At 65.3% G+C, this 57,671-nt stretch carries 42 protein-coding genes and 2 pseudogenes (1 of these 44 running past the window's edge); 18 read left to right on the top strand and 26 right to left on the bottom strand.

Going from position 1 to position 57,671, the window contains the following annotated elements; all coding sequences use genetic code 11:
- A protein-coding gene (locus CA951_RS38375; RefSeq protein WP_087561846.1) for a helix-turn-helix domain-containing protein crosses the window boundary here: on the top strand, positions 1–380 show its 3' portion. The gene continues 340 nt to the left of window position 1, outside the view; only the last 380 of its 720 coding nucleotides appear in the window; its start codon lies beyond the left edge, outside the window; its stop codon occupies positions 378–380.
- Complete coding sequence (locus tag CA951_RS38370) at positions 377–817, top strand: hypothetical protein (RefSeq protein WP_087561845.1); 441 nt, start codon at positions 377–379, stop codon at positions 815–817. Before CA951_RS38375 ends, CA951_RS38370 begins: the two co-directional genes overlap by 4 nt.
- Here CA951_RS38370 and CA951_RS38365 read toward each other — a convergent pair.
- Positions 808–1,989, bottom strand: coding sequence for an MAB_1171c family putative transporter (locus tag CA951_RS38365; protein WP_087561844.1), 1,182 nt, complete (start codon positions 1,987–1,989; stop codon positions 808–810). The genes CA951_RS38370 and CA951_RS38365 overlap by 10 nt on opposite strands.
- Positions 1,990–1,993: 4 nt before the next feature.
- Positions 1,994–2,455, bottom strand: coding sequence for a hypothetical protein (locus CA951_RS38360; RefSeq protein ID WP_256974255.1), 462 nt, complete (start codon positions 2,453–2,455; stop codon positions 1,994–1,996).
- 565 nt (positions 2,456–3,020) lie between these two features.
- Between CA951_RS38360 and CA951_RS38355 the strand changes: the two genes are divergently transcribed.
- Positions 3,021–4,322, top strand: coding sequence for a YibE/F family protein (locus CA951_RS38355; RefSeq protein WP_087561842.1), 1,302 nt, complete (start codon positions 3,021–3,023; stop codon positions 4,320–4,322).
- An 11-nt stretch (positions 4,323–4,333) separates the two neighbouring features.
- Here CA951_RS38355 and CA951_RS38350 read toward each other — a convergent pair whose 3' ends face one another.
- The 4 genes from CA951_RS38350 to CA951_RS38335 all read right to left on the bottom strand — a co-directional run bounded on the left by CA951_RS38350 (position 4,334) and on the right by CA951_RS38335 (position 8,562).
- Complete coding sequence (locus CA951_RS38350) at positions 4,334–4,567, bottom strand: hypothetical protein (protein WP_256974254.1); 234 nt, start codon at positions 4,565–4,567, stop codon at positions 4,334–4,336.
- Between the two features lie 84 nt (positions 4,568–4,651).
- Positions 4,652–6,058: an Hsp70 family protein gene (locus tag CA951_RS38345; RefSeq protein WP_179220478.1), complete on the bottom strand. Its 1,407-nt coding sequence runs from the start codon at positions 6,056–6,058 to the stop codon at positions 4,652–4,654.
- A gap of 114 nt (positions 6,059–6,172) precedes the next feature.
- Positions 6,173–7,132: a triacylglycerol lipase gene (locus CA951_RS38340; protein ID WP_087561839.1), complete on the bottom strand. Its 960-nt coding sequence runs from the start codon at positions 7,130–7,132 to the stop codon at positions 6,173–6,175.
- A gap of 107 nt (positions 7,133–7,239) precedes the next feature.
- On the bottom strand, positions 7,240–8,562 hold the full coding sequence (locus CA951_RS38335) for a UDP-glucose/GDP-mannose dehydrogenase family protein (RefSeq protein ID WP_087561838.1): 1,323 nt from the start codon (positions 8,560–8,562) through the stop codon (positions 7,240–7,242).
- A gap of 105 nt (positions 8,563–8,667) precedes the next feature.
- On the opposite strand from CA951_RS38335, the gene CA951_RS38330 reads away from it, so the two are divergent.
- Positions 8,668–9,186, top strand: coding sequence for a protein tyrosine phosphatase (locus CA951_RS38330; RefSeq protein WP_087561837.1), 519 nt, complete (start codon positions 8,668–8,670; stop codon positions 9,184–9,186).
- Here the strand turns inward: CA951_RS38330 and CA951_RS38325 are convergent.
- Both CA951_RS38325 and CA951_RS38320 read right to left on the bottom strand, forming a co-directional pair.
- Positions 9,151–10,878, bottom strand: a complete 1,728-nt coding sequence (locus CA951_RS38325) for a polysaccharide biosynthesis tyrosine autokinase (protein ID WP_087561836.1) — start codon at positions 10,876–10,878, stop codon at positions 9,151–9,153. The genes CA951_RS38330 and CA951_RS38325 overlap by 36 nt on opposite strands.
- Before the next feature lie 121 nt (positions 10,879–10,999).
- Complete coding sequence (locus CA951_RS38320; RefSeq protein ID WP_256974252.1) at positions 11,000–23,677, bottom strand: non-ribosomal peptide synthetase; 12,678 nt, start codon at positions 23,675–23,677, stop codon at positions 11,000–11,002.
- Positions 23,678–23,916: 239 nt separating this feature from the next.
- Between CA951_RS38320 and CA951_RS38315 the strand changes: the two genes are divergently transcribed.
- Positions 23,917–25,809 carry a DUF4012 domain-containing protein gene (locus CA951_RS38315; RefSeq protein ID WP_256974251.1) on the top strand — a complete coding sequence of 631 codons (1,893 nt, stop codon included), beginning with the start codon at positions 23,917–23,919 and terminating at the stop codon, positions 25,807–25,809.
- 19 nt (positions 25,810–25,828) lie between these two features.
- Here the strand turns inward: CA951_RS38315 and CA951_RS38310 are convergent, their stop codons facing one another.
- From CA951_RS38310 to CA951_RS38295, 4 genes are all read right to left on the bottom strand, one after another.
- Positions 25,829–26,062: a hypothetical protein gene (locus CA951_RS38310; protein ID WP_087561834.1), complete on the bottom strand. Its 234-nt coding sequence runs from the start codon at positions 26,060–26,062 to the stop codon at positions 25,829–25,831.
- Positions 26,059–27,315, bottom strand: coding sequence for a S8 family serine peptidase (locus CA951_RS38305; protein ID WP_087561833.1), 1,257 nt, complete (start codon positions 27,313–27,315; stop codon positions 26,059–26,061). Before CA951_RS38305 ends, CA951_RS38310 begins: the two co-directional genes overlap by 4 nt.
- A gap of 68 nt (positions 27,316–27,383) precedes the next feature.
- Positions 27,384–28,064, bottom strand: coding sequence for a hypothetical protein (locus CA951_RS38300; RefSeq protein WP_087561832.1), 681 nt, complete (start codon positions 28,062–28,064; stop codon positions 27,384–27,386).
- Positions 28,065–28,228: 164 nt separating this feature from the next.
- Positions 28,229–28,660, bottom strand: a complete 432-nt coding sequence (locus tag CA951_RS38295) for a hypothetical protein (protein WP_087561831.1) — start codon at positions 28,658–28,660, stop codon at positions 28,229–28,231.
- 289 nt (positions 28,661–28,949) lie between these two features.
- Here CA951_RS38295 and CA951_RS38290 point away from each other — a divergent pair, with 289 nt between their 5' ends.
- Positions 28,950–31,568, top strand: coding sequence for a LuxR family transcriptional regulator (locus CA951_RS38290; RefSeq protein WP_087561830.1), 2,619 nt, complete (start codon positions 28,950–28,952; stop codon positions 31,566–31,568).
- 90 nt (positions 31,569–31,658) lie between these two features.
- Here CA951_RS38290 and CA951_RS38285 read toward each other — a convergent pair whose 3' ends face one another.
- The gene (locus CA951_RS38285) at positions 31,659–32,978 is read right to left on the bottom strand and encodes an HNH endonuclease signature motif containing protein (RefSeq protein WP_087561829.1); all 1,320 of its coding nucleotides are present in this window, start codon (positions 32,976–32,978) and stop codon (positions 31,659–31,661) included.
- Between the two features lie 87 nt (positions 32,979–33,065).
- Here CA951_RS38285 and CA951_RS38280 point away from each other — a divergent pair, with 87 nt between their 5' ends.
- Positions 33,066–33,644 carry a cold-shock protein gene (locus CA951_RS38280; protein ID WP_256974250.1) on the top strand — a complete coding sequence of 193 codons (579 nt, stop codon included), beginning with the start codon at positions 33,066–33,068 and terminating at the stop codon, positions 33,642–33,644.
- A gap of 37 nt (positions 33,645–33,681) precedes the next feature.
- Here CA951_RS38280 and CA951_RS38275 read toward each other — a convergent pair whose 3' ends face one another.
- From CA951_RS38275 to CA951_RS38225, 11 genes are all read right to left on the bottom strand, one after another.
- Complete coding sequence (locus tag CA951_RS38275) at positions 33,682–34,260, bottom strand: YdcF family protein (RefSeq protein ID WP_256974249.1); 579 nt, start codon at positions 34,258–34,260, stop codon at positions 33,682–33,684.
- A 48-nt stretch (positions 34,261–34,308) separates the two neighbouring features.
- Entirely contained in the window at positions 34,309–35,634 is a 1,326-nt protein-coding gene (locus tag CA951_RS38270) for a UDP-glucose/GDP-mannose dehydrogenase family protein (RefSeq protein ID WP_087561828.1), read from the bottom strand.
- 73 nt (positions 35,635–35,707) lie between these two features.
- Complete coding sequence (locus CA951_RS45290; RefSeq protein ID WP_373415072.1) at positions 35,708–35,968, bottom strand: serine O-acetyltransferase; 261 nt, start codon at positions 35,966–35,968, stop codon at positions 35,708–35,710.
- 211 nt (positions 35,969–36,179) lie between these two features.
- Positions 36,180–37,460 carry an O-antigen ligase gene (locus CA951_RS38260; RefSeq protein ID WP_087561826.1) on the bottom strand — a complete coding sequence of 427 codons (1,281 nt, stop codon included), beginning with the start codon at positions 37,458–37,460 and terminating at the stop codon, positions 36,180–36,182.
- Positions 37,461–37,524: 64 nt separating this feature from the next.
- A complete protein-coding gene (locus CA951_RS45285) occupies positions 37,525–38,409 on the bottom strand; it encodes a glycosyltransferase family 2 protein (protein ID WP_087561825.1) in 885 nt (294 codons plus the stop codon).
- 1 nt (position 38,410) lies between these two features.
- On the bottom strand, positions 38,411–39,889 hold the full coding sequence (locus tag CA951_RS38250) for a lipopolysaccharide biosynthesis protein (protein ID WP_256974257.1): 1,479 nt from the start codon (positions 39,887–39,889) through the stop codon (positions 38,411–38,413).
- A 101-nt stretch (positions 39,890–39,990) separates the two neighbouring features.
- Positions 39,991–40,410 (bottom strand): serine O-acetyltransferase, encoded by a 420-nt coding sequence (locus CA951_RS45280; RefSeq protein WP_373415071.1) that lies wholly within the window; start codon positions 40,408–40,410, stop codon positions 39,991–39,993.
- Between the two features lie 167 nt (positions 40,411–40,577).
- On the bottom strand, positions 40,578–41,573 hold the full coding sequence (locus tag CA951_RS38240; protein ID WP_087561849.1) for an NAD-dependent epimerase/dehydratase family protein: 996 nt from the start codon (positions 41,571–41,573) through the stop codon (positions 40,578–40,580).
- A complete protein-coding gene (locus CA951_RS38235; RefSeq protein ID WP_179220477.1) occupies positions 41,573–42,454 on the bottom strand; it encodes a glycosyltransferase in 882 nt (293 codons plus the stop codon). The genes CA951_RS38240 and CA951_RS38235 overlap by 1 nt, the downstream gene beginning before the upstream one ends.
- A gap of 361 nt (positions 42,455–42,815) precedes the next feature.
- The gene (locus CA951_RS38230; protein WP_179220476.1) at positions 42,816–43,430 is read right to left on the bottom strand and encodes a WecB/TagA/CpsF family glycosyltransferase; all 615 of its coding nucleotides are present in this window, start codon (positions 43,428–43,430) and stop codon (positions 42,816–42,818) included.
- 279 nt (positions 43,431–43,709) lie between these two features.
- Complete coding sequence (locus tag CA951_RS38225; protein WP_087561820.1) at positions 43,710–45,233, bottom strand: sugar transferase; 1,524 nt, start codon at positions 45,231–45,233, stop codon at positions 43,710–43,712.
- Between the two features lie 769 nt (positions 45,234–46,002).
- On the opposite strand from CA951_RS38225, the gene CA951_RS38220 reads away from it, so the two are divergent.
- Positions 46,003–46,506, top strand: a complete 504-nt coding sequence (locus tag CA951_RS38220; protein WP_087561819.1) for a hypothetical protein — start codon at positions 46,003–46,005, stop codon at positions 46,504–46,506.
- Here the strand turns inward: CA951_RS38220 and CA951_RS38215 are convergent.
- Positions 46,490–46,888 carry a hypothetical protein gene (locus CA951_RS38215; protein WP_087561818.1) on the bottom strand — a complete coding sequence of 133 codons (399 nt, stop codon included), beginning with the start codon at positions 46,886–46,888 and terminating at the stop codon, positions 46,490–46,492. The two genes, CA951_RS38220 and CA951_RS38215, sit on opposite strands and share 17 nt — an antisense overlap.
- 359 nt (positions 46,889–47,247) lie before the next feature.
- On the opposite strand from CA951_RS38215, the gene CA951_RS38210 reads away from it, so the two are divergent.
- Together CA951_RS38210 and CA951_RS38205 are read left to right on the top strand one after the other, a co-directional pair.
- Positions 47,248–49,050, top strand: a complete 1,803-nt coding sequence (locus CA951_RS38210) for an MFS transporter (protein ID WP_087561817.1) — start codon at positions 47,248–47,250, stop codon at positions 49,048–49,050.
- 423 nt (positions 49,051–49,473) lie between these two features.
- Positions 49,474–50,229: an SGNH/GDSL hydrolase family protein gene (locus tag CA951_RS38205; protein ID WP_179220475.1), complete on the top strand. Its 756-nt coding sequence runs from the start codon at positions 49,474–49,476 to the stop codon at positions 50,227–50,229.
- A gap of 15 nt (positions 50,230–50,244) precedes the next feature.
- Here the strand turns inward: CA951_RS38205 and CA951_RS38200 are convergent, their stop codons facing one another.
- The gene (locus tag CA951_RS38200) at positions 50,245–50,742 is read right to left on the bottom strand and encodes a hypothetical protein (RefSeq protein WP_179220474.1); all 498 of its coding nucleotides are present in this window, start codon (positions 50,740–50,742) and stop codon (positions 50,245–50,247) included.
- An 89-nt stretch (positions 50,743–50,831) separates the two neighbouring features.
- Here CA951_RS38200 and CA951_RS43100 point away from each other — a divergent pair.
- The 8 genes and pseudogenes from CA951_RS43100 to CA951_RS38160 all read left to right on the top strand — a co-directional run.
- A pseudogene (locus tag CA951_RS43100) lies at positions 50,832–51,200 on the top strand (MFS transporter); the annotation flags it as partial.
- A gap of 46 nt (positions 51,201–51,246) precedes the next feature.
- Positions 51,247–51,678 carry a nitroreductase/quinone reductase family protein gene (locus tag CA951_RS38190; protein WP_087561813.1) on the top strand — a complete coding sequence of 144 codons (432 nt, stop codon included), beginning with the start codon at positions 51,247–51,249 and terminating at the stop codon, positions 51,676–51,678.
- A 125-nt stretch (positions 51,679–51,803) separates the two neighbouring features.
- Positions 51,804–53,273: a family 43 glycosylhydrolase gene (locus CA951_RS38185; protein ID WP_087561812.1), complete on the top strand. Its 1,470-nt coding sequence runs from the start codon at positions 51,804–51,806 to the stop codon at positions 53,271–53,273.
- A 184-nt stretch (positions 53,274–53,457) separates the two neighbouring features.
- Positions 53,458–54,882 (top strand): FAD-binding oxidoreductase, encoded by a 1,425-nt coding sequence (locus tag CA951_RS38180; protein ID WP_087561811.1) that lies wholly within the window; start codon positions 53,458–53,460, stop codon positions 54,880–54,882.
- Positions 54,879–55,256 carry a cupin domain-containing protein gene (locus CA951_RS38175; protein WP_256974248.1) on the top strand — a complete coding sequence of 126 codons (378 nt, stop codon included), beginning with the start codon at positions 54,879–54,881 and terminating at the stop codon, positions 55,254–55,256. Before CA951_RS38180 ends, CA951_RS38175 begins: the two co-directional genes overlap by 4 nt.
- Positions 55,257–55,332: 76 nt before the next feature.
- A complete protein-coding gene (locus CA951_RS38170) occupies positions 55,333–56,856 on the top strand; it encodes an APC family permease (protein ID WP_087561809.1) in 1,524 nt (507 codons plus the stop codon).
- Positions 56,857–56,996: 140 nt separating this feature from the next.
- On the top strand, positions 56,997–57,458 hold the full coding sequence (locus CA951_RS38165) for an Lrp/AsnC family transcriptional regulator (protein WP_087561808.1): 462 nt from the start codon (positions 56,997–56,999) through the stop codon (positions 57,456–57,458).
- Positions 57,455–57,671, top strand: a pseudogene (locus CA951_RS38160) (aminotransferase class III-fold pyridoxal phosphate-dependent enzyme); the annotation flags it as partial. The gene CA951_RS38165 and the pseudogene CA951_RS38160, both read left to right, overlap by 4 nt.

Here is a 57,671-nt window from a genome sequence, read left to right as displayed (position 1 = left end):
GGCCGCACACCCAGCTCACGAGGCTGAGCGTGGCGCACCCCGAGGTTCCGGGTCTGGTCGAGGCGGCGGGTGAACTGAGCCGTGTGGTCTCGAAGATCACCGGCGCGTACGTGACGCGGTTGCTGGAAGTCAACGGAGGACCTGCCGGACCCCGCCAGCCGCTGGTGGAGTTCGCGTTCGGCCACCTGCTGGAGGAGCCGTCGACCGTCACCGACCCTCGCGAACTGGAGGAGGCGCGGTATCGCCGTTTCCTCTACGGCCGGGGGGAGGATCTCGACGCGGCCACCCGGGAGCGTTTCTGGCGCCGATGGGAGGACGCGGTGAAACTCGTCGCCACCGACGATCCTGAACGCAGCGGAGACGCGGAGGTGACCGCATGAACGGGGTGCCGTTGTCGGTGCGGGTCAACCGCCTGTTCTCCCTCGCCCACGATCTCGACGGTCCCGAACCCGGCGAGGACACGGTCGCCGCGGGGGTGTCGCGGATCCTCGGACGCCCCGTCGCGCCGTCCGAGATCGAGTCGCTGCGCAGAAACGATCACGAGCCTCCGGAGCCCGACGTCCTGCGGGCGGTCGCGCAGCATTTCCACGCCCCCGAGCAGTACCTCGCGGCCGACGGCTACCACGACTACGACACCCTGGTCCGGTTCAAGATCGCGGTCCGCGAGGCGGGGGTGCGGCACCTGTCGATGAGATCGCTCGACGCGAACGCGGAGCCGACCACCGCCGAGATGGAATCGCTGATCCCGCTGCTGGAGAATCTGCGGCGGAGCCACGGCCCGTTGCCGGTCGCGTCGCCGGACCCCCGTCAGACCTGAGCGGGGACGCGCGCCGACGGGTCCTCGGGCCCGCCGAACTGCGGGAGGCGCCGCGCCCACAGCGCGGCCGCCATCTGCTCGCCGTCGTTCCAGTGGTCGGCCAGCCGTGCCAGTTCCCACGGTTCGCCGCCGACGTCTGTCGCGAACCGGTGCGTCGTCCCGCCGGTGCCGTGTGCCCGGTGACCGGCGCTGCGGGCGAGGCACGCGAGGTGCAGTCGCGCCGCCGTGACCACGGGCGGTGCGATGCCGGTGTGGTCGCCGAGTTCGAAGACGACGTGCCGGTCGAGGATCATGATCGCGTCGCGGATCTCGACGCTCATCCGGTCCAGCCGGCCGCGGACGGACAGCGCCCGGCGGTCGGCCGGCCGCAGTTCCAGGACCACTTCGGGGACCGCGCCCGTCAGGGTCCGCCACATCGGCTGCAGCCGGCGAATGACCCGCCGCGACCGCCACCGGTGACCGAGCACCCGGATCACCGGTCCCGCCGAGATGATCGCGCCCGCCGACACGACGAGCACGCGGATGAACGCCCCCGAGTCGCTGTGCGATTCGGTCAGTGCGTTGTCTTCGCTGACGGCGTTGACCACCCCGGTCGTCATGACGACACCCATGTCGAACACCTCGAACAGCGACAGCGCGATGACGGCGAGAAACACCCGGCGTTCGTGTCCCGGGGTCGCGCTGCGCACAGCTTTCAGTGAGATCCACAGGTTGAGCACGGCGACGGCGAGGATCGGGACGGCGTACGTGATGCAGTAGGCCGCGAAGAGCCAGCCGCCCTCGTCCGCGATCGCGACGCCCCGCGACCGCGCCGGGGCGCTCAGCGCGATGAGGGTCGCCCCCGCGACGACGCCCACCGACAGCGACACGACGTGGATGTGGGGCAGACGCGCCGGGCCGAGCGCCCATGCGGAGAAGAGGCTGATCAGCGACGCCGCGGTGAGGATGATGCAGACGTTGCTGAGGGTGTTCGCGAAGCCGTGCCCGAACCAGAGGTCGAGCCAGTGCTGCGCCGGCGACCGCTGGAGGACCAGGGAGAGCGAGGCGAAGACGAGGGCGGCGTTCATGCGGCGTTCGGCGACAGTCGACCGGACCAGGGCCACGCGCAGGAGGGTCGTCCCCCAGACGACGGCGAGCAGCGGCCAGCTCACGTAGGTGGGCGGTTCGTACACGGCGTCAGAACGTTCCGAGCATCCGCGACGCCCGGGCGTCACCGGCAGTGACGCCGCTCGTCGTCGCGCGGCGACCCGCCATGATCAGGGTGGCGAGCAGTTCCGCCTCGTATTCCTGGTCGTTCGAGTAGTTGGACCGGCCGAGCATCTTGACCACACCTGTCGTGGCGACCGACGGCGCGGCCGCCGACAGCACCGTCGAGTCGACGGACGTGTCTCCGACGGCGTCGCGGTCGTGGCCGAGTTCCATGTGTGCCAGTTCGTGGCAGATGATGTGGGTGGCGTGGACGTCCGACATCCCTGTCGCGTAGAGGATCACGTCGTCGTCGGCGCGTGCGAGCCAGAGTCCGGAATGTCCGCCCTGAACCAGGGCGTGCGAGACGGGGACCAGGTGGATCGGGCGACCCCGGCGGGCTGCGACACCGCCGATCAGCTGATCCCTGTTCCAGGGCACGGGAATACCCATCTCCGCCACGATCCGGCGAAGATGGTTGCTGGGTCGTCGCGACGGCCGCGAGATTCGCACTGGAACACCTCCGAACGGCCATAATCCTAGGCCGTCGGCGTTCGAGGTCACGACATGTGGGCGATTTCACCTACCCGGTTGACGAATACCCCTCATGTGTCGGTAGATTGGCAACCGGCACCTCGAGTGCCACGAGCACCTGTCGCCCCTCCCCCCCCCTGTGGGCGCCAGGTTGGTGGCGGGGTCAACCCCCCCTGTACCCCGCCACCCAGCTCGGCACTTCTCTCCACGCAGTGGCTTGTCGCCCGCGGAACACACCCCTCGTTCGGAGTTCCGGACCACCTTCGCGTGAAGCTCGGCGTTCGCTGCAAATTAACTGCTGCGTGCCATGTTCCGATATCTAATCACACCGGCGACATATAAGCGACACGAGAGCAATACGCACCGGACAGGACAGCAACACCGGCATCGCACGCCACTTCCGTCACAGCGTTCCCGGTCCGCTTCCGGCTACCCTGTCGTGCGTGCGGAGACAATCCCCCCAGCAGCCGACGCGAAGCGGACGATGAGCGAATTCCACGGACACGGCCACGGACATGGACACGGCCACAGCGACGGACCGGCCCCGATGGGACCCGTCGCCGCCAAGGTGGTCGTCGGGCTCCTCGTCGCCATCGGCGTGGCGGTACTCATCGGCGCAATCGCGTTGTGGCCCGGCAAGCCGAGCGTCGACGTCGAACAGCCGTTTCAGAGCGCCCAGGGCGGTGCGATCGTCACGGAGTCGGGCACGGTCACGATGCAGAACATCGGCGACTGCGGAAGTCCGTCGGCCGGGCGCGCGTTCACCGGCGCACCGCTGCCCCCGCCCGCCGGCGCCTACGAGTGCCAGCGCAGCATCGTCGACATCGAGTCCGGTCCCAACTCCGGCACCCAGACGCTGCTCGAGATCATCCCGGGCCCCGGCCAGCCCGACCTCCGGGTGGGCGAGCACATCCGGCTGTCCCGCCAGACGGATGTGAACGGCACGACGGAGTACTCGTTCGAGGACTACGCCCGCGGTCTGCCCGTCACCCTCATCGCACTCGCGTTCGCCGCCGTCGTGATCGCGGTCGCGCGGTGGCGCGGGTTCCGGGCGCTCGTCGGCATCGTCGTCTCGTTCGGGGTGCTCGTCCTGTTCACACTCCCGGCCCTGCTGGACGGGCAACCGGCGATCCCGGTGGCTCTCGTCTCCGGCGCCGTCATCCTGTATGCCGTGCTGTATCTCGCGCACGGCGTCTCGCTGCGCACCAGTTCGGCGTTGCTGGGCACGCTCGCGTCGATGGCCCTGGCGGCGGTCCTCTCCTGGGCCACCATCGAGATGACGCGTCTGACCGGGCTGTCCGAGGAGCAGAACACGAACGTGCAGACGTACATCCAGCACGTCAGCATCACCGGACTGCTGCTGGCCGGCTTCATCATCGGCTCGCTGGGTGTGCTCAACGACGTCACCATCACGCAGGCGGCGTCGGCATTCGAACTGGCCTCGCTCGACCCGGAGGCGTCGAGGCGCCAGATCTTCGGTTCGGCGATGCGCGTCGGCCGCGATCACATCGCCAGCACGGTGTACACCCTCGTCCTCGCGTATGCCGGCGGAGCGCTACCGCTGCTGCTGCTGTTCAGCGTGGCGGGCCGGTCGATCCAGGACGTGCTGCTCAGCGACGCCGTGGCCATCGAGATCGTGCGTTCGGCGGTCGGCGGCATCGCCTTGGCCCTGTCGGTGCCGCTGACCACCGCGATCGCGGTGATGCTGGCACGCCCCATCGGCGCGGGTCCCAGCGGCAACGCGGCCGCGGCCAGGCCGTCACGGGGTGGCCGGCATTCCAAATAGCGGGTGCACCGCTAGCTGAAGAGTCCGGCCTCCCGAAGGACGATGAAGATGATGGCGATGACCATCAGCGCGTAGACGGTCAGCATCGTCACCTTGGCCGCATGTTCGCTGGTGGGCGGGAACATCTTCAGGATCGGCTTCGTATACGCCACGAGCCGTCGTGTTTCTACCGGCGCGGCCGCCGAAGACGGGGAAACGTTGGGAGTGCTGTGGAACTCCGCTGGATTTGCAGTCACTGCACACATCCTCTCTACGCCGGAACCATTCCCATCGTAGGCCCGCGGAGCGGGACCCGGCACCTCGAATCGGCAGTCGGACCCCGGCGACGGCTAGGTTCCGGGGAGCCTGGGGAGTGCGGGCAGCTGGAACGGCGGCAGTTGGATCTGCGGCAGACCGGGAAATATCGGCGCGGGCGGAGGCGGCGGCGGTGCCGGCTGCGGCTCGGGAATCCGGATCTGCGACGCCGTCTGCACGGGCGCCTCGACGGTCTCGGACGTCGGAGCCGGCGGGAGCGTCGTCGGTGACGGTGTGGCCATCTCGCTGACGACCGGCGGATTGGCGGTGAGTTGCGTGGTCGCCGGCTGCGACGACCCCTCGGTGCGCGACAACAGGTTCTGGCCGTACCCGAGGCCGAGGCCGATCACCGCCACCACAGCGAGCGCGGTGCCCGCCAGCGCGGCGCCCCGGATCTGGATCTTGGCCACCTGCTGACTCGGCGGCGGCGCCGCGGCGCTCAGCCACGACGGCGTGCTCGACGGCGCACCGCTGCGCGCGACCACTGCGGTCGGAGCGTGCCGGAAAGCGTTCAACTCGGGCGTGTACTGCGGCGGCGGGAGGACTCGGGCGACCTCGACGGCCGGCGGCACCACAGCCTGGGCGAGCAGCGCAGCACCTTGTGCCGCAACGAGTTCGGGATGGTCGGGAACGATGACGGGCAACCCGAGCCACGACTCCAGCACCGTGCGCACGAGGGGAGTGCGCGCACCGCCGCCGGTGAGCACCACGGCATCCGGGGTTCGTCCGGACCGCGTGATCACGTCGCGGGCGAGGCGCGCCGACGATTCGACGGTGACGCCGATGATCGAGTCGAAGACGTCACGCGACAACAGCAGGAGGCCACCGTCGCCGGGGACGGCGACGGCGCCGTCGGTGGAGAGCCGCTCCTTCGCCTCACGGCAGCGGAGGTCGAGCGCCTGGCTCGCGGCCGCGTCGCGGGGCGTCTCGATGCGGTTGTTCTCCAACTGGTTGGCACGAACCATCCGGTCGAAGACGTCGCCGCTCACCGTGTCGGTGCGGACCGTCTCGACCACCTCACCGGTCGCCCGGTCGACGACGCTCACGGTGAGCCCGGAGCTGCCCAGGTCGTAGAACACGAGGGTGGCGTGGTCGCCGAGGGCGCCCGAGACGTCGAGGAATTTCAGCGCGGCCGAGGCCTCGGTGACGAGTTGGTAGTTGACGAGTTGCTGCCGGGCCATCGCCGCCTGGACGGCGCCCGCCTGCGCTTCGTCGCGGTAGGCGACACCGGTGGCGTGCACCTGCCCGGAGTCGGGTGCCCCGGCGAGGACGACGCCGATCGATTCGGCGGCCAGTTCCTCCGGCAGGTCGCGGCCTGCGGCGACGACCTGGGCCCGGAAATCGGGGAGGTACCGGCTCGCGGCGTCATCACGGTTCACGGAGTCGGGTCGCGCCAAGCGCACAGCGCTCGCACCGACCGACACACCTAGAACCGAACTCATGGGCCGCCTAACTCGACTGTGCACGGGTTCGATCCGGAATCCCCCCACTCCATGGCCCGCAGTCTAGCGAAGCGGTCCGACACGGCAACCGGGCAACCGTTCGACGGCAGGAGCTCAGAAGTTGCTCGCGATGATCACTCCCGGGATGCCCGTGCCCAGCGGCACGAACGTGCACGGCGGCACGACCACATGGGCGGGATCGAGCGTGTTGAGTACCAGTTGCTGGGCGAACGGGTCGTACGGCAGGTTGAAATGTCCGGTCTGATCGATCGGGCACAGGTCCTGGACGAGGATGTTGGTGGCACGGGGGTCGCGCAGCGCGACGTTGGTGTACGGCTGGATCACCTCGTCGTAGCGCGTCCCGATCGTGGTGTATTCGGCGCCGGGGACGGTGTCACCGCCGGCGTTGAGGGCGGTGAGGAACGCCGATCCCTGCACCTGTTCGGCGAGCGCCTCCGATCCGATCGTTTCGATCAGTTCGGTGCCCCCGGGAACGGACGTCACCGCCGTCGCGATCCCGAAGAACGTTCCCCCGTAGGTGGGCGACGCCAGACCGATCCAGTGGTGCACCTTCGATGCCCCGCCGAGCCTGTTGACGTAGTACCGGGCCACCGTCGCGCCCTGCGAGTGCCCGATCAGGTCGACCTCGTCCGCGCCGGTCGCGGACAGCACGTCGGCGACGAACACCTCGAGTTCGGCGGCGCCCTCGGTCATCGTCTGCATCCCGAAGTGTTCGGTGCCCGGTTTCCGCCCGTAGTTCAGGGCGAACACGCAGTAGCCGGCGGCTTTCAGTTTCGGACTCAGCCCGGCCCAGTTCGCGTAGGCACTGCCGTCGGTTCCGTGCACGAGAATCACGGGGCGGGGGTGCGCGGGATCGGGGCGGCACGAGAAGTCGTTGGCACCGGGCGGCGCGGAATGCGGATGGTGTTTCGCGTACGCGATCGCGCTGCCGGGGTCGGATTGCGGGGGCCCCGGTAGCGTCGGGACTTCCGCCGCGTGAGCGGGCGCGGCGCCGAGCAGGCAGATCACGGCAGCGAGGACTGCGAGTCGGAATCCGTGACGTGCCTTCGACATCGCCCAGCCCTCCGTTGCGATTTGGGCTGACGCTACCGTCCGCCGATGCCACCGGCAGTGGAGATCGTCAAACCCGTTGTCGCGAGGCGTTCCGCACTCTGCGCGAGCTATCCCCTCCCGAGGCCCCGGTAGACCCACCCGGCGGTGCGCCAGTCCTCGGCGTCGAGGCAGTTGCGGCCATCGACCATCACCCGCGCACGCACCACACCGTGCAGATCCTCCGGTTTCAGTGCGGCGAACTCCGCCCATTCGGTGAGCAGCAGCACCGCGTCCGCGTTGTCGCACGCCTCGACCGCCGACGTCGCGTAGTTCAGCGTCGGGAACAGCCTTCGGGAGTTGTCGAGGGCCTTCGGGTCGTAGACGCTGACGACGGCCCCGTGCAACTGCATCATTCCCGCGACGTTGAGCGCCGGGGAGTCGCGGACGTCGTCGGACTCCGGTTTGAACGCCGCGCCGAGGACGGCCACGTTGGCACCGAGCAGCGACCCTCCGCACGCCTGCGCCGCCAACTCCACCATCCGGGTGCGCCGGCGCATGTTGATGCTGTCGACCTCCCGCAGGAAGTGCAGCGCCTGGTTCGCGCCCAGCTCACCGGCCCGGGCCATGAACGCGCGGATGTCCTTGGGCAGGCAGCCGCCGCCGAAGCCGAGACCGGCGTTGAGGAACCGCCTGCCGATCCGCGCGTCGTAGCCGAGGGCGTCGGCGAGTTGGGTGACGTCGGCGCCGGTGGCCTCGCACACCTCGGAGATGGCGTTGATGAAGGAGATCTTGGTGGCGAGGAACGCGTTGGCCGAGACCTTGACCAGTTCCGCGGTGGCGAGGTCGGTGACCAGGAACGGGATGTCCTCGCCGAGCAGCCGGGCGTACAGCTCACGCAACTCGGCCTCCGCGCGTCCGGGGCGCAGGCGGTCCACGCCCAGCACCATCCGGTCGGGATGCAGCGTGTCCTCGACGGCGAAGCCCTCCCGGAGGAACTCCGGGTTCCACGCCACCTCCACGGCGTCACCCGCCGGCGCGAGCGCGCGGGCCCGGGCACCCAGATCGGCCGCCGTCCCGACGGGAACGGTCGACTTGCCGACGATGACGGCGGGACGGTCGAGCATCGGCGCGAGGGTGTCGATCACCGAGTGCACGTGCCGCAGGTCCGCGCCGTACTCGCCCTTCTTCTGCGGGGTGCCGACGCCGAGGAAGTGGAGGTCGGCGAACTCCGCGGCCTCGCGGTACGAGGTGGTGAAGTGCAGTCGGCCGGCGTCGATGTTCCGGCGCAGGACGTCGGCGAGTCCGGGCTCGTAGAACGGGACCTCTCCGGAGGAGAGCTTCGCCACTTTTCCGGGGTCGATGTCGACGCCCAGGACGTCGTGACCCAGCTCCGCCATGCAGGCGGCGTGGGTGGCTCCCAGGTATCCGGTTCCAAACACGGTGCAGCGCATGCACCCTTGATAACTACCGCAGGTGAGCGCGATATTTACCCGGCAGATGTTCGAAGCCAACAGTGCGTGTACGGACGGTGCGGGGCGAGACCCTATGCTTCGCCCATGCATGTTCTCTTCGTCTGCACCGGAAACGTCTGTCGCTCCCCAACGGCCGAGCGCCTCGCAGTGGCATACGCCGAGGAGCTCGGGATCACCGATCTGACCGCCGAAAGCGCAGGTACACGCGCTGCCGTCGGACGCCCGATGGAACCGACGGCCGCGCAAGTCCTCGAAGGGCTCGGTGGTAACCCCACCGAGTTCACCGCGCGGATGCTCACCGCGGATCTCGCGGTGGAGGCCGACCTGGTGCTGACGATGACCGAGCGTCAGCGTGAGAAGGTGCTGGCGCTGGCTCCCGAGCAGTTGAAGAAGACGTTCACGCTGAAGGAGGCCGCTCGTCTCGCCGAGGCAGCGGACGCGAAATCGGTGGCCGATCTGGCCGCGGCACGTCCCAGACACAAGGCCGACGACACCCCCGAAGACGTGCCGGACCCGATGGGACAGGACGAGGACACGTTCCTGACCATCGGGTCCGAGATCGCCGATCTACTGGGTGTGATCTCGCGGAGCATCCGTCTCTGACCAGGCGTCCTGGTCGTCACGGTAGCGGCGGGTGCGCCTCGGTGTGGGAGGCACCGGTGCGCCCGGCTGCTGCTCGTTGCCGTAGTGGTCGGGCCCGCCGTACCACTGCTGACCCTGGTCGCCGTTGTAGGCGCCCTGGTAGGCGGGGGCACCCTGGTAGGCGGGAGCTTCCTGCGGATCTCCCCCGTACGGCTGCTGCGGGTACTCGTCGCGAACGTACTGGGCCTGCTGCTGCGGCATAGGCTGCTGGGGTGCCTGCTGCTGCGGTACCTGGTGCTGCGGTGCCTGCTGCTGGACGGGAGGCTGCGCGGGGGCGGCCTGCTGCATCTGCGGCAGCGACTTGTCGGTCTCGTAGTAGTACTTGTACTCGTAGACCCCCCGGCCGCGGCTCGGCGTCATCGTGATGATCGTTCCGAGGATGGTCGCCCCGACGCTCTGCAGGTTGCCCACCGCCCGCGACAACTGGTCCCGCTTGGTTTCGGCGTGCCGGGCGATGACCAGGGCGCCGTCCGACATCGCGGTGAGCACGGTCGCGTCGGTGACCGGCAGCAGCGGCGACGCGTCGACGATCACGTAGTCGAATCGTCCGCGCAGATCGGCCAGCGCCTGGCGGGCCGTCTCGGTTCCGAGCAGCTCGCTCGGGTTCGGCGGGATCGGCCCGGACGCCAGGACGGTGAGACCCGAGTACTGGGTGGGCTGGAGCACGGCGTCGAGGTCGGCCTTGCCTGCCAGGACGCTGCTGAGCCCGACGGACCCGACGACACCGAGGTACTTCGACACCCGCGGCTTGCGGAGGTCGCCTTCGACGAGGCACACGTTCTGGCCGCCCTCGGCCAGCACGAGCGCGATGTTGATCGCGGTGGTGGTCTTGCCCTCGGTGGGCAGCGAACTGGTGACGACGATGACGCGCGGCGGGTTGTCGACCTCGAGGAACTGCAGGTTGGTGCGGAGTTCGCGGTAGGCCTCCGCGCTCGAGGAATTGCCCTCGGCGAAGTTGATGGCCTGCTGCGTCTGCCGCTCCTTGTCGAACGGGATGGTGCCGATCAGTGCCGAACCGGCCAGTTCCTCGACGGTGCGCCGATCCTTGACGGTGTTGTCGAGGCGGTCACGCAGGACGGCGAAGGCGATACCGAGCAGCAGCCCGACCGCCGCGCCCAGTGCGAGGTTGCGCAGCGTCTTGGGCGAGACGGGTGTCGACGGAGTCTGCGCCTGCTGTTCGACGACGACGCGGGCGGCGGGGGCGCCACCCTTTTCCGGGGTCTCGAGCTCCCGGGCCATGACGACGAACTCGTCGGACAGGGCGTTGGCGATGTCGCGGGCGCGTTCCGGCGACGGATCCTGCACCTTGACGTCGATGAGCACGGTGTCCGGTGCGGAGCTGGCCTTCACCTGTGAGGCGAGCGCTGCTGCCGTGCCGCCCAGATCGAGCTTGTCGATCGTCCGCTGCGCGAGGGTCTCGCCGGTGAGCAGTTTGGTGTAGGACGTCACCCGCTGCTGCGAGAACAGGTTGCCCTGGTAGACCTCGTTCACCGACGATCCGGCGGACGTCGAGACGAACAACCGGGTCGACGCCTCGTAGATCGGAGTGGTCAGCAACGACGCTCCGAGCGCACCGAGAATCGCGACCACGGTGGTGATTGCGATGATTTTCCAACGTGACTGCAGAATTCGCAGGTAGTCCTGAATTTCCATTATCGAGTCTCTTCCAATTGCGTCGCGCTCAGCGGCGCGATCGAGCTGTCATTCACATCGTTCTGACCCGACTGAATCGCTACATCGTAGTGATGAGGTCCACTGTCGGCGTCACGTGCCGTCACGGTCCGCCGTGGTCCCCCGATCTCCGAAGCAGTCGGCCGATCTCGGCGAGCGGGCCCGGGTCTGCCATCTCGGAGTGGGTGGTGTCGATGTGGTGTGCGGTGACGGCGCCGTCGGCGTATTCGCGCCAGGCGTCGACGACGTCGGGGTGCCGGTTCAGGTCGCGGGCAGCGACGAACAGGTCGAGGTCGCCGTCGAACCGCCGGGGGCGGTGGGTCGACGCGATCAGCTCGAGCCGCTCGATCACGGCCCGGATCTCCCGTAGCCGGTCGACGCTCACGTACGACCCGAACTGCGCGATCAGCTCGTCCTCGCTCAGGGTTTCCGGTTCGGGTGGCTGATGTTGCGGCAGAAGCGTGTCGAGGAGTGCCGGCGCGGCCACCTCCTGCCCGGCGTCGCGGAGTTGGACGGCCATCTCGTGGGCGATGGTTCCGCCGAGCGACCACCCCAGCAGGTGGTAGGGGCCCTCCGGCTGGACGGCCCGGATCGCGTCGACGTACCGGGCGGCGAGCCCGGACAGTGTCTCGGGCAGGTCCGGCGTTCCCGTTGCCTGGATGCCGTACAGCGGACGGTCGCCGACGTGATCGGCGAGACCGCTGAAGCACCAGGCCAATCCGCTGAGCGGGTGCACGCAGAACAGGGGCGCTCCCGTGCCGGCGGGGCGGAGTTCCACCACGGTGTCGAAGAAGCACTCGGACCGCACGCCGTCGTCGATCCGGGCGGCCAGGCGCTGCACCGTGGGGTCGGTGAAGACCCATTCGATGGGCACGTCGCGGTCCAGCCGGCGGCGCAGTTCCGTTGCCACCGACGCCGCCCCCATCGATGTGCCGCCGAGGGTGAAGAAGGCCTCGTGGGCGGGGACGACTGCGATGCCCAGGACGTCCGCGAACACCGCGGCGATCGTCTCTTCGAGTTCGCCTGCCGGCACCGCGGATTCGAGGACCTCGATCGTCGGGGCCGGCAGTGCAGCGCGGTCGAGTTTGCCGGACGGCAGCAGCGGCATCGTGTCGACGACCGTCACCGACGCGGGGACCAGGTGCCGCGGCAGCCGGCCGCGCGCGAAGTCGACGACGGACCGCGGCGTCAGTCCGGCGGCGCCCGCGACGTAGGACGCCAGCACGGTATCCGTCGGCGTCGGCACCGCGATCGTCACGGCGACTTCGATGTCGGGGTGCCCGGCGAGTACGGCGTCGACCTCGGCGGGTTCGACGCGGATTCCGCGGATCTTCACCTGGGAATCGCTGCGGCCCACATATTCCAGCCGGCCGGCCGGGTCACGCCGCACCACGTCGCCCGTGCGGTACAGCCGCTCCCCCGGTTTGCCGTAGGGATGTGCCACGAATTGTCCTGCGGTGAGATCACTTCGACCCAGATAGCCGCGGGCGATGCCGCTGCCCGCCAGATACAGTTCGCCCGTCACGCCGTCGGGCACGGGGTGCAGACGCGGGTCGAGGACGAAGGCGGCGTTGCCGTCCAGGGCGCTTCCGATGGTGATCGGCACGCCGGGTTCGAGGGGACCCGCGACGGACGCGTCGACGGTGAACTCGGTCGGGCCGTAGGCGTTGAACAACCGGTGCCGCCGCGACCACCGGTCGGCGAGGTCCGCGGGCAGTGCCTCTCCCCCGACGACGACCGTCGACGGTGCGAGGCTGTGCGGGTCGAGGGAGGCCAGCACGGTCGGGGTGAGCGTGAAGTGGGTGATGTTCTGCGCCACCAGGAACCGGGTCAGGTCGTCGCCGGCATAACTGAAGGCGGGTGCGGCCACCAGGGCACTGCCCAGCGACACCGCCCAGAGCATTTCGAACACCGCGACGTCGAAGGTCGGGGACGTCGACTGCAGCACCCGGCCGGCGTCGCCTCCCGCCACCTTCGGCGTGTAGGCGGGGGTGGCGAGGAGGGTCGTGAGTCCGCGGTGTGTGACGACGACGCCTTTGGGCCGGCCGGTGGATCCCGACGTGTAGATCACATACGCCGCGTTGTCCACGTCGGGTGCGACCGGATTCGCGTCCCCGGAGGGCTGTTCGTCCAGGCTCATCCAGTCGACGGATCGCGGCAGATCCCCGGCGCCACCGACGGTCAATCCGAGCACCGCACGCGAGTCGGTCAGCATCCAGTCGAGTCGTTCCGCGGGATGGGTGGGATCCAGCGACATCCATGCCGCACCGGTCTTGGTCACCGACCACACTGCCAGGAGCCAATGCCGGCCGCGGGGTGTCGCGACGGCGACGACGTCCTCCGGGCCGACGCCGCGGGACGCGAGTGCGCGGGCCCAGCGGTCCGATTCTTCGTCGAGTTCGCGGTAGCTCCACCGGGTGTCGCCGTCGACCACCGCGACGGCGGACGGGGTGGCGCGGACACGGGTGGCGAGGATGTCGCCGAGCGTCCGCGGCGCGGCCACCGGCCGGGGGCCCTGCACGAGTTGTGCGCGTTCGGCGTCGTCGAGGATGTCGAGGTCGCCGACGGCCACCGACGGGGTGGTCAGGGCGGCCTCGAGGACGGCGGCGAACCGGCGCAGGAGCGTGAGTGCCGTGTGCCGGTCGAACAGGTCGGTGGCGTAGTCGAGTCGCACCGTCGTGTTGTCGGCGGCGTCGGTCACGTCCCACACGAGGTCGAATTCCGTTGCCTGCGTCTCGGGGTGGTATTCCTCGGTGCCGAGGAAGAGTTCCGGGAAGTCGACGGCCCGCTGGTACGTCAGCATCACCTGGAACAGCGGGTTGTATGACGCGGACCGGGGTGGGGCGAGGTGGGTCACGACGTCGTCGAACGGGACGTCGGCGTGTGCGAGTGCGTCGAGGTCGACGGTGCGGACGTCCGCGAGGAAATCCTCGAACGGTTGCCCGGGTGAGACTGCGGTGCGCAGTGCCACGGTGCCGACGAACATGCCGACCACGGCGTCGAGCACCGGATCGGGGCGGCCGCCGACCGCCGTGCCCACCACCACGTCGGACTGTCCGCTGACGCGTGCGAGAAGCACCGCGAGGGCTGCGTGGAGCACCATGAACACGGTCGTTCCGCGGCTGCGCGACAGTGCGACCGCCCGCTCGCGCAGGTCGTCGTCGAGCGTCCATTCGACGCTTGCCCCGACGTGGCTGGGGAGTTCCGGCCGGGGGCGGTCGGTCGGCAGCGGGAGCGGTCCCCCGACACCGGACAGCACGTGCGCCCAGTGCTCGAGTTGGGCGTGAGCCGCGCTGCCGGGTTCGGAGGCGGTCCCGAGCAGGTCGTGCATCCAGATCGAATAGTCGGCGTAATCCACGACCAGCGGTGCCCACTGCGGGGCCGCCCCGTCCGCGCGGCACCGGTAGGCGGTGTCGAGATCGGTGAGCAGCGGTCCCATCGAACCGCCGTCGAGGGCGATGTGATGGACGACGACGCCGAGCGTGAAGCTGCCGCCCTCGGTGCGCCACAGTTTCACCCGCACCGGGGTCTCGGTGGTGAGGTCGAACGGCCGGGCGCTCCACGTGTCGACGGCGAAATCCGCTTCCACGGCGAGATCTTCGGTCACGGACTCGACGGGCAGCACCCGCTGGTGCGGACCGTCGGCGTCGACGGGGAAGACGGTGCGCAGCACCGAATGCCGCTCCAGCACGTCCCGCAGTGCCAGGCGGAGGGCGTCGACGTCGACTTCAGCGCCGACGCGGGTGACGAAAACCATGTTGTGCAGGGCGGTGTCGGGGTTGACGCGGCTGAGCAGCCACAGGCGTTGCTGCGCGGGCGACAGCGGAACGCGCGTCCCGGACGGACGGGGACCGAGCACCGGCCGCACGGCTCCCGTCGCGGGGCCGCCCAACCATCGGGCGAGCGACGCGGGGGTCGGGTTCTCGAACAGCACCCGGACCGGCACGTCGACGCCGAACGTCGCGGACAGTCGGGCCGTCACCGCCGTCGCGGACAGTGAATCGCCGCCCGCGTCGAAGAAGTTGTGCCCGGCGCCGATCCGGGCGGAGCCGAGCACGTCCGCGAACACACCGGCCACCATCTCCTCGGCCGCGGTGCGCGGGGGTGCCGCGACGACGTCGTCGTCCCGGGCCTCCAGCGCTGCGACGTCGAGCTTGCCGTTGGCGGTGAGCGGCAGCGTGTTCATCGCGACGATGCGGGGCGGCACCAGGTACGACGGCAGGCGGCCCGTCAGCTGCTGTCGCACAGTCCGGGAATCGAGGTCCATGCCGGCGACGAAGGCCACGAGGTCGTCCCGCTGCACCAGTACGGCTGCCTGCTCGACGCCGTGCAGTTCCAGCAGCGCCGCCTCGACCTGCGCCGGTTCGATGCGCATGCCGCGCACCTTGACCTGCCGATCGAGGCGGCCGAGGAAGGTGAGGTGGCCGTCGGCCCGTCGGTGCACCAGGTCGCCGGTGCGGTACCGACGGATGCCGTCCGGGGCGGCGACGAAGCGTTCCGCCGTCCGGTCGGGTGCGCCGAGGTAGCCCTGGGCGAGTCCGGGTCCGGCGAGGTAGAGCTCACCGACACCGCCGACGGGGACTGCCCGCAGCCTTCTGTCGAGCACGACCGCCGTGGTCCCGGGGATCGGGGCGCCGATCGTCACCGTGCCGGTCGCGGATCCGGGCTCGATTTCGGTCAGTGTCGCGACCACCGTCGACTCGGTCGGACCGTAGGCGTTGAGCAAAAGCCTTCCGGCACTCCACGTTCCGGCCAGCTCAGAGCTCAGGGCCTCACCTCCGACACCCACGACGCGCACCGACTCGAGCCCGCCCGGGTCGAGTGTGGCGAGCACGGACGGCGTGGAGAGGTAGTGCGTGACCCGCTGCTCGACCAGCAGCCGATGCAGTTCGGCGCCGGCGAAGACGTCCGCAGGGGCCACCACCAGGCAGGCGCCCGATCCGAACGCGAGCAGCATCTCGAGCAGTGCGGCATCGAAGGCGGGGTTGTAGCCGTGCAGCACACGGTCGTCGGGGCCCACCCGGTACCGCCGCACCACCTCGGTGGTGAGCGGGCCCAGTCCGCGGTGGGTGACCGCGACGGCCTTCGGTGTCCCCGTGGACCCGGACGTGTGGATCACGTACGCCACGTCCCGTGCGCACTTCTGGTAGCCCTGGCCACCAAAACCGCTCACGGGGCTGAACGCCGCACCGGTCTTGGCGACGGCCCAGAGTTCGATCACGAAGTCCGACGACCGCGGCAGGTCGATCGGAACCACCTCGCCCGGTCCGACACCCAGCGCTCTGAGTTTCCGCGCCCGCACGTCGGAACGCTCGTCCAGTTCGCGGTAGGTCAGCGTGACGTCGCCGTCGGTGAGCGCGGCGTTGTCGGGGTATGCGGCGGCGGTGGCCGTCAGGATCTCGGCCAGGGTGCGTTCACCGGCGGGACGCGCACCGACGAGGGGTTCCGCTGCGGTCAGCGCGATGTCGCCCACCGGCAGGTCGGGATCGGCGCAGATCGCCTCGAGTACCCGTCCGAGGGCGGTCGCCACCGCGTGAACGGTTCTGTGGTCGAAGGCGTCGGCCGAGTACACGGCGGCGCCGCGCATCCCCGACGGGCCGCCGCCGTCGAACGTCTCGGTGAGCGTCAGGTGGAGGTCGAATTTCGCTGTTCCGGTGTCGAATTCCTGCGCCGTCACCGTCATGCCCGCCGCCTCGAGCGTGGGAATCTGCAGGTTCTGCAGGGCCAGGGCCACCTGCGGGGTCCGGCCGCCGAGCAGTCCGGCGACCACCTCGAACGGCACGTCGGCGTGCTCGAAGGCGTCGACGTCGAAGTCCCGGACCTGTGCGAGCAGTCCGGTGAACGGCATGTCGGGCAGTACCTGGGCGCGCAACGCGAGGGTGTTCACGAACATGCCCACCAGGGAGTCGAGTTCGCGTTCCCCGCGGCCCGCGACGGCGGTGGCGACGACGACGTCGGGCCGGGCGCCGAGCCTGGACAGCACCACGGACAGTGCCGCGTGCAGGACCATGAACGGTGTCGCGTGGTGCTGCGCCGCCAACTGGTGCACGGCCTGCTGCACCTCCGCCGACACGGCGAATTCGACGACGCCGGCACGGGTCGAACCAGGCGTCGACCGGTCCGGCGTCAGCGGCGCCGTGCTGTCGACGCCGTCCAGCGCCCGGCGCCAGTGCTCGACGCGGCGCTGCCCGTATTCGCCGTCCAGCAGTTCCCGCTCCCACACGGCGTAGTCGGCGTACTGCAACGGCAGCGGGTTCTCCTGCGGGGCGATCCCGGAGGAGTGCGCGGCGTAGGCACTGAGCACGTCGGAGACGAGCGGGGTCAGCGACCATCCGTCGGCGGCGATGTGATGGATGTTCACGGCCAGCACGTGGCACTGCGGGTGCAGGCGCAGCAGCGCCACGCGGATCGGCCGGTCCGCGGTGAGGTCGAATCCGCGGGCGGCGAACTGCGCCATAAACTCGCCTGGATCGCGCACGTCGACCGGAGTCAGGTCGAGCGGCGCCGGGTCGAGGATCTGCTGGTAGGGGTGGCCGTCGACGGGGTACCGCGTCCGCAACGTCTCGTGCCGCCGGATGACGTCCTCGAAGGCCGCGGTCAGCGCCGCGACGTCGAGCGTGCCCTCCAACCGCACGGTGGCGGGCAGGTTGTACGTCGGCGACCCGAGGTCGGTGCGGTTCAGCACCCACATGCGGTACTGGCTGCGGGACAACGGGATACGGTCCGGCCGCGGGCGCGCGACGAGTGCGGGACGCAGGTCGGTCTCGGGGACCGCGTCGTCGAGGGCTTCGGCCAGTTCTGCGACGGTGGGGTGCGCGAACAGGGTCCGCAGCGGCACCACGTGTCCCACGGAGTCGGTGAGCCGTGCCGTCAGCTGGGTGGCGAGGAGGGAGTTGCCGCCCGCGTCGAAGAAGTGCGTCCCGCGGCCCACGTTCTCGTGTCCGAGGACGTCCGCGAACACGCGGGCCACGGCGCGTTCGGTGTCGGTGTGCGGCGGTTCGTTCTCGGCGACCGCCAGTTCCGGCATCGGCAGCGACCGCAGGTCGAGTTTGCCGTTCACGGTGGGCGGCGCGGCGTCGAGCACCACCACCGCCGTCGGAACCAGATATGCCGGTAGCGATTCGGCGAGGCGGCGTCGCAGGTCGTGGGTGTCGAGGTGGCCGTTCGGCAGCACGTAGGACACCAGCATCTCGGTGCCGGCGCCGGTGGTGCGCACGACGGTGCCGGCGAAGTCGACGTCGGCGAGCCGCGCGATGACGGTGTCGATTTCGGCCGGTTCGATGCGCACTCCCCGCATCTTGATCTGGGAGTCGTTGCGCCCGAGGTATTCGAGTTCGTGGGCGGCGGCGGTCTTCCGCCAGCGCACCAGGTCGCCGGTGCGGTACAGGCGTGCGCCGTCTTCGGCCGCGACGAACCGCTCCGCCGTCAGCCCCGGCTGGTCCGCGTAGCCGCGGGCGAGCGCGCCGCCCGCCAGATACAGCTCCCCGGGCACGCCGGGCGGCACCGGGCGAAGCCGGTCGTCGAACACCACCGCGGACACACCGTGCACGGGCACGCCGATCGAGACGGGCTCCCCCACCACGAGAGGTCCGGTGCTGAACGCGTACATGGTGGTCTCGGCGGGGCCGTACGCGTTGAACAGGCGACGACCGGCCGCCCAGCGGTTCACCAACTCGCTGCCGAGACGCTCACCGCCGACCATCAGCACCTGCAGGGCCGGAAGGTCCCGCTCGCCGAGGGTGGCGAGGATCGTCGGGGTCATACAGGCGTGCGTGATGCGGTCGCGTTCCATCAGGTCGGCGAGCGGCGGGCCCGCGTATTCGGCGTCCGACGCGATCACCAGCGTGGCCCCCGACGCCCCGGCGACCAGGACCTCGAGCAGCGTCATGTCGAATCCGGGCGCACCGCGGTGCAGCATCCGGGAGCCGGGGCCGGCCGCATACCGCTCGCGCAGGTCGGCGTCGAGGGCGGCGAGTCCGCCGTGGGTCACCACGGCACCCTTGGGTGTGCCCGTCGTTCCCGAGGTGTAGACGACGTACGCCACCTCCGACGTGAGCGGCAAAGCGTGCTCCGGCACACTTTCCCACTCACGTGGGGTGAACGGGGTGCGCGCGGGGTCGAAGAGCACGGGGGCCGCACCGGTCTTCGCGATGGCCCACAGCCGCACCACCGCGTCCACCGACCTCGGCTCGGCCCACGGAACCAGGCTCCCGCGGCCCACCCCGCTCGCGCCGAGTTCGCGGGCGAGAGCGTCGGAGTGGGCGTCCAATTCGCGGTACATGAGTTCGACGCCCCCACCCGACACGGCGACAGTGTCCGGCGCGAGGGCGGCGCCGCGGGTCAGAATCTCCCGCAGCGTCGACGACGCGGGGGCAGCGGGACCGACAGCGGGCACCAGTGCGGCACGCTCCGAGGCGTCGAAGAGATCGACGTCGCCCACCGGCAGCAGCGGGTCTGCGCTGACGGCCTCGAGGAACCGCACCAGCCGCGACGCGAACTGCTCGATCATCGTGTGCTCGTACAGGTCTGCGTCATAACCGAAGTCGAGGTGCAGGCGCCCGCCGGGACCGGACTCGGTGACGGTCAGTTGCAGGTCGAAATTGGCCCGGTCGACGACGTCGCCGACGGGTGTCACTGTCAGCCCGGGGAGGGCCACCGGGCCCGGCCGGCTGCGCTGCATCGACAGGGCGACCTGGAACAGCGGGTGGTGGGACGTCGACCGCGCCGGGTTCAGTAACTCGACCAGAGTCTCGAACGGCATGTCGGCGTGCGTGTAGGCGGCGATGTCCCGTTCGTGGACGTGCGCGAGCAGTTCCGTGAACGTGGCCGCCGGATCGACCGCGGTGCGCAGCACCAGCGTGCCGGCGAACATCCCCACCATGTCGTCGAGTTGCGGATCGGTGCGACCGGCGACGGCCGTGCCGATGGGTACGTCACGACTGCCGCTGTACCGCGAGAGGACGGCGGCCAGTGCGGCGTGCAGCACCATGAACGTCGTGGCCCGGCCGCCCCGCGCCAGCGTGGTCACCGCGTCGTGCAGTTGTTCGCCGAGTTCGACGCCGACGGTGCCGGCGTGACCGGATGCCGCCGCCGGGCGCGGGTGGTCGGCGGGCAGGGTGACCTGCTCGGGCAGGTCGGCGAGGGTGTCGAGCCAGTACCGCTGCAGGGTGTCGGCGGATGCGTCGTCGAGAACGGCCCGTTGCCACACGCTGTAGTCGCTGTACTGCACGGGCAGCGGGAGCCACTCGGGGCTGCCACCACCGAGGCGCGCCTGGTACGCGGTCATCGTGTCGCGGATCAGCGGAGTGAGCGACCACGCATCGGCGGCGATGTGATGCACGACGAGGGCGAATACGTGCGCCTCAGGTCCTACGCGATACAGCCGCGACCGGATCGGTGCGTCGACGGACACGTCGAATCCGCTGTCGACGAACGCGCGCAGGTGCGCGTCGACGGCGTCCTCGGGCAGCGCGATGGGCGTCAGATCCAGCGGGACGTTCGCCGCGTCGAGGACGACCTGGTGCACGCCGTCGGCATCGGACGGGTACACGGTGCGCAGAGTGCGGTGCCGCTCGATCAGGTCGTGTGCGGCCGACGACAACGCCTGCACATCCAGTTCACCGTCGAGACGCACCACGAGTGGGAGGTTGTATCCCGAAGCACCGGTGTCGAATTGGTTGACGAACCACATGCGCTGTTGCGCCGGCGACAGCGGAACGCGGCCGTCGTGCGGCGCCGGCCGCAGCGGGAGACGTCGGCGCCCGGCACCGGACCGCTCTTCGATCCTGGCGGCCAGTTCGGCGACCGTGGGTGCTTCGAAGACGTCCTTCACCGTCACGTCGATGTCGAACACCGCACTGACGCGCGCGGACACCCGGGTGGCGAGCAGCGAATTGCCGCCGAGGTCGAAGAAGTTGTGCCGCGTCCCCACCTCGGCACCGCCAAGCACCTCGGCAAACACATCCGCCACCACGTCCTCGATGGGAGTGTGGGTGCTCTGCCCGTCCGCGGTCACAACACCCGGATCGGGCAGCGCATCGCGGTCGACCTTGCCGTTGACGGTCAACGGGATTTCAGGGACCTGCACCAGTGCGCCGGGCACCATGTGATCGGGCAGGACCGTCCGCAGGTGCCGGGTCAGGGTGGGCTGATCGGCGTCGGCCACCACGTAGCCGACGAGTTGTCGTCCGAGAGCCGTGTCGCGGAGAACCACCACCGCCCGTTCGACGCCGGGATGCCGGAGGAGCGCGGCCTCGATCTCGCCAGGTTCGATCCGGTACCCGCGCAACTCGATCTGCGCGTCGACCCGTCCCACGTAGTCGAGGCGACCGTCGCCGCGGTAGCGGACTCGATCACCGGATCGGTACATCACTGCGCCCTCGACGAAGGGGTTCGCGACGAACCGGTCCGCTGTCAGCCCGGGACGGTGCAGATATCCGGAGGAGACCTGGGCCCCTGCGACGTACAGCTCCCCCACGCCGCCCGGTGGCACCGGCCGCAGCGCGGCGTCGAGCACGTAGGTCTGCACTCCGGGCAGTGCGCGACCGATGGATGCCGATGCGTCGCGGGCCGAGAGGTCGAGTTCGGCCGCGGTGACGTGCACGGTGGTTTCGGTGATGCCGTACATGTTGATCGCCCGCACACCGGGATGCCGTTCGAGCCACGGCCGTACGGGTGTCGGATCGAGTGCTTCGCCGCCGAAGATCAGAAGCCGCACCGCCAGGTTCGCATCTTCGCCGGCCTCCGCCAGCTGGCCGAACGCGGACGGGGTCTGGTTGAGGACGGTCACGCCCTCACGGACCAGCAATTGCCGGAACTCGTGCGGTGACCGGGCCAGGAAGTGGTCGACGAGAACCAGCCGGCCACCGGTGGTGAGGGCGCCCCACATCTCCCACACGGAGAAGTCGAAGGCGGGCGAGTGGAACATCGTCCACACGTCGTCCGGCCCGAACCCGAACTGGTCCTGCGTATTCGCCAGCAACGACAGCACATTCGCGTGCGAGACGAGCACGCCCTTGGGCCGGCCGGTCGACCCGGACGTGTAGATCACATATGCACTTCGTGCCCGTGAGTACTTATTAACCGCCCGTGGGTAAGAAGTACTCACGGGGGGCGCAGCCGCATCGGTGATCACCACCACCGGCTTCGCGTCGTCCAGTAGGTACTGGATGCGCTCCGCGGGGTACTGCGGGTCGACGGGCAGGTAGGCGCCGCCGGCCCGGACGACCCCGATGATCGTGGCGATCAGATCCGGCGACTGCGGCAGCACGACGGCTACGACGTCGCCGGCGGCGACACCCGCCTCGCTCAGCGACGCGGCGACCCCGGCCGAGCGCGCCTCGAGTTCGGCATACGTCAACGACTGGTCCCCGAACGTCACCGCCACCGCGTCGGGGCGTTCGACGGCGCGGTCGAGGAACAATTCGTGTACCGACGCGGCGTCGGGTTCGCGGCCGGGAACGCTCGTCAGGGCGTCGGCCAGTTCCTCAGCGGTGAGAACGTCGATCGCTCCAACCGAGGCATCGCTCTCGACAGCGGCGAAGGAGCCCAGGAAGTCGACGAACCGCGACAACAGCCGGTCGAGTTCCTCCTCGTCGTAGCGGCCGGGGTTCGCTTCGAAGTCGACCCGGACGGTGCGACCGTCCACCGACGGGTAGAGGTTGAGCGCCAAGTCGTCGGCCAGGCCGGTCGTGAGCACATTGAACTCGCCCACGACTTCACCGAGCACGATCTCGCGGTGGAAATTCATGACGTTGACGGTCGGGCCGAACCCGCGACGGGACGATTGTGCGCGGCCTTCCCACATGTCCTCGTGACGGTATCGCTGACGACGCAATGCCCCCGTCAGTTCGAGTTGAACCTTCCGGACCAGCTCTTCCATGCTGCCGCCGGGATCGAGGTGAACCCGGAGGGGCACGATGTTCGCCATCATTCCCGTCGAACGGCGGGCGGATGCGCTCGTCCGGGCCGAAACAGGAAGGCTCAGTACTACGTCCGTGGCACCGGCCATGCGTCCCAGATACGCGGCGAACGCGGCAACGATCACGGGAACTTCGGACGAGTTCCACTGCCGCGCGAGTTCCTCGATCCGGCTCGCGACCGCAGCGTCCATGACACGGCTCGCTACCCGCGACGGAGACGTCGGTTGCGCATGTCGATCCGTGAACCGGACCGGTTCGGGCAGTTCGGCGGTCCGTTCCGCCCAGTATTCGCGGTCGCGGAGGTATCGGCCGGTGGTGCGGTACTCGATCTCCGCGTCGTACAGCGCGCGCAGGCTCATCGCCTTGGACTGCGGAGCCTCGGTCCCACGGACGAGATGGGTGTAAAGCTCGGCCACACGATTCATCAGCACCATGGCGCCGTACGCGTCCATCACCAGGTGGTGGGTGCGGGAGTACCAGTAGTAGTGGTCGTGGCCGAGGTGGAGGAGGGTGGCGGCGATCAGCCGGTCGGTCATCAGGTCGAGTGGCCGGCTGTATTCGTCCGTCATCCAACGGTGCGCCTCGGCGACCGGGTCCGTGTGGTCCCGCATGTCCCGGTAGACGAGCGCATCCTGGATGCTCAGATCGACTACCTGATGGGGCTCACCGGCCACATCGACCAGGCGGACGAACGCGGACTCCAACTCGCGACAACCGCGATCGGTGGCCGACACGAGAAGGTCGTGGTCGACCCGCCCGCGTACCTCGACGAATTGGGCGATATTGAAGGGCGCGGCGGGGTCGAGTTGCTGAGCGAACCACAGCGCTTGTTGCGCACGCGAAAGGGGGAATGGTGTCACTTCCCCCACCCCGCCCTCATCGGGCCTTGACACACAATTGTCCCGCCACTCAGCCGTACCTCGAAAGTTATGAGGCAGTGCCTCGACGGGACTTACATCGTGGGCGCCTCGTGGTTCGTTACGTGGGCTAGACAATACTGGGCAAATCATCCCCACTCCACACGAGGGGGGACTGTGAGCGGTACGTCACGATAATCTCTGCAAATCTCTGCACACCCCCAGACAGGAGCCAGGCAGTAATGGACGACAACGTCACGGGCCCGTCGGGTTTCGGCACGTCAGGCCCGGACAATTTCGGGTCGGACGGCCGGGCTCAGGCGGCGGACGGAACACCGGTTCGACGTGTCCGTAAACGCCGGACACACCAACCTCAGGTTCGGGCGCATCGGCTCCGGCGGCGCGTGATCGTCGGCGGCTCGGTGGCCGTCGTGGTTGTCGTCGCGTTCGGTGCGTGGCTGGGCTTCACTGCCCGCGAGGCGAAGGCGAATCTGGAGGAGGCGCGTGGTCACGCGCAGATCGCGAAGGACGCCCTGCTCGACGGCGACACCGAGGTTGCCCAGCGGTCGGCGGCCGACGCCGACAAGTACGCGTCGCAGGCCTACGACAACACGCACTCGATCCCGTGGAGCATCACCGCCGCCGTCCCGGTTCTCGGTAGCCCGCTAGCAACTTCTCAGCAGATTTCCGAGGTCGTGCGGGGACTCACCCACGACGTCTTGACTCCCGCCGTGGACGCCGGAAGCACGCTGGCCCCCGATCAGCTGATCGAAGGCGGTGGCCGCGTCAACGTGCAGTCTTTGCGTGACGCCGTACCGGTTCTCGATCGGACATCCGTTGCCGCGCAGTCGTTGTCGGATCAGGCGCAAACCATCGACGAAGCCACCTACCTCGGCGTGGTGAACGAGGCGCGCACTGCGTTGCAGGATCAGACGGCCGAGCTGTCGAAGCTGCTGAGCAACACCGCGATCGCCGCGAAGGTGGTGCCGGCGATGCTCGGCGGGGACGGTCCGCGGAACTACTTCCTCGGATTCCAGACGAACGCCGAAGCGCGTGGAACCGGTGGGCTGCTGGGCGGATTCGGCATCATTCGTGCCAACGACGGATCGGCCAAGGTCGACACGCTTGCGTCGAACTCGGAGCTGTCGATGGACAAGCAACCGCTCGATCTCGGCCCTGACTACGCGGCACGGTACGGCGAAAGCCGACCCACTACCGACTTCCGCAACAGCAACCTCAGCTCCCACTTTCCCTACGCCGCGCAGATCTGGAAATCGCTGTGGGCGCAGGAATCCGGCGAACAGGTGGATGGAGCGGTTGCGACCGATCCCGTCGCACTCAGCTACGTGCTCGGCGCCATCGGCCCGGTCACGATGCCGGACGGCGAGGTGATCACCAAGGACAACGTTGTGGAACTCACCGAATCGACCGCATATGTGCGATTCGCGGACGACAACAAGGCCCGTAAGCAGTACCTGCAGACTGTCGCCGCGCGGGTGGTCGACAAGATGACTGGCAAGCTGTCGTCCCCGCAGGCTCTGCTCGACGCGCTGGGCAAGGCCGCCGGCGAGGGTCGCATCGCGGTGTGGAGTGCGGACCCCGCCCTGCAGCAGGTGCTTTCGGGCACGAAGGTAGGCAACGTCGTTCCCGACGACGCGGCGCCGTATGCGGGTGTCGTGGTGAACAACCAGGGCGGAAACAAGCTCGACTACTACCTGACTCGTGAGATCGAATATGTGGCGGACAGTTGCGTCGACGGCACCCGTTCGTCGACAGTCACGGTGCGCCTGACCAACAACACCCCCGCGGGGGAATTCCCCGACTACGTTGCGGGGTTGTTCGAGTCGGTCGGCAACGTGCCGAAGGGCACCAACGCCATCGACCTGTCGCTGCTCGCCACTCAGGGGGCGACCCTCGACAAGGTGACGATCAACGGCGCTCAGCAGTTCGTCTTCACGGGAACCGAACGCGGTCACCCCGTGTTCAATGTGCGACCCCTGCTTCAGCGGGGAAAGACCGTCGAGGTGAAGTTCGAGCTCACCGAACCCACGGCACCGGGTGAGGCACGGGTTCCGGTGCAGCCGCTGGTGGATTCGCCGAACGTCACGGTGGACGTGCCGAACTGCGGTAGCTGATTCGGTTCGGGTACCGCCGCTATTGCGGGTCCGCGTCGGGCGGCGGTATCTGAACGGTGTGCTCCGTTTCGACGGACTGCACGCCGGCTACGGATTCGAGGTCGGCGCGATGTTCTTCTCCGACGGCGCCGGAGATGATTCCGATCGTGCTGTGCACCTGATCGACCCGCATCCCGTGCGACCGCAGCGCGGCGCCGACCGCCTCGATGGTGTCGAGGTGGTCGGCGTCGACGGTGACGGTGATCCCGATCATGCCGGTGCCTGGATCAGCCCCGACCCGACATCGAGGGACGGCAGCAGGAGTCTCCGAGCCTGTTGGGTGAGGACGGCCCACAGTTCGGTGCCGGTGCGTCCGGTGGCCTCGCACCACAGTGCGGCGATGCCCGCAACGTGTGGGGTCGCCATGCTCGTCCCACTCTTCGTGCCGTACCGCGTCGGCACGGGAACGGTCGAGAACACGCCCACCCCGGGCCCCGCCACATCGATCTGACCGCCGATGACGGGGTTGCTGCGGGCCGAGAAGTTGGCCAGTCCGAGCGCTGAGTCGATCGCCGCGACGGCCATGATCGACGGACTGTTCGCGGGTGGACCCACGAATCCCATGTTCCCTGCCGTGCGGTTCGCGTTGTTGCCTGCGGCCGCGACGATCAGCGACCCCGATGCCAATGCCCGGCTGCCCACCGTCTCGTACGCAACGGACACCGCCTCCACGTTCGCGCCGAGGGACATCGAGATGACCTGGCAGCCGTTCGCGATCGCCCATTCGATTCCGGCAAGAATTCCCCGGTCAGCTCCGCGTCCCTGATCGGACAACACTTTGCCGACGAAGATGTCAGCCTTGTGGGCTACTCCGTATCGGCGGGTGCCGCTCGGGGACTTGGGCCCGCACGCGGTTCCGACGCAGTGCGTGCCGTGACTGTGACCGTCCTGCGGGCCGGCACCCGGCACGAACGACTGAGCGGTGATGGTGCGGTTCTCGAAATCCGGATGCGTCAGATCGAGGCCGGTGTCGAGAACGGCGACCTTGACGCCGAACCCGCTGCACGCCGACGCGCTGACATTCGTGGCATGCAGTCCCCATGTGAGGTCCGCGGTGTCGCTGAAGCTCGCCGCTTCGGCCAGCAGCCGAGGATCGGTGCCGACCGAGAGTGCGTAGTGCATCAACTCGGGCTCGACGGAGAGCACGGGGACGTCGTCGTCTGCGGCCGCCGCCTGCAGTGCCGCAAGCTGGTCGGCGTCGGCGGTGACCACTGCGATCCCCAGTTCGTCGAACACGATGGCTTCGACTTCCCGGGTCTCGGACAGATCCACCGCGCTGGATTCGAATTCGGTGCTGCGTGCCACTTCGGACAGCCCTGCGATGGTGCGGAGGGTCTGTGCGGCATCGGTTCGGTTGCCGCCTTCGCTGAATACGACGACGTGACTGCCCGTGACTTCGGGCTCGGAGGGTGCGGCGAGTGTGTTGTCGCCATCGTTGTCGCCGTATGAATTTCCGTGTGATATCACGATGTTGTCCTAGATTGGGTGAGTCGTTCGGATGAGTGCTGCGGGTCGGTTCGATCGTCGACCGGTGTTCAGAGGAGGGCGACGACCGCCCCGACGACGCCGAGGGCCTTGCTGATGCTGTCGACGAGCGGCGTGATGTCGAGGTTCGCTGCCGCCGACCACCGCCACCGGTACCCCTGTGCGTTGAATATGGGCCAGGCGTTTCGCAGCGCCGGATTGGTTCCGCTCCGATTCCAGTCGAAGTCCCGTGACCCGGGCTCGAACGTGCCGTGCACTCGACCCTTCGCCGGCATCACGAACGACGGGTGCCCCGATCCGGTGGTGAGAACCCACGCAACCGAGACGGTGTAGCTGGTGGCTCCCGAAACATGCAGGTGCCCACTGTAGTTGTAGCTGCCGTCGGGAAACACCACCATCTGCGTCCATCCGCCGACGGGAACACCGCCGCCGAACACGATGCGTCCTGTGCCGCCGATCCGGGTGAAACCCTGAACCTCCGTGGCCGGTGCAAGCGAGCTGCCGGGCGCGCCCAGCGCATCCCAGTCGATGCTGTCCAGCTCCGCCCCTTCGCTTTCCAGCTTTTCTCTGATGCGTTCCCGGTCGGGCAGTGCCGCGGGTGCGGCAAGATCGGATCCGGTGATCACCGGTCCCGCACCGGGCCGAGTGGCGGCGGAGGTGTCTTCATCGGACAGCTCCCCGACGTCGACATACTGGTCGGTGGCATCGCCGGGGACGTTGAGTACTGACATGACGGTTCCTTTCGGGAGGGGCTGCAACGGGAGGGGTGACTTCGGAGCCTCCGGTGCCGCGCTCGTTGAACGCCCTCAACGCTCCATCGACTGGTCCCGAATTCCACGAGTGGCGCCCTACCCGACTATTGGGTGGACCGAACCGGCGGGCAGAGTAGTTCGGTTCACGCCACCGTCGAGGTGGGGTGGTACCAGTCGACGACGACGGACCGCACTCCGACTGATGCGATCATCGTGCGGATGGGTCCGTTGACACACAACTGGCTCTCGACGTGTCGCGCGCTGGAGCAGCCACAGATACTCGGCGTGGCCGTCAGCCCGATCAGAATTTCCGGGGACGCGCACGACCGGCCGCCCTCGATGAGGAGGGTCTCCTCCTCGACGACGCGAACCGCGACGTCCCGGCCGTCCGCGACGTCTCCGACGACCAGCGCGAGGTAGTCGACATCGTCGTCCTCGTCGCGGGCGGCGATCAGTCGCGCCGTGCCGGTTCCCAGTGGCACGAGTTCGTCCAGCACCAGATCGGCGGATTCGGATTCGCGGAGTTCGACCCGTCGCGCCGTCCAACTGAAGAAGGGTTCCGGCCGCGCGGTCATGACATTCTCCTGTAGATCGACGCAATAACTTTCCGCGATATGCATTCAGCGTGGCCGAGACGCCGGCTAATCTCGCGAGTAGCGCCCTACTCGAACATGCGGGACACGCCTGCAGTCGAGATCGAAACCGAACTCGTGCCCGTGTCGGTCCGCTCAACCCGTCGATGCTTCTGGAGTCTTGCGGCGAAAAGCGACTCCGAGGCTGTATTGCGCTGTTTCGCTTCCCAACTCGCGCTCGATCCTCGTCGCGCTGCTGTTTCCGGGAGCGCGAGAAACTAGAATCAGACCTATGGGTCCGGTGTGGCCTCTCGTTCAGCGACAAGTCGAGTTCGACGCGATCACCGCGTCGCTCACGGCTCGGTCCGGAGGATGCGGTGTCGTCCTCACGGGCGATCCCGGCGTCGGCAAGACCACCCTCGCCCGGTTCGCCACCGAGGCGCTGCCCGGTGCAGTGAAGTGGGTGGCGGGCACCGAATCGGCGCGCAGCATCCCGCTCGGTGTGTTCGCCCATCTGGTCGGGGCGTCCACGTCGCGAGATCCGGTTGCCTTTCTGTCCGCTGCGCGGCAGGCACTCCTCGACGACGGCAGCAGTCGTGACCTGGTGGTCGGCGTGGACGACGCGCACCTGCTCGATCAGCTCTCGGCGACGTTCCTTCATCAACTCGCACTCGACAGGGCGGTGCACATCGTCGCCACCGTCCGCAATGGTGAGACGGTGCCCGACGCGATCACGTCGTTATGGAAGGACGGCCATCTCCTGCGGCTCGAACTGGCGCCGTTCAGCCGGGAGCAGAGCATCGAGTTGATCGAGTCCGTGCTGGACGGCCCCCTGGAGGGGCTGAGTGCCGACATGATCTGGGAGGCGTCCGGCGGGAACGCGTTGTTCGTCCGGCATCTGGTCGAGGGCGCCCTCGAAGCGGGGACGTTGCGTCGCTCGGGCGGCGTCTGGCAGTTGCGGGGCCGTGCCGCCATCTCGTCCGAGCTCGCATCGCTGTTGGAGCACAGGATCGATCAGATTCCCGCCGACGTGTTGCAGGCGTTGCAGCTGCTCACCTTCTGCGAACCCCTCGATCTGGACGCCCTCGGACAGCTGGCAGGCGAGGACGCGGTGGAGGAAGCCGAGCGACGCGGCCTCGTCAGAATCGTCGAGGACGGGCACCGGCTCGACGTCCGCTACACGCATCCTCTGTTCGGTGAGGTGATCCGGCGACGGGTGGGGCGCGCGGCGGGGCGGAGACTCCGGGGACGGCTCGTGGAGGCCCTGAGCAGCCGCGCGGTGGTCGGACCCTCGAATCGAATTCGCCTGGCCGAGTTGGCCCTCGACAGCGACCGGACCGTCGACTCCGGACTGCTGGTCACTGCCGCCGAGGACGCAATCGGTTTGGCGAATGTCCCGTTGGGGGAACGTCTCGCGCGTGCCGCTCTCGACGAGACCGGCGGATTCGAGGCTGCGGACCTCCTGGCCCGCGCACTGCTGTGGCAGGGCCACGCCACCGAGGCCGAAGCGCTGCTGCTCTCCTTCTCGCCCGACAGCTTGGACCAGGTGCAGCTGGTGCGGTGGGGTACGTCGAGGATCGCGAACCTTTTCTGGGCGAGCGGCAAGTCGGAGAAGGCCGACGAGGTGCTCGCCGTTCTGCGGGAGAAGGTCACGCATCCCAGCCTCGTGCCGATCATCGAGGGAATCGGATCGGTGTGCGCGGTGTTCGAGAATCGGCCCGAGGAGGCGGCAGCGGCGGCGACGGCGATTCTGGCGGCCGACCGGATGCTTCCGTGGGCGGTCGAGTGGGCTTTCTTCGGCGGCGGGCTGTCCCTCGCACTGATGGGACGCGGCGGGTGTGTGCCGGAACTGGCGGCGCGCAGCGCGGCGGTGGCCGATCAGATCGACGGGTTGCTGCGTTTCCCCGCCGGTCACGGCGAGATCCTCGCGCTGACGCTGACCGGAAGTTTCGATTCGGCTCAACGGCGAGCAGACGAGTATCTCTCGCTGGCATCCAGCGGCCGATACGTGGCGTGGGGACTGGCGAACATCCTGGTCGGAACCGTCGAACTTGCCCGCGGTCGGTTCACCGACGCCGCAGGTCGCCTCGAGCAGGCAATCGCCGCCCTCAATGTCGGTGATACCGCCGACGCCATCTCCTGGAGTTTCCCGGCGTACGTCGCGCTCGGCCAGGCCTATGCGGAACTCGGTCGCATTCACGAGGCGGACGGGATCATCACCGAGGCACAGGCCCGCAATGGCAGGCACGTTGCCGTGTTCGGGCCCCAACTCATGATGTCGCAGGCGTGGCTTGCGGCGGCACGCGGAGAAACGTCTCGGGCCGTTGATCTGTCCCGTTCCGCCGCCGATTCCGCGCGCACAGCGGGACAGCTCGGCATCGAAACGGTCGCGCTGCACCTTGCCACCCGGTTCGGTGACACGACAACCGCGACGCGTCTCGCCGAGTTGGCCGCCATCTGCGATGGCCAACTTGTCGACATCATTGCCCGACACGCGGCAGCGGTCGCGACTGGCGACGGATGCGGTGTGGCATCGGCAGCAGCGGAGTTCGAGGATATCGGCGCCCTGCCTGATGCCGCCGACGCCTATGCTCGGGCGGCGATCGCGTTTACACATGCCGGAGACAGACAGCGTTCGATCAAGTGCGCTGCCGCGGCCGAAGCCCTGTCGGCCCGATGCGACCACATGTCGTCCCCTGCTCTCGTGGAGGCCGCCCATCCACTCCCCCTCACGAGTCGTGAGCGGGAGGTGGCCTCGATGGTTGCGGCCGGGTTGTCGAATCGGCAGATTGCCGATCGGTTGTTCGTCTCGGTGCGGACGGTGGAGGGCCATATCTACCGGGCGTGCATGAAACTCGATGTCGCTGATCGCAACGGGTTGGCGGAGTCGATGGGGACGACGGTGCGGTGATGCAGTGCCGTTTTCCGGGCACGACGACATGCCGGCTCGGCAACAGGATTCGTCCTGTTGCGGAGTCGGCCGTGTGTGAGGCGCCCGGGGTCAGGCGATTAGGGGCCGTGTCCGGTTATGCGCCGGTAACGGCTTTCGTTCCCAGTCGACTTGCTGCGGCGGGATGAAGGTGGGGTGCCTGTCGGCGCCCATTTCGATTTCCCAGTCGCTGTGATGGAGCAGCCGGTGGTGGAATCCGCAGAGCAGTACCAGGTTGCCCATGTCGGAGGGTCCTCCGGCGGACCAGTGGATGATGTGGTGGCCTTCGCACCACGATGGCGGCGCACCGCATCCGGGGAATGCACATCCTCGATCTCGTGCCACCAGCGCCTTGCGCTGTCGTTTGGTGACGGTTCGGGTGGACATGCCGAGGTCGAGTGGCGCTCCGTTGTCGTCGAGCACGATCGGTGTGTAGATCGAGTCGCAAGTGAGGAGCCGGGCTGTCCGGAGACTCAGTGGCCCCATCCACTCGGTCCATGCCACTCCGTCGACGTCGAAGAGTGTGCCGTCGGATGCTGCGGCCGCGGCCTGCTGTCCTCGTTCACCGTTCGCGTTGTGTTCGGCCAGGTCTCGTGCGTTGACGTGGAGTGAGACGTGTGGCCGTTCTCCGCCTTCTTCGCCGGCGATCCCGGAGTTGAGGTAGCGGCGCAGCAGTTCGGTGAACCCGTCGGCCCTTCGCTGTCCGGGTGTGCGGGTGTCTTTGGTTCCGTCTTGTGCGGGCCGCGGTTTGGATAGTCCGGAGAGAGCGGAGAGCAGCATTTCGCCGGCGACGGCGTCGAGGTCGCCTTTGACGGCGATGCGTCCGTTGAGTGTTTTGCAGGCGTGGAATTCGTTGAGTTCGGTGTCTTCGCTGGGCGGCGGGTCGTCGGATTCGAAGATGCGTTCCAGTCTGGCGATGACGGCGCGCAGTGCGTCGGTGTTGGCGGTGGGGCCGGTTGCTGCGAGCAGCAATGCATTTCGGCAGTCGTCCATCGCCTCATCGGGCATGCCTTTGGGCGGCCGTTCGCAGAACTTCATGATGAGCGCTGCGTGCTCCGCTGAAATGTTGTTGCCAAAGTACTGTTCCGCGATCTCCGGCTGGAAACGCAAACCTCGACCCAACATCACGATCCGCCCGGCGACTCCCACCTCGAGCAGGGTCTTGGAGGCCAGCCACATCTTGGCGTTCGGAAACCCCAGAACATCGACCGTGCAGCGGTGGTCGACGGCGCCGACGAGCTTGACGCGCAGCGCCTCGAGCCGCTGAATCTCGTCCGAGATACGAACGACCGATTCGAGCAGCTCCGCCTCGGCCAGCCGCCATGCATCACCCACCGCGGTTGTCAGAATCTCGTCCGACAACGCCCCCTGGATATCCTCCCCGATTCCCATGTTCGAATTCTAGTTCGAACATCAGTTCGAGTCAATGGCCGGTAAATCCTTGCCCTTGAGCACGACTCGTCGCGAGACAATGACTGCATGGCAACTACCGGGGTCGTCCGTAGCTGGAGCATCGATGAGATGCAGGGCATCATCGATTCCGACGAAACCCCGGGCGGGTGCTGGACGTTGTTCCACAGCGTGGCGGTCGAGGGCTTCCCGGCGCTACGCGAGGGCCAGCAGGTGGAGTTCGAGTGGGACACGCTCGACAGCCCAATGAACGGGTGCAACTTCTCCACGATTCGCGCGTGGCCCGCGGGCAGCGAGCCGTACGTGGCGCCACCGCCGGACAGCCCTTACTCGTCCCGGTTGTGGATCACCTTTCCCGACGGCACGGCGAGGGAGATCACCGAAGCGGATGTACCTCCCGTGCCCCCGCGGATTCACGCAGACCGCACTACCGGGATTGTGCGCACTTGGAGCGACGAAGAGGGCTGGGGTGTGATCGATTCCGACGCCACTCCCGGTGGCGCGTGGGCACATTATAGCTACGTCGAAGGCCCGGGGTTTCGTTTCTTGACCCCGGGACACCAAGTGACGTTCGAGCCCGAGTCGACGATCGGCGGAACCCAGGACGGCTACCACTACCGCGCTCTGGACGTTCGGAAGGTGGAGTAGAGCGGCTGTCCGCGCCCCTCACCACGATGGCGAGAATTTAGCTGCGCCCCTGGAAGAACGCCTTGACGAATCCGAACGTCTGATAGAGGTAGATGTACTCCCAGTGGGCGACGCTGAAGTCGTAGTCACGCGGGACCGGCCGCATGACGATCTCGCCGTCGAAGCACTGGGAGAAGATGTACCGCGCACGCGGCAGGTGATACCGCCAGCTGATCACCATGACGCTTGTCCACCCGTGCTGGGCGGCGAGATCCCGCGTGAACAGGGCCTCGCCTCGCGTCGTACTCGGCTGCGGTCGGACGCAGGTGACGGTGAATCGAGGGTCCTGGACAGCGCAGGACTCGGCCATCTTGGGATCGCGCTTCCAGTATGGGTTCGACAGAACCACATTCGTCGAGAGTCCGTCCCGCGCAAGTTCGATGCCGTACTCCTCGCGACCGTCGCGATCACCACCGAGCACGATGATGGCATCGACAGGCTGCATCGGGTCAACGCGCGACTTGGAGTAGAGGACGTAGCCGACCCCACCCAAGCCGGCCAGTCCGACCGCCACAGCACCCAGAGCACTTATCGCAAGGATCGCCAGTCGCTGCACCATTCCCAGCGTAGACGGCATCATCTTGCGCCACGGAACGGAACAGCGTGGCACGTCCCCGATGCCCCGCTACGGCCTTCCCAGTCCCCGGTAGGTCCAGCCGGCATCGCGCCATTGCTGCGGATCGAGGCAGTTGCGGCCGTCGATGAGGACCTTCTTGCGAACCACAGCGTCCAGATCTGCGGGCTGGAGCTTCTGGAACTCAGGCCATTCGGTCAGCACCAGGACCACATCGGCTCCTTCGCACGCATCCAACGCGCTGTCCGAGTATCCGAGCGTGGGAAACAGTGCACGCGAGTTCTCCATCGCCTTCGGGTCGTACACGTTGACCGCAGCGCCCTGAAGCTGAATCTGACCGGCGACATTCAGGGCAGGCGAATCACGCACGTCGTCGGAGTCCGGTTTGAATGCCGCACCCAATACCGCGACCCTGGCACCCAAGAGTGAACCGCATGCTTCGCGCGCGAGTTCCACCATGCGGGTTCGACGGCGCATGTTGATGTTGTCGACTTCACGGAGGAAGGTGAGCGCTTGGTCGGCACCCAACTCACCGGCCCGCGCCATGAATGCCCGGATATCTTTCGGCAGGCAACCGCCGCCGAAGCCAAGACCGGCGTTGAGGAAGCGCCGACCGATTCGAGCGTCATGGCCGATTGCGTCGGCCAACACCGTGACGTCGGCACCGGACGCTTCACACACTTCCGCGATCGCGTTGATGAACGAGATCTTGGTGGCAAGGAATGCGTTCGCCGAGGCCTTCACCAGTTCAGCCGTGGCGAGATCCGACACCAGGAACGGGATGCCCTCGTCCAGAAGCTGCGCGTACACCTCGCGGGCGACCGACTCAGCTCGCCCGGGTCGATCACGATCCACTCCGAGGACGAGGCGATCCGGGTGCAACGTGTCTTGAACGGCGAAGCCCTCACGCAGGAACTCGGGATTCCAAGCCACCTCGACGGCGTCTCCGGCCGGCGACAGTTCGCGAGCGCGTGCACCCAAGCGCTCGGCAGTTCCGACGGGGACGGTGGACTTACCGAAGATCACCGCCGGACCGGTCAGAAGCGGTGCGAGGGTTTCGATTACCGCATCAACGAACTTGAGGTCAGCGGCGAACTCCCCCTTCTTCTGAGGGGTACCGACGCCGAGGAAATGTATGTCGGCGAACTCGGCCGCTTCCTCGTATGAGGACGTGAAGCGAAGACGCCCGGCGGCGATGTTTCGCCGCAGGACTTCTTCGAGCCCCGGTTCGTAGAACGGCACCTCGCCGGCTTCGAGTTTGGCGAGCTTAGCCGCGTCGACATCGACGCCGAGCACCTCGTGGCCCAGTTCAGCCATGCATGCGGCATGGGTAGCACCGAGATAGCCGGTGCCGAACACTGCAATTTGAACTCCCATACTCCCTATCCCAACCTATTCGGTGCTAACAAGAACGCCCGCGCCTGCGCAAAGGTCGTTCGTCCATCGCTGATTAACCCGACGGGTGCAGCAATCGAGCCGGATTGCCTGCAACAACGCAGTTATCACTTACATCAGCCACGACGACACTGCCCGCCCCAATCACGGACCCGCGACCGATCACGACGTCGCCAATGACACAGACATTCGGCCCAATTTCAACCCCGTCGCCGATGATTGGAGCGCCTCTGCCTCGCTTTGACCCAATCGTCGTCCCCTGGCGAAGAGTAACTTCGGAACCAATCTTCGCCCCAGCATGCACGACGAGCCCCATACCGTGATGGATCGACAAACGGGAACCTATTGTTGTGCTTACCGGGATATCGATTCCAAAGAACATCAGGCCAACAATCCGATAAAATGCACTAACGGGCACACCAATCAGGATATACGTAGCAGGGTTAACCGACCTTCTACTCAGTTGCGCCAATCTGAAACAAACAAGAAGAAATTGAATATGCGGGCGACCGCGATTGACGCTCCGATCACTGAAAACGAACGAAAATCCCGACATGACCATCATCCCCTTTACCATCCGAGCTGGAAGGATTGATCCGGACGACACTAGATCTTGCATCCGCCGCTCCTACAGAAATACCGAACAATGCCGCCAGCAGGTAACCAGCGGCGGTATAGCCGAGAAGGTTGCTCTCAAAGCCATTGACCAACGCGAACGCCACCAGACCACACGTCAGAGTACCGAACATGCTGCCACGGCGAGCCGACCTAATAGATCGAATTACAATATAGACCACCGCACAACATGCAAGCACAACACCAACTACGCCGGCTTCTACAAGAACCTGCACAAAAGCACTATGAGGAGGGCCACCGAGCGGTTGTATAAAAATGCTAGTCGATCCCCAGCCATACCCGAAGAACGGCTGCTCCCGCCAAATACCAATTAGCAGGCGCCAATTCTGCAGTCTCCATTCAAAAGAGTCGGGTGCGAGCGTTGATGACTGGCCGCCAAATTCAGTAAGACGGTCAGACAAGCCAAATACAGGAAACGAAACAGCCAAGCAGAGTGGCACTGCAAGACACCAAACACCCCGAAATCCCGGACTACGATTTGGAATTAGCGCGATTACAACCATTACACCCACGCTTGCCGCGACGATCCCTCCCAAACTACCGGTGAGCAACAATGCACACGCGTTTGCGATGAGGAAGACAATACGCCAAGAAGACATGCCAGCCAGAATTAGGAGAACACTCACCACGCATCCGACACCAAAAAAGGCCGCTGCGGCATTCGGATGACTGAAACTCGCGGTCAGCCGTCCGCTGTCGATGGTCATATTCGGAAATCCAAGGACCAATCCGGAGATTGCATAGATCGCCGCTGGTGCAATCATCCAGATGGCCATTCCGTAGTCAGACGCACGTCTCCTCGCTACCGAGTGAGCTATGACAAATATGCCAACAATTGACACCAGGCGAACAGTCTCTTCTAGCAAACCAGAGCGAATTCCGTAAATCTGAAAAGCAACAACCGACCAAACGCCAACAAAACACAACATACTCCACACTAGCGCAACTCGCGTAAAAGAAGCGTCACTCAGCAAACACAGAATAGCACCAATAATTGCCGCCACAGCAATTCCACCACTTGCAATCGCAAGAACCCCGACTCGGTCGAATTGCGCGACACCAATATCGCACAATGACCTGCAGACTACTAGTAGAATCAGCAAAAAATGTTTCGGAAAAACTGGCAAGATAATGGAGACAATTAAAGCACATGAGACAGCAACGTAAATCATTTGACCAACACCCGCCCGGCGAGCGAATTACAAAGATACCGCATAGTAATTTGGTTCGTCGGTATCATCGAGCGCGCCATACGGAAGAAATCGAGTCAGCACGTGCGGACAGACGCCGAATCGCTGGTGGCGAAAGTCGCTTGCGCGCTAGCGCAATAATTCGATCAATCATTACAGAACCACGGCCGATACACTCTGCACTTGCCAAGCTTGGTCGACGAATCGCCTCCAGACAATCGAAAGATTGCCCAAGCTCCTTAGCGCTCAGATCATCGTGCGCTGCGACGAGCAACGGTTCCACACGCGATTCCTTCAACCAGGAGTCCGAGGCTGTAACTTGAGAATCATGATGCCGGTATAGCAATCCGGGAACATTACTCCGATGCAGGCTGTATCCGGCGGCTGCCGCACGCATCCACAGATCGTAATCCTCTGAACGGACGTCCCTGTAACCCCCGAGTTCCTCAATCGCATCTCTTCGACATACTAAAGTGGAATGCGCTACAGGATTGTCAAGCAATAGCCGCAGGCGTAATTCGTCCGACTCCATTCGGTTAATTCGGGTCGGTCGCACCTTGAAACGCGACGGCCCAAGGTGAAGAACCGGAAGGAACGAGAAATCAACTCCACGCGAGAGGACCGAGAGTTGCGCCCTGAATCGCATTGGAAGCACTATATCGTCGGCATCCATCCGAGCAATGAAATTACTCTGCGTGCTTTCAATAAGGGTGTTCAACGCGCTCGAGAGACCCTTTCCGGCGACACCCGGCAGTACACGGAATCTAGCGGAGTCGATACGGCCGAGAATTTCAGGCGTCCGATCCGTGCTCCCATCATCAAACACAACCAGTTCGGAATCTCGCGGCATAGCCGTTAGCGTAGATCGAATTGCCGTGGCAATGAATTTTTCACCGTTATGAACCGGTAAAATAACGCTCAAGTTCGGCATATCATGACTTTCTGACCTCGATCGTCTGGGGAGGAATCAAAAAATTGGGCGCGGAATCAATCGCGTCAGCAACACGTAAACTCGAAGATTTATGCGCGGATACGTCAGATCGCACCCCCCACCATCCGACGGCCGCGAGAGCAACAAGTGCGACCAACTCAAGACCCACGCCCGTATCAAATCTCCTAATCACGACCGACCCAAAGACTATGATCGAGTTGAGACTGAGAATTAGGACGGTCTTTCGCCTAATGAATCCAAAAAAGGACAACTCCCGTCGGTACTTCCAGCCCACCATCATCAGAACAACACCTGCTGTCGCCACAGATGTCCACGCTCCGCCCTCTAGCCCAATAATTGGAACAAGGACGAGGTTTCCGATGATGCTAAAACCTGCGCCAATAGTGGTGAATACCCAGATGCGACCCGTCTCACCGAGGCCGACACTCACGAAATCAACGACTACGAATTGAATACCATTCAAAACTACGGCGAAGCTCAAGATAACCGCTACCGAAGCGGCTCGTGAGTATTCGCTCGGGAAAAGTAGAACAACAACTGATGGTCCCACAACTCCCACAGCAGAAGAAATAAGCGAGATCAACCCGAGTTCTATTGCGAACACCCGCGCCAATGCCGCACGCTTTCCTTGCGATACGCAAGCAGCGTACTCGGGGAGAAAGTACCTACATATCTCAACTATTATTGACGACGCTGAGAACGAAATCTGAGATCCCAACGAATAGACACCGCCAGCAGCAACCCCCGCCTTCGCTGAAATAATTAGTCGGTCCGACAACGAGCCGATCCACTGGGCCAGTTTGCTCGGAACCATAGGCCCTCCCATCCTGATCCCCTTTGCTAGCAGGCGCGAGCTCAGGTGTCCTAGATTCATGTTTCGGCGTAGAATCGGAAACCCCAACACAGCGGCCACCGCGGCCGCGGCGACGTCGGCAATCGCCCAAGCCAAGAGACTATTGTCCATTGACAGAATGAGACATAGACGAACGGCAAGCTGCGAAAATACGAAGCCCAATTGAACCAGGGCAAATCGCAACGCCATCCGCTCAATCCTGTATAGCGCTACGGCTGGTACAAATCCGATGCAGTAGATTGCGATCGCCACTAATTCCGTCGCCAGTACATCGCTACCAATACCAAATATGCTCAGCCTGGAGAAAAATACTGCAACCGAAAAAAATGCCGAAACTGTGGATGTTAAGAACAGAGTTAGTATTGCGCTCGATCTCAGACCATGCACTCGCTCGCCACCGCTCAAGGTACCCGCGTCGTGATATAGAACAGTGTCTTGTCCGAAGCTGGCCAATACAGTACCCAGCATGAATCCGGTCACGAGAACCATGGCCTGCCCATATTGCGCCGGCGCCATCAAGGCCGTGAAGATGGGCAGAGTCAGAAGCGGGAGTGCCTTCTGCAGCAACGCGGGTAGAAGGAATTTGGCTACGCCGCCTCCAGGCATCGCCACTTCAAGCCCTCACTTCGCGGCCAGACAACCCGCCATTCGAGCGCCTGCCCGAAAACGCCACTCCCTGGCGTCCCGCGCGTGGCTTGAGGAATGGTTTATTCGACAAGGTCGGACATCTCCTTGATTATCCACGCCGGCATCGCAGACATAATCCCGCTCGATCCGATCTGTTTTGCTGGCGCGCCGGCTATAACTGCGTCGTTTCCGAAGCTAGTGTTTACAACCGAATTTGCGCCAACGACGCATCGATTTCCGATCACGATATCACCGTATGCAACCGCACCCGGTCCGAAGTAGACTCCGTCACCCAATACTGGCGCCGACCCGCGATTCTCACCGATGTTGACGCCAGAATGGATACGACAGAATCGCCCAGCCCGAACTTTGTCATTTACAATGACCGAACCATAGTGAGGGATTGAAAGGCCTGGTCCAAACACACCGGGCGGAATCGATATACCCGCTATGATTCCGACAAATTTAAGGTAGAACTGCCGTAGAATAGCCAATCGCATATAACGCATTGCTCGCATGAGTTCAACGTCGCGCATAATCCGCTGATAATAGAGCCCCGGATAAACGATCCGGTAGTGGGCGCGCCACCGAGTTACACGGTAGGCCCTCAGATCGGCGCCACGAAATGCACGCCACGATCTGACATCTACAATTGTTTCGTGAGTACTCAGATCCTGCATGCCGAAGCACCTTGACTCGAGGCGCCACTCATTCGGGAAGATAGCGACCTTGCCCATTCGTACTGAGCAGCGAGGCCCTCTTCGATTGACACCGTCGGCGCCCATTTCAATGACGCGCGAATTAGTTCGGTGCTGCCTCCCGTGCGATGGACATCTCCACTAACGCGCTCATGATACTCAATTTTGATCGGCTTTGAGTGTAACTCTTCAATGATGTTTAAGGTTTCATTCACGGATATGCTTCCACCTCCAGCAACATTAAACACAGCCCCAGGAGCAAGGCGTTCGCAGGTTGCGGCCCGGACATTCGCATCGACAACATCCGAAATGAAAGTAAAGTCTCGGATCTGTTCGCCATCGCCAAACACCGGTATTGGCGTAGATGCTAGCGCCGACGTAATAAATTTCGTGAAAGCCATATCAGGCCGCTGGCCTGGACCGTAAACAGTGAAATAGCGAAGTGACACTGTTGGCAGTGCGAAGTTTTGTGCGTAGAGGGTGCAGAGGTGCTCCGCGGCCAGTTTAGAGACTCCGTATGGGCTCATTGGACTAGGATTATGGGTTTCATCGGTCGGATACGTCAGCGCATTTCCGTAAATCGACGATGAAGATGCATAAACGAAACGTGACAGACTTCCCGCTCTCACAGATGCTTCGAGCAGGCGCTGCGTCGCTGCTATATTGGCATCAATATATTCCTGAAAATCGGACCCCCACGACTTGCGGACACCCGGTTGACCTGCTTGATGGAAAACGACGTCGACTGAATTATTGAGTATTGGCTCTAGGTCGACGCTGTTGAGGTCTGCTTCGATCAGTTTGAATCTATCGGTCGGAATGGAAGCGATATTCATCCATTTCAACTCGCTCGAATAATAGTCTGTGAATGAATCAATCCCGACAACATCCCAACCGTCCGCCACAAGCCGTCGAGCGAGAGAAGAACCAACAAACCCGGCCGCACCGGTTACAAGTGCTTTCATCATTTCTCCGTATCACTAACTCTTGAGGCGACGAGATCTCGATCTGCCGTCCGAACGATTTGGCCAACAACCTGCGGCGCACTGAACCTTGACACTTCCGACCGCGGATGTCTGGGGTCAATTCTTGTTGCATCAATTATTCGTCTGGATATTTCCTCTGGATCGCGACTTGTTGTGAATCCGGTCACGCCAGGCTTCACGAGTCCTCCAGTATCAGAACCTTGAGTTACTACAGCTGGTAAACCGGCTGCCATTGCTTCTACGAGGACGCGCGGAAAACCCTCGTACCCGGCGTGTGATGTCATCAGGAAAACATGCGAGCTTGCCATGGCGGCACTGAGATCTCGCGGTTCCATCCTTCCAACAATTTCGACGCGTTCTGAAACCGTTTCTGGGAGTTTCGCAACATCGGATTTCAACTCGTTCTCAAGCGATCCCCCGCCGATCATCCTTAAAGTCCAGCCCCGGCCTGGGTCCATTTCAATAAGACGCGCAAACGCGTTGAGCGCAAGCCGAGGATCTTTTGGAACCTCCATTCGTCCCACCCATATGATCGAATGGTCAATGCGTTGATGCTCGCCCGACAGTAGGAGATCTGGATCAAACCACGTGGGCGAGAATTTCGCTTGTGGGTTGAGTTTGTTCGCATGGTCTGCGTGCTCGGGATTGAATACAATCACGTCGGATGACGTTTTGATGAGATAGCTTTCGAGGGCGCTGTGCAGTCTTTGGCCGTACCGCCACAGCGAATCGGAGTTGCTGCCCGTGAGTCCCTTTTGCTGAGTGTGAACGAAATACGCGAGCAGTTTCGGGCGTAGAATAAACTTGATAGCGACGGCAACATCCATGCGGTGAACTTGAACGGTCTTGCTGCGTGGCATCCTCCGGATATTGCGGATCACTCCGACGATAAGTCGGAGCGAATGCGGCAGGATTCTATTCTGATTGGCAGGGTCTAACCTAGCCACGGGTAGGAACCAGACGGTGCGTTCGCCGATCTGGTGTTCCTCCCAATCTCCGCGAGCACTGTCCCTCGGTCGAATTCCTGTGTCGACGCCGACTACAGCAAGCGGTCCCGCACCCGGATAGTACTTGCAAATACCTCGGATACACGTATCTATGCCTCCGGGCGATGGTCGAGCGGCATCAAATTGATGGATTATCAGTCGCTCGACCGATTTCGGTTCATATCCGGGCATCGCTACTCATTCTTTGAAGTAATATCGGACATAATCAACGGGTTCAGCGTAATTTGTACATTTCTTGAGCAACAATTCGCAGGAAATATGGTGCCGAAAGAATGTATCTCAATGCAAGCTTCCTCGGCTCGCTGGAGAGTCTATGAAGCCATTCCAGACGGGTTTTGGCGTACCACTCGGGCGCTCGCTGAAGCGTCCCGGCCGCGAATTCAATCGCGGCACCAACGCACACGACAACTCCACGGTCCATCTCTTGGAAGAGCTCAATGCTGAGCTGCTCTTGTTTGGGGACCCCGAGCCCGACGAATACAATGTCCGAATCCGACTTCACGACACGTCTGATCAACGCGGTTCGCAACTCCACGTCTGTTAGTTCTCCAGGGGGCGCTTTCTCGACGACGCCGATCCTCAGTTGCGAGTTTTTCTGACATAGCCGCGTTGCGGCAAGCTCTGCCGAGTTGGCTCGTCCACCGACAAACGAAACTACCAATGGGAGTTCGCAAAGCTTCGTTAGGAGATCAGCGCCAGTAACGCGTTCTATCTCTTCGACGTCGCTGAGAAGGCGGAGGGCCTCAACCACAGGCCAGCCGTCTGGTGGAGAGAAGTTTGAGAGTTGGTAGGCTTGTGCTAGCGCGGGGTTGCCCTTCGCCTGCCACACGTGCGCGATATTTGGCGTAACGACAATGTGTGGGCGCCGTTCTTTCGTCATGCGGATTATTCGGTCAATCGATTGCGTGAATGTAACTGGCGTCGCGTGAACTAGACCCAATGAGATCCTTTGCATATCAGTCCCCCTTTCAGATGATAGTTTTGCGACCGCGGGAAGTGTCGTTACTACAGAGTGAATGAGTTTTCTTGGCCGTTCAGGCAAGGTTTTAGATTCATTGAGCGTGCTTGCTGCTCTGCAATTCGCTTGGGCGAACCTATCCGGGAGGGGTCAATACGCGCCATCGCTCGCAAACACGGCTCTTACCGTCTTGCCGATGATTAACAGATCCCCCATCATCGACCAGTTCTCGACATACGAGAGGTCCAGCCGCACAGTCTCTTCCCATGACAGGTCTGAGCGCCCGCTGACCTGCCAGAGCCCGGTAACTCCGGGCTTCACAAGCAACCGGCGCCGCACGGTGCCGTCGTAAGCCTCGACTTCTCGACGCAGCGGCGGCCTCGGGCCCACCACGCTCATCTCGCGGCGAAGGACGTTGATGAACTGGGGCAGTTCGTCGATGCTGAATTTGCGCATGAAGCGGCCGACCTTCGTAACCCGCGGGTCTTCACGCATCTTGAACAGCACGCCGGCGCCCTCGTTAGCCTTCATAAGAGAGGCCATCTGCTTGTCGGCGTCCACCACCATGCTGCGGAACTTGAGCATCGGGAACGGCCTGCCGTCCAGGCCCATCCGCTCCGACTTGTAGAAGACCGGCCCCTTGCTCGTCAGCTTGATCGCCAGTGCGACGAACAACAAAACCGGGCTGATCAGAATCAACGCGAGGGTTGCGAAGACGAAGTCGAAGGACAGCTTCGAGAACCTTTGCGCACCGTGGTACTGGGGCTTCTCCACATGGATCAGCGGAAGGCCTGCGACCGGGCGCATCGAGAGCCTGGGGCCCGACACATCCATCATCCCGGGGGCTACGACGAGGTCGACGTGATGCGGCTCGAGCGCCCACGCTAGGTCCCGCATTCCGTCGTGGCCCAGGTGCTCGGTCGCCGTAACTGCCACCGTGTCTGCCCGGCAAAACTCCAACGATTCCACGACGTCTTGCTCGTCTCCGAGAACGGGAATTTCTCGCCCCTTCACGGTGATCTTGTCGCCGTGCTTGCCGGTATGCCCCGGGATGCACACGCCGACAACGCGGTACCCATCAGCGGTGCCGCGCGCGAAGGATTCGGCGAGATTCCGTACCGCGCGTTCGCCACCAACGACCAAGACGGAGGTTTGAAACTCCCCGCGCGAACGCTTCCGCGCGACCAACTTGCGCCACACCCAGCGATTCACCATCAGGGCAGCCAGGCCCACCGGGAACGCGATGGCCAGGTAGAGACGTGCCAGGTCAAGCCGGAAAAGGAGTGCCAGGATCGCAATGAACCCGAATAGGCGCACCGTCGATACAAAGATCCGACGGTACTCATCGGGACCGCTGCCAATGACTCGAATGGTGCGGGTCCTGAAGATCACCAGCGTCACCAGCCACGCAATTACCAGCAAGGCCGAAACCAGTGTGTAGCTCAGGTTGTGGAGAGCTTCACCGGTAGTCAGAAGACCGCTGTCGCCGAAGCGAATCCACTGGGCCAACGCGACGGCGGCAATCACCACCAGGGTGTCGGACATCAACAGACGCCGGATATACGCCGCCTGCCACTCTCGACGACTCCCGAGTCGTCCTGTCTCCGAAGAGACCGTTGCCGCGCCCGGCGCGCCTGATGCAGGGCCGAGCGGAACATCGAATGCGGTCACCATTCGTGCCTTCCACCTGAGAACCAATAAGTCGGCTAGCGCTGCTGTCTTCCGACTGTTGGCGGTAGTTGATGACCGCCCCCCTGTATTGCTGCCGAGATGATGATCGCACCTTCAACCAACTTCGTTACGCATCGAGTGGCGAACGTCACAAGCGTGGGACATCAAGCGCGAGAACAGGTTCCCGTGCAGGTCACGGCTCTATATATCGAACGAATGACACGACTACATCATGGCGGACGATCAGACTAGGGCCAAAAGTCCTGGCGTGCCGAACAGAATTTCGGTATTTTGCACAACCCTACTCACGAGTCAGATCCCGGGCGAGACGGCGCTGTTCGCGCGCACCGCCCACTCCGTGAAGTCGCGTAGCGACCGCGACCGATCGGTGCGCAGCGGCAAACATAGACTGCTGGCCACACTCTGTCATTCGCATGAATGACATTGAGGCACTGAATGCGTGGGTGCCGTAGCGACCGCTCTACGATCGGCACCGAGCCACCACAGCCACAGAAGAGAATGCGCACATGGATAGAGACAGCTTTTGGAATACTCATTGGGGAATGCTCTTCTCCTTCGGCTCGGAATTGATGCACGCTCTCAATTTCGGCAGCGTCAACTAGGAACGAAGAAATGCCCGCCCTCCGAATTGGCGGGCGGGCATCGCGCGAAGCGGTGAAGTTTCATTCGATATTGCCGCGTGTAGGCCATTTCTTCGCTCGGTGCTTGATTCCCCCGATAGACCACCCACCTCAGTGGCACGATTGACGCCGTGACCATTGGCCAACTCGACAATGCACCCCATCGCAGTCGCCTGCGCCGTCTGCGTGCGGCGTGGCGGAGGAAGCTCGATCCGAGTGAGCAATCGGCGGTCGTGTCGTGGGCGGCGTTCACGGCGACGTTTGCCGGGGTGCGGGCGTTGACCCACTGGATCAGGCGCGGGCACGGGCCAGCGGGTGGTGGGATGAGTCTCCACGGCCGCCATTTTCACCATTACAACCTGGGGATCGCGGCGCTGGCTGCCGTCGGGACGGTGGCGGTGCGGGGCTCGGAGAAACAGCGCCGCCATCCGACGGTCCCGATCTCGTACGGCGTCGGCACCGCACTCATCGTCGACGAACTGGCACTACTGCTCGACCTCGAGGACGTCTACTGGGCGAAGGAGGGGCGGACGAGCGTCGACGCCGCGGTGGTCATCATCGGCCTCGGCGGACTGATGACTGCGGGGTTCGAGTTCTGGCCCGCCGCCCAGCGGGCGCTCACGGAGCCGATGTAGACGGCCGCACACTGGACAACCGGGCGGTCCCCCACGGCTCGATGTCGTAGACGGGGATGCAGTCCAGACCGCGGGCGCGCACGCGCTGCACGACCGCCGCGTCCGCCGACGGGCACGTGCCCTCGGCAACGGCCTCGGTGACGATCGCGCACACCACGTCGCCGCGGAATTCGCGCACGGGTTTCAGTCCCTGCTCCACCGTCCAGTGCCGCACGGCGGCCCAGTGCGTCACCTCGGTGACGGTGGACGGGTTGCCGATGAACAGCACACTCCGCGTCGCGTTCCGTCCGCCCGGTGCAGGCGATGCCTGCATCTGAATCTCCGCCTCGGTGCACCACTCGGATGCCAGTTCGGCCAGGGTCGTGCTCGCAATCGTCGACATCTTCCTCATCCTGTTGCCGGCCCCCTGATGCACATCATCTTGTCGCGGATCAGGCCCCACGACTGTCCCCCGATCGGGCCGAGAATCGGATGATTCTGCTGTCCCCCGATCGGCCCACGGTGACGTCACAGCGCCTGGGGCTGCGGGGTGGGTCGAGACGTCGTATCATCCAAAGTTGATCCACGTTGCCCAGCGGAACCGATTGAGCGACATCGACATAACGGACAAACCGGGCATCTCCGATCGAGGGACGCCGCGGTCAGTCGAATGTCATCCACAAGAACGCACACGACAACAGAACACTTTGCCTTCCGATTACTTACTTTTGAAAACTATGAAAGCCCGAGAGGTGAAATTCCTTGGTCTCGCAGACGCAGGAACCTGCCGTCCCGAACGATGAACGCGCCACGACGCTCGACGAACTCGGCCCGCACTACAAGTGGATTGCGTTGTCGAACACCACCCTCGGCATGCTGGTGGCCACGATCAACTCGTCGATCGTGCTGATCGCGCTCCCCGATATCTTCAAGGGCATTCACCTCAACCCGCTCGAGCCCGGCAACACGAGCTACCTGCTGTGGATGATGATGGGCTTCCTCGTGGTGACGGCCGTGCTCGTGGTCAGCTTCGGACGCCTCGGCGACATGTTCGGTCGCGCCCGGATGTACAACATGGGCTTCGCCGTCTTCACGATCGCCTCGATCTTCCTGGCCGTGACGTGGTTCGACGGGTCCGAGGCCGCACTGTGGCTCATCGGGTGGCGCGTCGTCCAGGGCGTGGGCGGGGCCTTCCTGATGGCGAACTCGTCGGCAATCCTCACCGACGCCTTCCCCGCCGATCAGCGTGGGCTCGCGCTCGGCATCAACGGTGTCGCCGCGATCTCCGGATCATTCCTCGGACTGCTCATCGGCGGCATTCTCGCGCCGATCCACTGGAATCTGATCTTCCTCGTCTCCGTCCCGTTCGGTCTGGTCGGCACGATCTGGGCGTACCTGAAACTCCGCGACACCGGCGTGCGCCGGCACGCCGACATCGACTGGTGGGGAAACATCACGTTCGCCGTCGGACTGATCGCCGTCCTCGTCGGCATCACCTACGGCATCCAGCCGTACGGGGCCTCGTCGATGGGCTGGACCAGTCCGCTGGTGCTCTGGTGCCTCATCGGCGGCGGTGCCGTGCTCGCCGCCTTCTGCGTCATCGAGACCAGGGTCGTCAATCCCCTCTTCAATCTGCACCTGTTCCAAATCAAGTCGTTCACCTGGGGCAACATCGCCAACCTGGTCGCGTCGCTCGGCCGCGGCGGGCTGCAGTTCATCCTGATCATCTGGCTCCAGGGCATCTGGCTGCCGCAGCACGGCTACGACTACAGCCGCACTCCGCTATGGGCGGGCATCTACATGCTGCCGATGACCATCGGGTTCCTGATGTCGGCACCCGTGTCCGGGGTCATCTCCGACAGGTTCGGCACCAAGTGGTTCACCAGCGTCGGCATGTTCATCACCGCGGGAACCTTCGGATTGCTGATCGCGCTGCCGGTCGACTTCGAGTACTGGGCATTCGCTGCGATTCTGTTGATCAACGGCATCGGAATGGGCATGTTCTCCGCGCCGAACCGGGCCGAGGTGATGAACAGCCTTCCCTCCGACGCACGCGGCGTCGGCGCCGGCATGATGACGACCTTCCAGAATGCGGCGATGGTGCTGTCGATCGGGTTCTTCTTCAGTCTGATGATCGCCGGACTCAGCTCCAACCTTCCGTCGGCGATGAGCGACGGACTGATGGCGAACGGGGTGCCCGCGGCGCAGGCCACCCAGATCGCGAACCTGCCCGCCGTTGCCGTCCTGTTCGCGGCGTTCCTCGGCGTCAACCCGATCCAGGAACTGCTCGGCCCGAACCTGTCCGCACTCAGCGAGCAGCAGCAGGCGCACCTGACCGGCCTGGACTTCTTCCCTCAATTGATCTCGGGGCCGTTCGCCGACGGCCTGGCCATGGCGTTCGCGTTCGCGATCGTCGCGTGCGTGATCGGGGGCATCGCCTCGCTGCTCACCGGCCCGCAGAAGAAGGCCACACCCGACGAGCCGCACGAGTCGGTCGGCGCGGAACTCGCCGGAATCGCCGGCGAGGCCGGCATCGGCCCGAGCGAACTCGTCCACGACCGGTAGTAACTCGTCGTCAGCAGCCGCATGAAGCTGCGCACGGACGCCGACCCAGAAGACTGGTAACTACTGAACGCACCAATGCCCCGCCCCCGTGGTGGACGACGCGGCGATATGAGCAATTCTGTGCGGCGTTACGACCACCGTCGCTTCCGGGGAGATTGGTTCCTCGCCCATTCCTCGCCGCACGCCGTGCACGCGTCGTCTTCGGTATCCGCGCCCAGGTTGTACTCCTGCCGGATCTCGGGGTGGTCGCACGGCAGTGAGCCCGCATCCTCCCAACGCTTGCGGATCTTTTCAACTTCACTCGACTGGATTGCCATTCCGCTAAGAAACAGCATCTCAAGCTTCGGGGCAACAAATTCGGGACCATGTCATTCGATCGATCTAGTCGCGCAGGGCAGAAGGGCGTGGGAGACAATGCTTGGCATGTCGAAGAAGTGGTCGCGGACCGTCGAGAAGCGTGACCCCAAGACCATCGTCTTCTGGGCATTCATGGCGGTCGCGATCGTTGTGGGCGTCGGAATGTATTGGGCCACGTCGGCGCGAACCTCGGAGGCCGACGTCGACTACGTCTCGACCTACACACCCGCGCCGGCTCCCACCCTGCCCGCGACTCCCGTCGTCAAGCGTGCCCCGAACCTGCTCTTCTACGGCGACACGCTCACCGTGGGATCTTTCACCAACGATGACGCGGGAACATTCCGGGGTCGGATCGTGGCCGCGGCGACCGAGTCTGGACCGGCCACCCCGATCGTGATGGCCAAGAGCGGCATCCGTACAGGGTCGTTCGCGAGTATGTACCCAGATGCGCCCGGTGGTATTGACCTGGCGGTCGTGGAGCTGGGCACGAACGACGTCAACAACACCCCTCCCGAGGCATTCCGCGGCGCGTACTCCCGCGTGGTCACGAGCGTGCGTACGGCGAACCCCAGCGCCGGTCTGATTTGCGCCGGCGCTTGGGGGGCCGAGGTGAACACGACTCCGTACGATGACGCGATTCGGCAGGTGTGCCGGGATGCGGGCGGAACGTATGTCCCGCTCTATAGCCTGTACATCAACGCTAGCCTGCGTGGACCCGAGGGAGCGCAGATCGGCGGCCAGATCGCAGACAACTTCCACCCGAACGACCTCGGTCACGAGGCCATCGCGAATGCGCTGCTCGGGAACATCACCTTCGAGTAGGAACTACAGCGAGGATTAACTTGGCAGGTCGGGCATCTTGACCTTGAAGCAGCCACCCGGACGCGGTGCGGCCGGACCGAATCGTCCCGACGATGTTGCCTTGCGAGGTGTGGACACGTGGACGAGAGACTCGAACGCCACAAGGCGGGAGTCATCCCAGACCTTCCGAATTCGCTCGCCGCTCGGGTGCACGATCGCCAGGTACCGGCCCATCAATGTGTTGTTCGAGACGCCGCTGAACAGCACCGGATCGTCCGGGATATCGGCGGCCCGGTACGCGCCGATCTGCAGGTGCTGCCCTACCCCAGTGCTGTTCGGGCCAGTCACGAGGATGTTCTCGAGCTTTCCCGGTACGCCCCGATTGCCACGTCGTGAGAAGTGCACGCCGGTCGGGTAACCATCCGCTCCGAAGCACACGCCCTCGGAAGCCGGGACGATGCCCACGACCTGGAAGCGACCGGACCTACCGTAGTGGAAGGTCTTCCAGGTGATCGGCCCGAAGTTGATGACCACGTTGGACGAGCTCGCGGGTGGTGGCGGCCGACAGAACCACGTTGCGGTAGTCCGTCAGAGGGGCGATCCTCGTTCCGCCGGAGATGCCCGCGGCGCAGGCCACCCAGATCGCGAACCTGCCCGCCGTCGCCGTCCTGTTCGCGGCGTTCCTCGGCGTCAACCCGATTCAGGAATTGCTCGGACCGAACCTGTCCGCACTCAGCGAGCAGCAGCAGGCGCACCTGACCGGCCTGGACTTCTTCCCGCAGCTGATCTCGGGACCGTTCGCCGACGGCCTGGCCATGGCATTCGCCTTCGCGATTGTCGCCTGCGTGATCGGCGGAATCGCCTCGCTGCTCACCGGCCCGCAGAAGAAGGCCACACCCGACGAGCCGCACGAGTCGGTCGACGCGGAACTCGCCGGAATCGCCGGCGAGGCCGGCATCGGCCCGAGCGAACTCGTCCACGAACGGCAGTAACTCGCCGGCAGCGGTGCATGGCCGCCGACCCGTTACGCTGAATTGCATGCCTTCCGACCGCGCGCTCAAGTTCATGAATGCCGCACACCGCGTCCTCCTGCGCGTCACGGGCGGGCGAGTCGGGCGGAGTTTCGGCAAGATGCCGGCGGTGGAGTTGACGACCGTCGGCCGCAAGTCCGGGAAGGTGCACACCGTCATGCTCACCGTGCCGGTGACGGAGGGCGACACCCGCGTCGTGGTGGCCTCACGCGGCGGCGACGACCGCCATCCCGCGTGGTTCCTGAATCTGCAGGCCAATCCGGTGGTCCAACTCTCGGTCCAGGGGCAGCCCGCACAGTCGATGCACGCCCGCGTGGCTAACCCCGAGGAGCGGGCCCGTCTGTGGCCGCAGGTGACCGCCGCCTACAAGGGCTATGCCGGGTATCAAAAGCGCACGGATCGCGAGATCCCTCTGGTTCTGCTCGAACCCACAGCCTGACACCGGGCACCGCCGGCAGAACACGGTTCGGTTGCAGTCCGGCGCAGTGAGCCGGATCCGCCCTTAACCTCGACCTCACCCTTATAGATTTGCGCATTCCGGGCAGGCGAGGTTTGGGGAGCGACGTGGACACTGACGATGCTGCGCTGCACAAATCCGGGCTGCACAGATCCGGGTTCCACAGGTCCCGCACCCGACACTTGCCGCGGCGCGGGTGGATCACCGCCGCCCTGACGCTGCTCGTCCTCATGCTTGCGCCGGCACCGTCGGCGAGTGCCGAAGCCATCGTGCAACCGGTGGCCGCCGACCCGAGCGTCCTCCGCGCCTCCGACGGCATGTTCTACATGTACACAACCGCCGACGACTGGGGCGACGGCCAGGGCATGCACAACATGTCGATCTTCAAGTCCGCCGACCTCATGGACTGGATGTACCTCGGCGACGTCTTCCCCGACCGGCCCGCATGGCACCCGGACGGCAAGCTGGCGTGGGCACCGAACGTCCTCGAAACCGACGGCCACTACAGCCTGTACTACTCGCTCTACGACGAGGCGAATCCCTGCATCGGTCTCGCCACCGCCGACAGCCCCACCGGACCGTGGAACGACCTCGGCCGGCCCGTCTTCTGCGCCCACGACGTCGGCGTCGGCGGCACCATCGACCCGTTCGTGTGGGACGACGGCACGACGAAGACGATGTTCGTCGGCAACTTCCAGGGCGTCCACGCCATCCCGCTCAGCGCGGACGGCACCGCGGCGGCCGGCGAACCCGTACGCGTCGCCGACGAACGCTTCGAAGGCCCCTACGTCGAATTCCACGACGGCTACTACTACCTGTTCCTCTCGGCGGGCAACTGCTGCAACGGCGCCGACACCGCCTACCGCGTCCTCGTCGGCCGGTCCGAATCGCTCACCGGGCCGTACCTCGACCGGAAAGGGCAGGACCTCAACGACGGTGGCGGCGCCCTCATCCTCGCCGGCAGCGAACCGTGGGCCGGACCGGGCCACAACACGGTGGTCTCCGACGACGCAGGCGCGGATTGGATCGTGTACCACGCCATTCCGCGCGACAACCGGGATCTGCCCAGCGGGGCCCGGCGCCGCGAAGGGATGATCGACCGGATCGTCTGGGCGAACGGCTGGCCCGAGGTCGGCGACGGTTCGCCCGCGTCGACGGGGCCGGCGAACCCCGACACGGATCTGCCGGTGCGGGTCACGCTGCGCGCCGACTCCGACACGACGCTGCCCGGAGACGGCGGGACCGTCGACGCCACCATGCTCGTCGAGGCACCCGACGATCGCCCCTACGCCGGCCAGGTGTGGGTGAGCGCCGTGTCGCCCGACAACCGGACCAGCGACCCGTTCTTCGGGCCGATCGACGTCGACCTTCAACCCGGCGAGGTCCTCGAGGAGGCCATCACGTACACGGTCCCGGGTGATGCGGTCGCGGGAACCTACTATGCCTACGCGTTCGCCGGCAGCTACCCCGACGAGACCGTCGAATTCGGCACGATCCACGCCGTCAAGACCGGAGACGAGGCGAGGATCAGCCCGGTCCGCTCGGTGTCGCTGCACCTCGGCAAGCTCGCGCGCTGACGGCGAGCGGTTCGGCTCCAGCCGATCCAGACAACCGATTCGGTTTCCAAAACCGAGATGCACAACGAAATCGGTAACAAATTTCGTCACTGGCTATTGAAATAGTGGCTCCGCCGCGTCAGGATGGGACACGGTGACGTGCCTCACACGTCACCTTCGGTCAGTCCATCGACAAAGGTGCTACATGCAGCAGACAGTGTTCGAGAAGCAACAACCGAACGCCACGGTTGTCGACCATGCGCTCCGGCGCACCCGGTTGGCACCGTTCTGGATCGAGGACGTCGCCGACACCCCCACCTACCCGGCCGCCACGGCCGACGCCGCATACGACCTGGTGGTCGTCGGCGGCGGCTACACCGGACTCTGGAGCGCTCTCCTCGCGAAACAACGCCACCCCGAACTGTCCGTCGCCCTCGTGGAGGGCGAGACGATCGGGTGGGCCGCATCCGGCCGCAACGGCGGATTCGTCGAGGCCAGCCTGACCCACGGCAGCGAGAACGGCCGCCGACGCTGGCCGGAGGAGATCGACACCCTCGAATCGCTCGGGCTCGCGAACCTCGACGCGATCGAGAAGACGGTCCACACGCTCGGCCTGGACTGCGATTTCGAACGGAACGGCGCCATCTCGGTCGCCGTCGCCGACTACCAGGCCGAGGAAGCGCTCGGCACCCCGCCGAGCGCCACGACCGTGGTGCTGGACGGGCCCGCGATGCGCGCGCAGGTGAACTCGCCGACGTATCTGGCCGGGGTGTGGGACAAGACGTCCACCGCGCTGGTGCATCCGGCGAAGCTCGCCGCCGAACTCGGCCGGGTCTGCGCGGAGCACGGCGTCGACATCCACGAACACACCAAGGTTCTCGACCTCGTCCGCTCCCGCTCGTCGTCCCGAGTCGGCGTCCGGACGGCGCGCGCGACCCTGTCGGCGGACCGAGTAATCCTGGCAACCAACGCCTTTCCGTCCCTGCTGAAGCGGTACCGGCTGCACACGGTTCCGGTGTACGACTACGTCCTCATGACCGAGCCGCTGTCCGACGCCCAGCTGTCGGACGTGGGATGGTCTGCCCGACAGGGCATCGCCGACATGTCCAACCAGTTCCACTACTACCGGCTCACCCGGGACAACAGGATCCTCTGGGGCGGCTACGACGCCATCTACCACTTCGGGCGCGGCTTGAACCACGACCTCGAAGACCGTCCCGAGTCCCACAGAAGGCTCGCGCGGCACTTCTTCACGACGTTCCCCCAGCTCGAGGGTCTCGAGTTCACCCACCGGTGGGGCGGCGTCATCGACACGTCGACGCGCTTCTGCTCGTTCTTCGGTTCCGCGGCGAAGGGGCGGATCGCCTACGCCGCCGGGTTCACCGGTCTCGGCGTCGGCGCCTCTCGGTTCGCGGCGAACGTCATGCTCGACAAGATCGCCGGCGAGAAGACGGCCCTGACCGAGTTGGCCCTGGTGAGGGACATGCCCCTCCCCTTCCCTCCGGAGCCGCTGGCGGCAGCAGGCATCAACGCCACCCGATGGTCGCTCGACCGCGCCGACCACAACGAAGGCCGACGGAACGTCTTCCTCAAGGCCCTCGACGCCGTCGGCCTGGGATTCGATTCGTGACCGCCGTCCACACCGACGAGTCCTGGCTTTCCGGACCGCACACCGCGGCTCGGACCGCCGATCTCACCTACCACCGCCTGCCCGACGACCAGGTGGTCGGCGAGGGAGCGCCGATGGTCGGCGAACGCGTGCTCGGCGACTTCGCCGACATCACCGTCGGCGTGTGGGAAATCGAGCCCAGCGTCTCGTGCGACGTCGAGATCGACGAGGTGTTCGTGGTGCTCAGCGGCGACGCGACCGTGCAGTTCGAGGACGGCACCCCGGATCTCGACCTCGGTCCCGGAAGTGTCGTTCGCGTGCGGGCCGGTCAGAAGACCCGGTGGGTCGTGCGCGACACGCTACGGAAGGTATACCTCGCCGCGCCGATCCCCTAGACACGAAAACCACTGCACCCCTTAACCACACCTGCCCGGGCACTGAAGCCCACAGCCACACCTCGAGGGAGTATGAATGAGCATTGCCGAGCCTCCACCCTTGAAGACCCAGACTCCCGATCCGCTCAGCCCCGCGAAGGGGCTCAACAGCGGCGCACTGGGATTGATCGGCAACACGGTGATCGGGCTGTCCTCCGTCGCACCGGCCTACAGTCTCGCCGCGACGCTGGGATACGTCGTGCTCGCGGTCGGTGAGAAGGCACCGTCGATGTTCCTCGTCGCCTTCATTCCGATGCTGCTCACGGCGTTCGCCTACCGCGAGCTGAATCGGGACACCCCGGACTGCGGCACCTCGTTCACCTGGGGCACCAAGGCGTTCGGTCCGTGGGTCGGCTGGATGGCGGGGTGGGGGCTCGCCGTGTCCGCGATCATCGTCCTCGCCAACACCGCGGAGATCGCCGCGATCTACCTGTTCGAGGTGCTCGGGTTGCACGCGGCGGCCGAGTCGCTCGCCGCGAAGGTGCTGCTGGGGTGCTTCTTCATCGCGGCCATGACCTACGTCAGTTTCCGCGGCATTCTTATCAGCGAACGGCTGCAGAACGTCCTGATCGCCGTACAGTTCGCCGTCCTCATCGGCGTCAGCGTCCTCGCATTGGCGAAGGTGTTCGGCGGCACCGCCGGCCCGCAGGCGGTCACCCCGCAACTCGACTGGATCATCCCCACCGGCATCTCGATGTCGAGTGCCGCGCAGGCGATCATCCTGTGCATCTTCATCTACTGGGGGTGGGACGCCTGCCTCGCCGTGGGTGAGGAGACGAAGGATTCCGAGCGGACGCCGGGCCGCGCCGCGGTGCTGACGACGGTCATCCTCGTGGCCACGTACGTGCTGGTCGGATACGCGGTCCAGTCGTTCGCCGGGTTCGGCGACACCGGGATCGGGCTGAACAACCCCGAGAATGTCGACGACGTGCTGACCACCCTGGGCGGGCCGGTCGCGGGGCCGGTGGCCGCGTCGTTGCTGCTGCTGACGGTGTCGATCTCCGCGCTCTCCTCCACCCAGACCACCATCCTGCCGACGGCGCGCGGAACGCTGTCGATGGCGGTCTACGAAGCGCTGCCGAAACGGTTCGCGTCCGTGCACCCCCGATACATGACACCCGGCTTCGGAACCCTCGTCATGGGGGCGGCGGCGCTGCTGTTCTACCTGGTGCTGTCGTTCGCCAGTTCCAACGCGTTGCAGGATTCGGTGGCCTCGCTCGGGCTCGCGGTGGCCTTCTACTACGGCATTACCGCCTACGCCTGCGTCTGGTACTTCCGGCGGACCCTGTTCGACTCGGCCCGGAATCTGTTCATGCGCGGCATCTTCCCGTTGCTCGGCGCGCTCTGCATGACGTGGGCCTTCGTTCAGAGTGCCGTCGACATGCTGCGCCCCGACTACGGATTCACCGCGTTCGGCCCGTTCGGTGGTGTGTTCGTTCTCGGCGTCGGCATGCTGGTCGTCGGAATCCCCCTCATGTTGGTGTGTTTCGCCACCGGTTCCAAGAACTTCTTCCGCGGACGCACCCTCACCGCCGACACGGAAGTGAAGGTGCCCGAGTGACGAGCGCCGAAGCCACCGGGAAGAGGCGATAGTTTCCGACAATGTCCGAGCCGATTGTCTTCGACACAGAGAGCACCGATTGTCTTCGACAAAGTGAGCACCGATTGTCTTCGACACAGTGAGCAAGGGAGGATTCGACCATGTCTGAGCAGCCCCCGTCTCTCGATCCCGTGTCCAAGCAGATCATCGAGCAACTTCAAGAGGATGGACGACGGTCGTACGCCGCCATCGGCAAGGTCGTCGGATTGTCGGAAGCGGCTGTACGCCAACGCGTGCAGAAGCTGATCGACACCGGCGTCACCCAGATCGTCGCGGTCACCGACCCCGTGCAGGTGGGATTCTCACGCCAGGCCATGGTCGGGATCCGCTGCTCGGGAGACGTCACCGAGATCGCCGCCCGGCTCGCCGACGTCGACGCCATCGACTACGTCGTGCTGACGGCAGGCGCCTACGACATCCTGGCCGAGATCGTGTGCGAGAACGACGACCACCTCCTGACCGTGCTCAACAAAGAGATTCGCACCATTCCCGGCGTGCTCGGCACCGAGACGATGGTGTACCTGAAACTTGTCAAGCAGCAATATGATTGGGGAACCCGATGACTACGGAAACCACCTCCTCGCGCACTACAGCAGACCTCGAAGCGACCGCCCGCCGCCACCTGTGGGGGCATTTCTCCCGGCACGGGGACAACATCACCCCGCCGATCATCACCCGCGGCGACGGCGCCCGCATCTTCGACTCCACCGGCAAGAGTTACCTCGACGGACTGTCCGGGCTGTTCGTCGTCCAGGCCGGGCACGGCCGCCTAGAGC

It is taken from the genome of Rhodococcus sp. NCIMB 12038 (genome assembly GCF_002165735.1).
Taxonomy (GTDB): domain Bacteria; phylum Actinomycetota; class Actinomycetes; order Mycobacteriales; family Mycobacteriaceae; genus Rhodococcus_F.
Note: the sequence above shows the minus strand (reverse complement) of the source record. Positions and strands in the feature narration are given on the sequence as shown.

Bases quoted from the DNA above. Each gene is read 5' to 3' on its own strand.
- CA951_RS38310 (WP_087561834.1), bottom strand. From the start codon at position 26,062: ATGATCGGGATCACCGTCACCGTCGACGCCGACCACCTCGACACCATC.
- CA951_RS38170 (WP_087561809.1), top strand. From the start codon at position 55,333: ATGAGCATTGCCGAGCCTCCACCCTTGAAGACCCAGACTCCCGATCCG.
- CA951_RS38250 (WP_256974257.1), bottom strand. From the start codon at position 39,889: ATGCCTGGAGGCGGCGTAGCCAAATTCCTTCTACCCGCGTTGCTGCAG.
- CA951_RS38215 (WP_087561818.1), bottom strand. From the start codon at position 46,888: ATGTCGACGATTGCGAGCACGACCCTGGCCGAACTGGCATCCGAGTGG.
- CA951_RS38295 (WP_087561831.1), bottom strand. From the start codon at position 28,660: ATGACCGCGCGGCCGGAACCCTTCTTCAGTTGGACGGCGCGACGGGTC.
- CA951_RS38260 (WP_087561826.1), bottom strand. From the start codon at position 37,460: ATGATTTACGTTGCTGTCTCATGTGCTTTAATTGTCTCCATTATCTTG.
- CA951_RS38165 (WP_087561808.1), top strand. From the start codon at position 56,997: ATGTCTGAGCAGCCCCCGTCTCTCGATCCCGTGTCCAAGCAGATCATC.
- CA951_RS38345 (WP_179220478.1), bottom strand. From the start codon at position 6,058: ATGAGTTCGGTTCTAGGTGTGTCGGTCGGTGCGAGCGCTGTGCGCTTG.
- CA951_RS38205 (WP_179220475.1), top strand. From the start codon at position 49,474: ATGTCGAAGAAGTGGTCGCGGACCGTCGAGAAGCGTGACCCCAAGACC.
- CA951_RS45280 (WP_373415071.1), bottom strand. From the start codon at position 40,410: ATGCGATTGGCTATTCTACGGCAGTTCTACCTTAAATTTGTCGGAATC.
- CA951_RS38280 (WP_256974250.1), top strand. From the start codon at position 33,066: ATGGCAACTACCGGGGTCGTCCGTAGCTGGAGCATCGATGAGATGCAG.
- CA951_RS38300 (WP_087561832.1), bottom strand. From the start codon at position 28,064: ATGTCAGTACTCAACGTCCCCGGCGATGCCACCGACCAGTATGTCGAC.
- CA951_RS38285 (WP_087561829.1), bottom strand. From the start codon at position 32,978: ATGGGAATCGGGGAGGATATCCAGGGGGCGTTGTCGGACGAGATTCTG.
- CA951_RS38370 (WP_087561845.1), top strand. From the start codon at position 377: ATGAACGGGGTGCCGTTGTCGGTGCGGGTCAACCGCCTGTTCTCCCTC.
- CA951_RS38180 (WP_087561811.1), top strand. From the start codon at position 53,458: ATGCAGCAGACAGTGTTCGAGAAGCAACAACCGAACGCCACGGTTGTC.
- CA951_RS45290 (WP_373415072.1), bottom strand. From the start codon at position 35,968: ATGGGGCTCGTCGTGCATGCTGGGGCGAAGATTGGTTCCGAAGTTACT.
- CA951_RS38340 (WP_087561839.1), bottom strand. From the start codon at position 7,132: ATGTCGAAGGCACGTCACGGATTCCGACTCGCAGTCCTCGCTGCCGTG.
- CA951_RS38225 (WP_087561820.1), bottom strand. From the start codon at position 45,233: ATGGTGACCGCATTCGATGTTCCGCTCGGCCCTGCATCAGGCGCGCCG.
- CA951_RS38290 (WP_087561830.1), top strand. From the start codon at position 28,950: ATGGGTCCGGTGTGGCCTCTCGTTCAGCGACAAGTCGAGTTCGACGCG.
- CA951_RS38330 (WP_087561837.1), top strand. From the start codon at position 8,668: ATGCATGTTCTCTTCGTCTGCACCGGAAACGTCTGTCGCTCCCCAACG.
- CA951_RS38360 (WP_256974255.1), bottom strand. From the start codon at position 2,455: ATGGGTATTCCCGTGCCCTGGAACAGGGATCAGCTGATCGGCGGTGTC.
- CA951_RS38240 (WP_087561849.1), bottom strand. From the start codon at position 41,573: ATGAAAGCACTTGTAACCGGTGCGGCCGGGTTTGTTGGTTCTTCTCTC.
- CA951_RS38270 (WP_087561828.1), bottom strand. From the start codon at position 35,634: ATGGGAGTTCAAATTGCAGTGTTCGGCACCGGCTATCTCGGTGCTACC.
- CA951_RS45285 (WP_087561825.1), bottom strand. From the start codon at position 38,409: ATGCCGAACTTGAGCGTTATTTTACCGGTTCATAACGGTGAAAAATTC.
- CA951_RS38325 (WP_087561836.1), bottom strand. From the start codon at position 10,878: ATGGAAATTCAGGACTACCTGCGAATTCTGCAGTCACGTTGGAAAATC.
- CA951_RS38275 (WP_256974249.1), bottom strand. From the start codon at position 34,260: ATGCCGTCTACGCTGGGAATGGTGCAGCGACTGGCGATCCTTGCGATA.
- CA951_RS38190 (WP_087561813.1), top strand. From the start codon at position 51,247: ATGCCTTCCGACCGCGCGCTCAAGTTCATGAATGCCGCACACCGCGTC.
- CA951_RS38355 (WP_087561842.1), top strand. From the start codon at position 3,021: ATGAGCGAATTCCACGGACACGGCCACGGACATGGACACGGCCACAGC.
- CA951_RS38235 (WP_179220477.1), bottom strand. From the start codon at position 42,454: ATGCCACGCAGCAAGACCGTTCAAGTTCACCGCATGGATGTTGCCGTC.
- CA951_RS38350 (WP_256974254.1), bottom strand. From the start codon at position 4,567: ATGTGTGCAGTGACTGCAAATCCAGCGGAGTTCCACAGCACTCCCAAC.
- CA951_RS38335 (WP_087561838.1), bottom strand. From the start codon at position 8,562: ATGCGCTGCACCGTGTTTGGAACCGGATACCTGGGAGCCACCCACGCC.
- CA951_RS38315 (WP_256974251.1), top strand. From the start codon at position 23,917: ATGGACGACAACGTCACGGGCCCGTCGGGTTTCGGCACGTCAGGCCCG.